Annotated in this window: 45 protein-coding genes, 1 tRNA gene, 3 rRNA genes and 1 riboswitch (2 of these 50 running past the window's edge); of the genes, 25 read left to right on the forward strand and 24 right to left on the reverse strand. The window is 55.3% G+C overall.

The genetic code is table 11. From position 1 onward, the window contains the following. Nucleotides 1-689 carry the 3' portion of a ketopantoate/pantoate/pantothenate transporter PanS gene (gene panS / locus ACMYSN_RS13425; RefSeq protein ID WP_123757724.1) on the forward strand. Its footprint begins 241 nt before the window's first position, so the window shows 689 of its 930 coding nt (coding positions 242-930); its start codon lies beyond the left edge, outside the window; the stop codon is at nt 687-689. Nucleotides 690-778: 89 nt separating this feature from the next. After that, a complete protein-coding gene (locus tag ACMYSN_RS13430; RefSeq protein ID WP_123757723.1) occupies nt 779-1,051 on the forward strand; it encodes a YjbD family protein in 273 nt (90 codons plus the stop codon). On the opposite strand, the gene rluF is transcribed toward ACMYSN_RS13430, so the two are convergent. Beyond that, on the reverse strand, nt 1,048-1,923 hold the full coding sequence (gene rluF / locus ACMYSN_RS13435; protein ID WP_123757722.1) for a 23S rRNA pseudouridine(2604) synthase RluF: 876 nt from the start codon (nt 1,921-1,923) through the stop codon (nt 1,048-1,050). The two genes, ACMYSN_RS13430 and rluF, sit on opposite strands and share 4 nt — an antisense overlap. A gap of 523 nt (nt 1,924-2,446) precedes the next feature. Between rluF and ACMYSN_RS13440 the strand changes: the two genes are divergently transcribed. From ACMYSN_RS13440 to pepE, 9 genes are all read left to right on the forward strand, one after another. Further along, nucleotides 2,447-3,400 (forward strand): sugar-binding transcriptional regulator, encoded by a 954-nt coding sequence (locus ACMYSN_RS13440; protein ID WP_462495181.1) that lies wholly within the window; start codon nt 2,447-2,449, stop codon nt 3,398-3,400. Nucleotides 3,401-3,469: 69 nt separating this feature from the next. Next, nucleotides 3,470-4,273 carry an SDR family oxidoreductase gene (locus tag ACMYSN_RS13445; protein ID WP_123757967.1) on the forward strand — a complete coding sequence of 268 codons (804 nt, stop codon included), beginning with the start codon at nt 3,470-3,472 and terminating at the stop codon, nt 4,271-4,273. 9 nt (nt 4,274-4,282) lie between these two features. Then, nucleotides 4,283-4,702 carry a mannose/fructose/sorbose PTS transporter subunit IIA gene (locus ACMYSN_RS13450; RefSeq protein WP_462495182.1) on the forward strand — a complete coding sequence of 140 codons (420 nt, stop codon included), beginning with the start codon at nt 4,283-4,285 and terminating at the stop codon, nt 4,700-4,702. After that, nucleotides 4,702-5,196 (forward strand): mannose/fructose/sorbose PTS transporter subunit IIB, encoded by a 495-nt coding sequence (locus ACMYSN_RS13455; protein ID WP_462495183.1) that lies wholly within the window; start codon nt 4,702-4,704, stop codon nt 5,194-5,196. The genes ACMYSN_RS13450 and ACMYSN_RS13455 overlap by 1 nt, the downstream gene beginning before the upstream one ends. Before the next feature lie 153 nt (nt 5,197-5,349). After that, nucleotides 5,350-6,147 carry a PTS mannose/fructose/sorbose transporter subunit IIC gene (locus tag ACMYSN_RS13460; protein WP_462495184.1) on the forward strand — a complete coding sequence of 266 codons (798 nt, stop codon included), beginning with the start codon at nt 5,350-5,352 and terminating at the stop codon, nt 6,145-6,147. Between the two features lie 11 nt (nt 6,148-6,158). Then, entirely contained in the window at nt 6,159-6,983 is an 825-nt protein-coding gene (locus ACMYSN_RS13465) for a PTS system mannose/fructose/sorbose family transporter subunit IID (protein WP_123757718.1), read from the forward strand. 51 nt (nt 6,984-7,034) lie between these two features. Beyond that, the gene (gene sorE / locus ACMYSN_RS13470) at nt 7,035-8,264 is read left to right on the forward strand and encodes an L-sorbose 1-phosphate reductase (protein ID WP_123757717.1); all 1,230 of its coding nucleotides are present in this window, start codon (nt 7,035-7,037) and stop codon (nt 8,262-8,264) included. Further along, complete coding sequence (locus ACMYSN_RS13475) at nt 8,257-9,069, forward strand: shikimate 5-dehydrogenase (RefSeq protein ID WP_462495185.1); 813 nt, start codon at nt 8,257-8,259, stop codon at nt 9,067-9,069. The genes sorE and ACMYSN_RS13475 overlap by 8 nt, the downstream gene beginning before the upstream one ends. 131 nt (nt 9,070-9,200) lie before the next feature. Then, nucleotides 9,201-9,890, forward strand: a complete 690-nt coding sequence (pepE, locus tag ACMYSN_RS13480) for a peptidase E (RefSeq protein ID WP_462495186.1) — start codon at nt 9,201-9,203, stop codon at nt 9,888-9,890. A gap of 61 nt (nt 9,891-9,951) precedes the next feature. Here pepE and ACMYSN_RS13485 read toward each other — a convergent pair whose 3' ends face one another. Continuing rightward, complete coding sequence (locus ACMYSN_RS13485) at nt 9,952-11,583, reverse strand: Na/Pi cotransporter family protein (protein ID WP_462495187.1); 1,632 nt, start codon at nt 11,581-11,583, stop codon at nt 9,952-9,954. Between the two features lie 227 nt (nt 11,584-11,810). Then, nucleotides 11,811-15,494 carry a methionine synthase gene (metH, locus tag ACMYSN_RS13490; RefSeq protein ID WP_462495188.1) on the reverse strand — a complete coding sequence of 1,228 codons (3,684 nt, stop codon included), beginning with the start codon at nt 15,492-15,494 and terminating at the stop codon, nt 11,811-11,813. Nucleotides 15,495-15,688: 194 nt separating this feature from the next. Between metH and iclR the strand changes: the two genes are divergently transcribed. Continuing rightward, nucleotides 15,689-16,516, forward strand: coding sequence for a glyoxylate bypass operon transcriptional repressor IclR (gene iclR, locus ACMYSN_RS13495; protein ID WP_462495189.1), 828 nt, complete (start codon nt 15,689-15,691; stop codon nt 16,514-16,516). Then, entirely contained in the window at nt 16,500-16,946 is a 447-nt protein-coding gene (locus ACMYSN_RS13500) for an ASCH domain-containing protein (protein ID WP_462495190.1), read from the forward strand. The genes iclR and ACMYSN_RS13500 overlap by 17 nt, the downstream gene beginning before the upstream one ends. 30 nt (nt 16,947-16,976) lie before the next feature. On the opposite strand, the gene aceK is transcribed toward ACMYSN_RS13500, so the two are convergent. From aceK to ACMYSN_RS13540, 8 genes are all read right to left on the reverse strand, one after another. After that, entirely contained in the window at nt 16,977-18,719 is a 1,743-nt protein-coding gene (gene aceK, locus ACMYSN_RS13505) for a bifunctional isocitrate dehydrogenase kinase/phosphatase (RefSeq protein ID WP_462495191.1), read from the reverse strand. Nucleotides 18,720-18,771: 52 nt separating this feature from the next. Beyond that, a complete protein-coding gene (gene aceA, locus ACMYSN_RS13510; RefSeq protein WP_123757965.1) occupies nt 18,772-20,076 on the reverse strand; it encodes an isocitrate lyase in 1,305 nt (434 codons plus the stop codon). 88 nt (nt 20,077-20,164) lie between these two features. Further along, nucleotides 20,165-21,766 carry a malate synthase gene (aceB, locus tag ACMYSN_RS13515; RefSeq protein ID WP_462495192.1) on the reverse strand — a complete coding sequence of 534 codons (1,602 nt, stop codon included), beginning with the start codon at nt 21,764-21,766 and terminating at the stop codon, nt 20,165-20,167. Nucleotides 21,767-22,026: 260 nt separating this feature from the next. After that, entirely contained in the window at nt 22,027-22,956 is a 930-nt protein-coding gene (gene metA / locus ACMYSN_RS13520; protein WP_462495193.1) for a homoserine O-succinyltransferase, read from the reverse strand. A gap of 312 nt (nt 22,957-23,268) precedes the next feature. Continuing rightward, a 5S ribosomal RNA gene (gene rrf / locus ACMYSN_RS13525) occupies nt 23,269-23,384 on the reverse strand. Between the two features lie 94 nt (nt 23,385-23,478). After that, nucleotides 23,479-26,384 (reverse strand): 23S ribosomal RNA (locus ACMYSN_RS13530). A gap of 218 nt (nt 26,385-26,602) precedes the next feature. Continuing rightward, a tRNA-Glu gene (locus tag ACMYSN_RS13535) sits at nt 26,603-26,678 on the reverse strand. Between the two features lie 85 nt (nt 26,679-26,763). Then, nucleotides 26,764-28,303: ribosomal RNA gene (locus tag ACMYSN_RS13540) — 16S ribosomal RNA — on the reverse strand. The 16S, 23S and 5S rRNA genes sit together here with 1 tRNA gene alongside, the layout of an rRNA operon. A gap of 616 nt (nt 28,304-28,919) precedes the next feature. On the opposite strand from ACMYSN_RS13540, the gene purH reads away from it, so the two are divergent. Continuing rightward, entirely contained in the window at nt 28,920-30,509 is a 1,590-nt protein-coding gene (gene purH, locus ACMYSN_RS13545) for a bifunctional phosphoribosylaminoimidazolecarboxamide formyltransferase/inosine monophosphate cyclohydrolase (RefSeq protein WP_462495194.1), read from the forward strand. A gap of 15 nt (nt 30,510-30,524) precedes the next feature. Next, the gene (gene purD, locus ACMYSN_RS13550) at nt 30,525-31,814 is read left to right on the forward strand and encodes a phosphoribosylamine--glycine ligase (protein ID WP_462495195.1); all 1,290 of its coding nucleotides are present in this window, start codon (nt 30,525-30,527) and stop codon (nt 31,812-31,814) included. A 181-nt stretch (nt 31,815-31,995) separates the two neighbouring features. Here the strand turns inward: purD and ACMYSN_RS13555 are convergent, their stop codons facing one another. From ACMYSN_RS13555 to nudC, 6 genes are all read right to left on the reverse strand, one after another. Continuing rightward, the gene (locus tag ACMYSN_RS13555; RefSeq protein ID WP_462498257.1) at nt 31,996-32,688 is read right to left on the reverse strand and encodes a DUF1481 domain-containing protein; all 693 of its coding nucleotides are present in this window, start codon (nt 32,686-32,688) and stop codon (nt 31,996-31,998) included. 12 nt (nt 32,689-32,700) lie between these two features. Continuing rightward, nucleotides 32,701-32,973 carry a nucleoid-associated protein HU-alpha gene (hupA, locus tag ACMYSN_RS13560; RefSeq protein WP_004097675.1) on the reverse strand — a complete coding sequence of 91 codons (273 nt, stop codon included), beginning with the start codon at nt 32,971-32,973 and terminating at the stop codon, nt 32,701-32,703. Nucleotides 32,974-33,159: 186 nt separating this feature from the next. Further along, nucleotides 33,160-33,750 carry a YjaG family protein gene (locus ACMYSN_RS13565; protein ID WP_123758167.1) on the reverse strand — a complete coding sequence of 197 codons (591 nt, stop codon included), beginning with the start codon at nt 33,748-33,750 and terminating at the stop codon, nt 33,160-33,162. A 42-nt stretch (nt 33,751-33,792) separates the two neighbouring features. Further along, the gene (gene nfi, locus ACMYSN_RS13570) at nt 33,793-34,464 is read right to left on the reverse strand and encodes an endonuclease V (protein WP_462495196.1); all 672 of its coding nucleotides are present in this window, start codon (nt 34,462-34,464) and stop codon (nt 33,793-33,795) included. Between the two features lie 9 nt (nt 34,465-34,473). Beyond that, nucleotides 34,474-35,538: a uroporphyrinogen decarboxylase gene (hemE, locus tag ACMYSN_RS13575; protein WP_462495197.1), complete on the reverse strand. Its 1,065-nt coding sequence runs from the start codon at nt 35,536-35,538 to the stop codon at nt 34,474-34,476. A gap of 39 nt (nt 35,539-35,577) precedes the next feature. Then, nucleotides 35,578-36,351, reverse strand: a complete 774-nt coding sequence (gene nudC, locus ACMYSN_RS13580) for an NAD(+) diphosphatase (protein WP_123758164.1) — start codon at nt 36,349-36,351, stop codon at nt 35,578-35,580. A gap of 93 nt (nt 36,352-36,444) precedes the next feature. Here nudC and rsd point away from each other — a divergent pair, with 93 nt between their 5' ends. From rsd to ACMYSN_RS13630, 10 genes are all read left to right on the forward strand, one after another. Next, entirely contained in the window at nt 36,445-36,942 is a 498-nt protein-coding gene (gene rsd / locus ACMYSN_RS13585; protein ID WP_123758163.1) for a sigma D regulator, read from the forward strand. A 53-nt stretch (nt 36,943-36,995) separates the two neighbouring features. Next, nucleotides 36,996-37,148: riboswitch (TPP riboswitch) on the forward strand. An 86-nt stretch (nt 37,149-37,234) separates the two neighbouring features. Further along, a complete protein-coding gene (gene thiC / locus ACMYSN_RS13590) occupies nt 37,235-39,142 on the forward strand; it encodes a phosphomethylpyrimidine synthase ThiC (protein ID WP_462495198.1) in 1,908 nt (635 codons plus the stop codon). Continuing rightward, nucleotides 39,142-39,777, forward strand: a complete 636-nt coding sequence (gene thiE / locus ACMYSN_RS13595) for a thiamine phosphate synthase (RefSeq protein WP_462495199.1) — start codon at nt 39,142-39,144, stop codon at nt 39,775-39,777. Before thiC ends, thiE begins: the two co-directional genes overlap by 1 nt. Then, nucleotides 39,770-40,525, forward strand: a complete 756-nt coding sequence (locus ACMYSN_RS13600) for a HesA/MoeB/ThiF family protein (protein WP_462495200.1) — start codon at nt 39,770-39,772, stop codon at nt 40,523-40,525. The genes thiE and ACMYSN_RS13600 overlap by 8 nt, the downstream gene beginning before the upstream one ends. Then, nucleotides 40,509-40,709 (forward strand): sulfur carrier protein ThiS, encoded by a 201-nt coding sequence (gene thiS / locus ACMYSN_RS13605; protein ID WP_462495201.1) that lies wholly within the window; start codon nt 40,509-40,511, stop codon nt 40,707-40,709. Before ACMYSN_RS13600 ends, thiS begins: the two co-directional genes overlap by 17 nt. A 1-nt stretch (nt 40,710) precedes the next feature. Further along, a complete protein-coding gene (gene thiG / locus ACMYSN_RS13610; protein ID WP_462495202.1) occupies nt 40,711-41,481 on the forward strand; it encodes a thiazole synthase in 771 nt (256 codons plus the stop codon). Then, a complete protein-coding gene (gene thiH / locus ACMYSN_RS13615) occupies nt 41,478-42,608 on the forward strand; it encodes a 2-iminoacetate synthase ThiH (RefSeq protein ID WP_462495203.1) in 1,131 nt (376 codons plus the stop codon). The genes thiG and thiH overlap by 4 nt, the downstream gene beginning before the upstream one ends. Before the next feature lie 324 nt (nt 42,609-42,932). Then, nucleotides 42,933-44,465, forward strand: coding sequence for a sensor domain-containing diguanylate cyclase (locus tag ACMYSN_RS13620; protein WP_462495204.1), 1,533 nt, complete (start codon nt 42,933-42,935; stop codon nt 44,463-44,465). A 218-nt stretch (nt 44,466-44,683) separates the two neighbouring features. Next, nucleotides 44,684-44,944, forward strand: a complete 261-nt coding sequence (locus tag ACMYSN_RS13625; protein ID WP_254444147.1) for a PTS sugar transporter subunit IIB — start codon at nt 44,684-44,686, stop codon at nt 44,942-44,944. A gap of 3 nt (nt 44,945-44,947) precedes the next feature. Then, complete coding sequence (locus tag ACMYSN_RS13630) at nt 44,948-45,259, forward strand: PTS lactose/cellobiose transporter subunit IIA (RefSeq protein ID WP_123758153.1); 312 nt, start codon at nt 44,948-44,950, stop codon at nt 45,257-45,259. A gap of 51 nt (nt 45,260-45,310) precedes the next feature. On the opposite strand, the gene dcuB is transcribed toward ACMYSN_RS13630, so the two are convergent. From dcuB to rplK, 7 genes are all read right to left on the reverse strand, one after another. Next, entirely contained in the window at nt 45,311-46,651 is a 1,341-nt protein-coding gene (gene dcuB / locus ACMYSN_RS13635; protein WP_123758152.1) for an anaerobic C4-dicarboxylate transporter DcuB, read from the reverse strand. Between the two features lie 414 nt (nt 46,652-47,065). Then, on the reverse strand, nt 47,066-51,289 hold the full coding sequence (gene rpoC, locus ACMYSN_RS13640) for a DNA-directed RNA polymerase subunit beta' (RefSeq protein ID WP_462495205.1): 4,224 nt from the start codon (nt 51,287-51,289) through the stop codon (nt 47,066-47,068). Nucleotides 51,290-51,365: 76 nt separating this feature from the next. Further along, a complete protein-coding gene (rpoB, locus tag ACMYSN_RS13645; RefSeq protein ID WP_462495206.1) occupies nt 51,366-55,394 on the reverse strand; it encodes a DNA-directed RNA polymerase subunit beta in 4,029 nt (1,342 codons plus the stop codon). A 320-nt stretch (nt 55,395-55,714) separates the two neighbouring features. Next, nucleotides 55,715-56,080, reverse strand: a complete 366-nt coding sequence (gene rplL, locus ACMYSN_RS13650) for a 50S ribosomal protein L7/L12 (protein WP_004118416.1) — start codon at nt 56,078-56,080, stop codon at nt 55,715-55,717. A gap of 66 nt (nt 56,081-56,146) precedes the next feature. Further along, on the reverse strand, nt 56,147-56,644 hold the full coding sequence (rplJ, locus tag ACMYSN_RS13655) for a 50S ribosomal protein L10 (protein WP_004097644.1): 498 nt from the start codon (nt 56,642-56,644) through the stop codon (nt 56,147-56,149). 299 nt (nt 56,645-56,943) lie between these two features. Further along, nucleotides 56,944-57,648: a 50S ribosomal protein L1 gene (gene rplA / locus ACMYSN_RS13660; protein WP_123758149.1), complete on the reverse strand. Its 705-nt coding sequence runs from the start codon at nt 57,646-57,648 to the stop codon at nt 56,944-56,946. Nucleotides 57,649-57,651: 3 nt separating this feature from the next. Then, nucleotides 57,652-57,671, reverse strand: the 3' end of a protein-coding gene (gene rplK, locus ACMYSN_RS13665; RefSeq protein WP_004097640.1) for a 50S ribosomal protein L11. Its footprint extends 409 nt past the window's final position; only the last 20 of its 429 coding nucleotides appear in the window; the start codon falls outside the window, past its right edge — the gene reads right to left on this strand; its stop codon occupies nt 57,652-57,654.

Consider the following 57,671-nt stretch of genomic DNA (forward strand, 5'->3'; position numbering starts at 1 on the left):
CGCTGGCGCTGCTGTTCCATATGCCGCCGGAACTCTCCGCTGGCATGGTGCTGGTCGGCAGCGTCGCCAGCGGGACGGCTTCGAACGTGATGATCTACCTGGCAAAAGGTGATGTGGCGTTGTCGGTCACCATCTCGTCCGTCTCGACGCTGGTCGGGGTGGTCGCCACTCCGCTGTTAACGCGGCTGTACGTGGATGCCCATATTCAGGTGGATGTGATGGGGATGCTGCTGAGCATTCTGCAAATCGTAGTGATCCCGATTGCGCTGGGGCTGGTCATTCACCATACGTTGCCAAAAGTGGTGCGTGCGGTTGAGCCTTTCCTGCCGGCCTTCTCGATGGTCTGCATTCTGGCGATTATCAGCGCCGTCGTTGCCGGTTCCGCTTCCCATATCGCCTCTGTCGGTCTGGTGGTGATTGTGGCGGTGATCCTGCATAACGCCATCGGCTTGCTTGGCGGCTACTGGGGTGGACGGCTGTTTGGCTTTGACGAGTCAACCTGCCGCACGCTGGCGATTGAAGTGGGGATGCAGAACTCCGGTCTGGCTGCCGCGCTGGGCAAAATCTACTTCGGCCCGCTTGCCGCACTGCCTGGGGCGCTGTTCTCGGTCTGGCACAATCTGTCCGGTTCCCTACTGGCGGGCTACTGGTCCGGAAAACCCACCGCTAAATCAGAGCGTAAACGCTAAGTCGCGGTGACGCGGGAGGCGGATCAACGCGCTGTCCGTCGGCCCGCGATTGCCGTACACTGAATTATCGGCTGACTGAGGGTTCTACTATGGCACTTCCCCGCATTACGCAACAAGATATGACCGAACGCGAGCAGCGTGAGCTAAAAACGCTGCTGGACCGGGCGAGAATTGCGCACGGTCGCCTGCTGACTAACGCGGAAACCAACGCCGTCAAAAAAGAGTACATCGATAAGCTGATGGTGCTGCGTGAAGCAGAAGCGAAAAAGGCCCGCCAGTTGAAGAAAAAGCAGGCCTACAAACCCGATAGCGATGCCTCGTTCTCGTGGTCGGCGAACACGCCGACCCGCGGCAGACGTTAACGCCCTTTCTTCTTACGCCCCGGCTGAGTAAAACGTTTACCGTTTGATGCCGGGCGCCCTTTCTCGTTGCTCTTCTCAGCCTTGACCACCGGACGTTTGATCCCTGCCGTTTTCGGTTTGGCTTTCGGCTTCGCCTTCGGTTGCGCCTCGGACGATGAGTTCTCAATCAGCTTAAACAGTGCCACCAGCTCATCATCCGTCAGGTCACGCCACTCACCCAGCGGCAGCCCCGACAGCCCGATATTCATAATGCGCGTACGCTCAAGTTTCGTGACTTCATAGCCAAAGTGTTCGCACATCCGACGAATCTGACGGTTCAGCCCCTGCACCAGGGTAATGCGGAACACGAACGGCGCTTCCTTTTTGACTTTACACTTCTTCGTCACCGTCCCGAGGATCGGCACGCCGGCCCCCATACCGCGAATAAAGTCGTCGGTCACCGGCTTATCGACCGTCACCAGATACTCTTTTTCATGATCGTTGCCGGCACGCAGGATCTTATTCACCAGATCGCCGTGGTTGGTGAGGAAGATCAGCCCCTGGGAGTCTTTGTCCAGGCGGCCGATAGGAAAGACGCGCTTGCTGTGATTAACGAAGTCAACGATGTTGTCGCGCTCGCTGTCTTCCGTCGTGCTGACAATACCGATCGGCTTATTCAAGGCGATGAACACCAGATCTTCGGCCTCGCGCGGCTCGATCAGCTGACCGTTAACCTTCACAACGTCGCCAGGATTGACCTGATCGCCGATGGTCGCTCGCTTGCCATTGATGAAAACATTGCCTTGCTCAATGTAGCGATCCGCCTCGCGGCGCGAGCAGATGCCGCTTTCACTGATGTATTTATTAAGTCGGGTTGATGAGTCGGGCAGCATAACGTCTCCTGAGACACTTTATCCTTCAAGTTGTCACTGTGTTGGCTCCGCTCACTCATTCCACATAGATTGCTATGCTGCCGGAGTGCGCTCTCTTGCCGCCTTGATAAAACTTGAATGCTTTGATGTATATACCCTAGATAATTCGAGTTGCAGGACAACACACATGCAACTTGAAGTATGACGGGTATAAAACGTGGAATATACCTCAACCTGCGGACAATCAAAAACAGTCACGTCAGCATCGGGCTCCGATAAATGTGATCTCCCACCTCTTTCTACACAAAAGTGTCCAATAACAGTCCGTGCAACTTTGCCTGATGAATATAAGCAGAATCAATCCATTAGCGCATCACGCACAAACGTGCCATCTCCTGATGGGCTGACGATCAAATGTGCAAAACAAACCACCGCCTCATCCTAATGAAATGGTGGAAAATTTCTTTGTAGTCGGCCTGTGATGGGGTTATATCAGATCAAGAGAGCAAGAATGTCGTTTGCACAAATGTGCAGGAGTCCGAAGATGGCAATCGAAAACAGCGATGATATCCGCTTAATAGTGAAAGTTGCCCAGCTCTATTACGAGCAGGACATGACCCAGGCGCAGATTGCCCGCGAGCTGGGGATTTACCGCACCACCATCAGCCGCCTGCTGAAGCGTGGGCGCGAGCAGGGTATCGTCACCATCGCCATCAACTACGACTACAACGAAAACCTGTGGTTAGAGCAGCAGCTGAAGCAGAAATTCGGTCTTAAAGAAGCCGTGGTGGCCTCATGCAGCTCGTTACAGGAAGAGGACCAGCTCAGCACCATCGGCCAGCACGGCGCACAGCTGGTGGATCGCCTGCTTGAGCCTGGCGATATCATCGGTTTTTCCTGGGGACGGGCGGTACGGGCGCTGGTGGAAACCTTGCCTCAGGCAAGCCAGTCGCGGCAGGTGATCTGCGTGCCGATCATCGGCGGCCCTTCGGGAAAACTGGAAAGCCAATACCATGTGAACACGTTGACCTATAGCGCCGCCGCCCGGCTGAAAGCCGAATCGCACCTGGCTGACTTCCCGGCGCTACTTGATAATACCTTGATCCGCAACGGCATTATGCAGTCTCAGCACTTTAAAACGATTTCATCCTACTGGGAGAACCTCGACGTAGCCCTGGTCGGGATCGGTTCCCCGGCGATCCGCGATGGCGCCAACTGGCATGCCTTTTACGGCAGCGAAGAGAGCGATGACCTTAACGCGCGCCAGGTCGCCGGCGATATTTGTTCACGCTTTTACGATATCAACGGCAACGCCGTTGAGACCACGATGAATGAAAAAACGTTATCCATCGATATTGCCCGATTAAAACAGGTACGTTATTCCGTAGGTATTGCCATCGGAGAAGAAAAATACACGGGTATTATTGGTGCATTACGCGGTGGCTATATTAACTGTCTGGTGACTAATCGAGAAACTGCAGAGCAATTACTGAAATAAAAAGCCGTTTTCTGTTAACGCAGCTGACGCTGCGTGGGTTCCCTTTACCTGAAAAATGAGATGACTATTATGCAAACCTGGCTAAATCTGAAAGATAAAATCATTATTGTGACCGGTGGCGCCTCGGGCATTGGCCTGGCGATCGTTGAAGAATTATTAAATCTCGGCGCCAATGTTCAGATGACCGATATTCACGGCGGTGATAAATATCAAAACAGCGATCGTTACACATTCTGGCCGACGGATATTTCCAGCGCCAGCGAAGTCAACCACAGCGTCGCGCAAATTATCCAGCAATACGGACGCATCGATGGCCTGGTGAATAATGCCGGGGTGAACTTCCCGCGCCTGCTGGTCGATGAAAAAGCGCCGGAAGGCCGCTATGAATTAAACGAAAGCGCCTTTGAGAAAATGGTCAACATCAACCAGAAAGGAGTCTTTCTGATGTCGCAGGCGGTGGCGCGGCAGATGGTGAAGCAGCGTGAAGGCGTAATTGTCAACGTCTCTTCGGAAAGCGGGCTGGAAGGCTCGGAGGGCCAGAGCTGCTACGCCGCGACCAAAGCGGCGCTGAATAGCTTCACCCGTTCATGGTCCAAAGAGCTGGGCAAACACGGCATCCGCGTGGTCGGCGTGGCGCCGGGGATCCTCGAAAAGACCGGGCTGCGCACGCCGGAGTATGAAGAAGCGCTGGCCTGGACGCGCAACATCACCGTCGAACAGCTGCGGGCAGGCTATAGCAAGAATGCGATTCCCATTGGCCGATCCGGTCGTCTGAGCGAGGTTGCCGACTACGTCTGCTATCTGCTGTCAGAGCGGGCAAGCTATATCACCGGAGTAACCACTAACATCGCCGGCGGAAAAACCCGCGGTTAAGGAGTCGAAATGGTGAATGTTATTTTCTGCGCACATGGCCAGCTGGCCGGCGCCATGCTCGATTCGGTCCGTATGGTCTATGGCGACGTTGAGGTCAGCGCCGTGGAATTTGTTCCGGGGGAAAACGCCGCGGATATCGCCGCGAAGCTGGAAAAGTTAGTGAGCACTCACAGCGATAGCGAGTGGCTGATTGCCGTTGATTTGCAGTGCGGCAGCCCGTGGAATGCCGCCGCCGGACTGGCGATGAGCAACCCGCGACTGCGGGTCATCAGCGGTCTCTCGTTACCACTGGCGCTGGAACTGGTGGATAACCAGCACAGCATGAGCGCAGAGACATTATGCGACCACCTGATCGCCATCGCCAGCCAGTGCTGCGTGGTCTGGCGGCAGCCGGAAACCATTCCGGAATCCATTGAGGAGGATTTTTGATGAACATTACGCTCGCCCGCATCGATGACCGCCTGATCCACGGTCAGGTGACCACCGTCTGGTCCAAAGTGGCTAACGCCCAGCGCATTATTATCTGCAACGACGAGGTGTATAACGATGAAGTGCGGCGCACTTTACTGCGCCAGGCCGCCCCGCCGGGAATGAAGGTCAACGTCGTGAACCTGGAAAAGGCGGTCGCCGTCTATCACAACCCGCAATATCAAAACGAGACCGTTTTTTATCTCTTTACCAACCCTCAGGATGCATTAACGATGGTCAGGCAAGGCGTCAATATCGCCACCCTGAATATTGGCGGAATGGCCTGGCGGCCGGGTAAAAAACAATTAACCAAAGCAGTATCATTAGACCAAAACGATATTACTGCGTTTCGTGAGCTGGATAAACTGGGAGTCAAACTGGATTTACGCGTGGTGGCATCGGATCCGTCCGTCAATATTCTCGACAAAATAACTGAGCAGTCCATTACAGAATAAAAAAAGCGCCTGTATTAATACCATCGTTCGCACGATGTCATATTAATGCCGTAACAGGCAGGGATTAATATCTACCCTAAATAATTCGAGTTGCTTGTTGACTGCACCCAAGTAACTTGAAGGGTGAAGGGTATACCCGCAAGGTGACATATAATGGAAATTAGTACCCTACAAATAATCGCCATATTTATTTTTTCCTGTATTGCCGGCATGGGCAGCGTACTGGATGAATTCCAGACTCATCGCCCGTTAATTGCCTGTACCGTTATCGGGTTAATTCTCGGTGATTTAAAAACCGGGATTATGCTCGGCGGCACGCTGGAGCTAATCGCCCTCGGCTGGATGAACGTCGGCGCCGCACAATCGCCGGACTCCGCGCTGGCCAGCATTATCTCCGCCATTCTGGTTATCGTCGGTCATCAAAGCATCGCCACCGGTATCGCCATCGCGCTGCCGGTAGCGGCGGCAGGCCAGGTATTAACCGTTTTCGCCCGCACCATCACCGTCGTCTTTCAGCATGCGGCGGACAAAGCGGCAGAAGAGGCCCGCTTTCGCACGATCGATATGTTGCACGTCTCGGCGCTGGGCGTACAGGCGCTGCGCGTCGCTATTCCGGCGCTGGTGGTCTCGATGTTTGTCAGCGCCGACATGGTCAGCAACATGCTCAATGCCATCCCGGAATTTGTCACCCGCGGTCTGCAAATCGCCGGCGGCTTTATTGTGGTAGTGGGCTACGCCATGGTCCTGCGCATGATGGGCGTGAAGTATCTGATGCCTTTCTTTTTCCTCGGTTTCCTGGCGGGAGGTTACCTCAACTTCAGCCTGCTGGCCTTTGGCGGCGTGGGGGTCATCATCGCGCTGATTTACATCCAGCTGAACCCGCAATGGCGCAAGGCCGAGCCGCAACAGGCTGTCGCCTCTTCCACCGCCCTTGACCAACTTGACGATTGATGGAGCCCACAATGGAACCGAAAAAACTGACACAAGGCGACCTGGTGAGCATATTTCTGCGATCCAACCTGCAGCAGGCCTCCTTCAACTTCGAACGTATTCATGGCCTCGGGTTTTGCTACGACATGATCCCGGCGATCAAACGCCTGTATCCGCTAAAAGAGGATCAGGTGGCGGCGCTGAAACGTCACCTGGTGTTCTTCAACACCACTCCCGCCGTCTGTGGCCCGGTGCTGGGCGTGACGGCAGCCATGGAGGAAGCACGCGCCAACGGGGCGGCCATCGATGATGGGGCCATTAACGGCATCAAAGTTGGCCTGATGGGGCCGCTGGCCGGGGTCGGCGATCCGCTGGTCTGGGGGACGCTACGCCCGATTACCGCGGCGCTCGGCGCATCGCTGGCGCTCTCCGGCAACCTGCTGGGCCCTTTGCTGTTCTTCTTTATTTTCAACGCAGTACGCCTGGCCATGAAATGGTATGGCCTGCAGCTCGGCTTCCGTAAAGGGGTCAATATCGTCAGCGATATGGGCGGTAACCTGCTGCAAAAACTGACCGAAGGGGCATCTATTCTGGGCCTGTTCGTCATGGGGGTACTGGTCACGAAATGGACCACCATCAACGTGCCGTTGGTGGTATCGAAAACGCCGGGCGCCGACGGCACCACCGTCACCATGACCGTGCAGAACATCCTCGATCAGCTCTGCCCTGGCCTGCTGGCGCTGGGTCTGACGCTGCTGATGGTGCGCCTGCTCAACAAAAAAGTGAATCCGGTATGGCTGATCTTCGCCCTGTTCGGGCTGGGGATTGTCGGCAACGCGCTGGGCTTCTTGTCCTGATTTTTCTGCCCCGGCCACGCCGGGGCCACTGTGCTCACTATGAGGTGGTTTATGCAAACAACAGCTCTTCGACTGTATGGCAAGCGCGACCTGCGCCTGGAAACCTTCGAACTCCCGGCCATGCAGGACGACGAAATCCTCGCCCGCGTGGTAACCGACAGCCTGTGCCTCTCCTCCTGGAAAGAGGCCAATCAGGGGGAAAACCATAAGAAAGTCCCGGACGATGTGGCGGTCAACCCTATCATCATCGGTCATGAGTTCTGCGGCGAAATTCTCGCGGTCGGTAAAAAATGGCAGCACAAGTTTCAGGCTGGTCAGCGCTACGTGATTCAAGCCAACCTGCAGCTGCCGGACCGCCCCGATTGCCCCGGCTACTCTTTCCCGTGGATCGGTGGCGAAGCCACGCACGTGGTGATCCCTGACGAGGTGATGACGCAAGATTGCCTGCTCACCTGGGAGGGCGATAGCTGGTTTGAAGGTTCGCTGGTCGAGCCGCTCTCCTGCGTAATCGGCGCGTTCAATGCCAACTATCATCTGCAGGAAGGCACCTATAACCACACCATGGGGATCCGGCCGCAGGGGCGCACGCTGATCCTCGGCGGTACCGGTCCAATGGGACTGCTGGCGATCGACTATGCACTACACGGGCCGGTGAACCCGTCGTTGCTGGTGGTGACCGATACCAATAAGCCGAAGCTGAGCTATGCCCGCCAGCACTATCCGTCCGAGCCGCAAACGCTGATCCACTACCTTGACGGACACGATGCCGGGCGTGAGACGCTGATGGCGCTGACCGGCGGCCACGGCTTTGACGATATTTTCGTGTTCGTTCCCAACGAGCAGCTGATTACCATGGCCTCTTCGCTGCTGGCCCCTGACGGCTGCCTGAACTTCTTTGCCGGTCCGCAGGATAAGCAGTTCAGCGCGCCAATCAACTTTTACGATGTGCACTACGCCTTCACCCATTACGTCGGCACGTCCGGCGGGAATACCGATGATATGCGGGCCGCCGTCGCCCTGATGCAGGCGAAAAAAGTCCAGGCCGCCAAAGTGGTGACCCATATTCTTGGGCTTAATGCGGCGGGTGATACGACCCTCGATTTACCCGCCGTCGGCGGCGGTAAAAAGCTGGTGTACACCGAAAAATCGCTTCCTCTGACGCCCCTGGGCCAGATTGCCGATCCGCAACTGGCGGCCATTATGGAGCGCCACCATGGGATCTGGTCTGCGGAAGCAGAACAGTACCTGTTAGCCCACGCACCGGACATTGCTCATGATTAATCGTGATACCCAACTTTGTATGTCGCTGGCCGGTCGCCCGGGTAATTTCGGCACGCGCTTTCACAACTATCTGTATCAAAAACTGGGGCTGAACTATCTCTACAAGGCCTTTACGACGCAGGATATTGCCGCCGCGGTGGCCGGCGTGCGGGCGCTGGGCATTCGCGGCTGCGCGGTATCGATGCCGTTTAAAGAGAGCTGCATGCCCTTTCTCGACGCCATCGATCCTTCCGCCGCGGTCATTGATTCGGTGAACACCATCGTCAACGACAACGGCAGGCTGACCGGCCTTAATACCGACTATATTGCGGTGAAAAGCCTGATCGACAGCCACCAGCTGGATAACGCCGCCACCGTGATGATTCAGGGCAGCGGCGGCATGGGGAAAGCGGTGATCGCCGCCTTCCGCGATGCCGGTTTTCGCAACGTGGTTATCGCCGCTCGCAACCGTGACAACGGCCTGGCGCTCGCCAGACAGTACGGTTTTCAGTGGCAGCCGCAGCCAGAAGGGATCGCCACCGATATCCTGGTCAACGTCACGCCGCTCGGCATGGCGGGCGGGGCGCACAGCGACACCCTGGCGTTCAGCCAGACGATGGTCGCCCAGGCCAGCGTGGTGTTTGATGTGGTGGCCCTGCCCGTAGAAACGCCGCTGATTCGCCTGGCGCAGCAGCTGGATAAACACATCATCAGCGGAGCGGAAGTGATCGCGCTGCAGGCGGTGGAGCAGTTTGCGCTGTATACCGGCGTGCGCCCGGATGCTGACCTCGTCAGAGAAGCCGCGGCATTCGCGCGGACGGAGTAACAACGCGACGCGCCAGGGAGGGCGCAATTCCTGTCGCGACCTTGCAACATCGTGAGCCATATCAGCGAGCGAACAGGCAAGCGGTGGTAGGATCCGCAGCCAATGCTATCACCTGGCTACATGGAGAAAAGATGGAACTACTGTTATTAAGTAACTCGACGCTACCTGGTAAAGCATGGCTGGAACACGCGCTGCCCGTGATTAGCGGCCAGCTCAACGGACGCCGTTCGGCGGTGTTTATCCCTTTCGCCGGGGTGACGCAAACCTGGGATGACTACACGGCCAAAACCGCCGCGGTACTCACCCTGCTCGGTATCAAAGTCACCGGCATTCATAGCGTCGCCGACCCGGTGGCCGCCATCAACGCTGCCGAACTGGTGATTGTCGGCGGCGGCAATACCTTTCAGCTGCTGAAGGAGTGCCGTGAACGCGGGCTTCTGGCCCCTATCGTGGATGTGGTGACGCGCGGCGCGCTGTATATCGGCTGGAGCGCCGGCGCGAATCTCGCCTGTCCGACCATCCGCACCACCAACGATATGCCGATCGTTGACCCGCAAGGTTTTGCTGCGCTGGGGCTGTTCCCGCTGCAAATTAACCCGCACTTTACCAATGCGCTGCCGGAAGGCCATAAAGGTGAAACCCGTGAACAGCGGATCCGTGAGCTACTGGTCGTGGAGCCGGAGCTGACGGTGATCGGCTTGCCGGAAGGCAACTGGATTCAGGTGACGCAGGGACACGCCACCCTCGGCGGCCCGAACCCTACGCTGGTGTTCAGGGCCGGTGAAGAGGCGGTGACGCTCGAGGCAGGTCACCACTTTTAAGACAGGTTCCCGGCTGGCGTATGCACGTCAACCGGGCTACAGGCCCGCCGCTAACCCGGGCTTAATACTCATCCCGCTCATCGTCTTCATCCGGCTGTTCCATCACGCTATACGCCACGGAACAGAACAACGAGTTCAGACGTTTCATATCGCCCAGTAAGCCCAAATGCAGCGAACTGGTCTCAATGCTCTGCACGTTCTGCTGGTGCAGACGGTCGACGTGCGCATGCGAGTAGCGGCGGTTGAGGATCCGGAAACGGTGTTTGTTGCGGCGCAGACGACGGGCGCTCGGCACGTCGCTGGAGAAAAAGACCGACATCGCCAGCTGTAAGTTGCTGAGTAGCTGCTCGTACAGGCCGTCCAGCTCTTTCAGCCCTTCGACGGAAAAGGCGCGCCGCGCCGCCAGAGATTTATCGGCGATTTCGCTGCCCATGCGTTCGACGATATCGGAGGCCTGCTCGAGGTTCAGCGCCATTTCGATGATTTCCGCCCAGCGCCGGGATTCCTCTTCCGCCAGCTCATCTTTTGGCATCCGCGCCAGATACAGCTTGATCGCGGTATAGAGCACGTTAATGTCATCAGCCAGCCGACGCAGCTCCTTCTCCTCTCGCGGTTCGCCGTGCATCACCTTGTGCAGTCCCTCCAGCATCTGCTCCATGGCGTCACCAATACGCAGGGTCTCACGCGCGGCATTGGCTAACGCCAGCGTCGGCGTATCCAGCGCCGAGGTATCCAGGTGCTTCGGTTTAAGATGCGGATCAAGCTCAGGGTCTTCGTGGATCAGGCGCTTACACAGCCGGGCCATCGGTTCAGCAAACGGCACCATCGCCACGCAGCGGATCAGGTTGTAGAAGACGTGGAAGTAGATAACCAGCTCCGCTTCCGGCAGCGGCATCCGGTGCATCACAGCGGCCAGCACATGGACAAACGGCAGGATAATCAGGCTGCCCACCAGCTTAAACAACAGGCTACCGAGCGCCACGCGCCGCGCGGAGGCATTGGCGGCGCTGTTGTTGATCATCGCCAGAATCCCCGAGCCGAGGTTGGCGCCAATCACCAGACACAGCGCCACCGGGAACGAAATCACGCCGGTTGAGGTCAGGGTAGCCGTTAACAGCACCGCCGCCAGGCTGGAGTAACTGATAATGGCAAACATCGCGCCGATCAGCGCATCCAGCATGATATCGCCGGTCAACGAGGCGAAAATCACCTGTACGCCGTTGGCCTGCGTAATGGGGTGAACCGCCTGTACGATCAGTTCCAGCGCTAATAAAATCAGCCCCAGACCGATACCCACTCGCCCGAGCTGCCCGGCGCGGGTTTGTTTGCGACCAAGAAAGAAAATCACCCCGATAAAAATCAGCAGCGGTGACAGCCAGGAGAGGTCGAAGGTCAGCACCCTCGCCATCAGCGCGGTACCGACATCAGCCCCGAGGACAATCACCAGCGCCGGCGTCAACGCCACCAGATCCTGGGCCACGAACGAGGTCACCAGCATGGTGGTGGCGTTACTGCTCTGTACCAGCGCCGTGACGCCAATACCCGCACAGAAGGCGAGCGGCTTTTTCTCGACGCTGCTACTCAGCACGGAGCGCAGGCGCGCACCAAATACGCGCATCACGCCGGTACGAACGATATGCGTCCCCCAAACCAGTAGGGCGACGGCAGACAGCAGGTGCAGCAGAGTTAACACGGATTCTTTTTCTCCTTACTTACCCGACGGATAAATACCGCTAGCCCGCCAGGAATTCCCCCGGCAGTACTCAACCGGGCTACATCGTCCAGAACACTTACCGTTGATGACGGCAGGTGCTGAACCAATACCCAGTATAAGGGTTTAGCAGCAATAAAGAGACAGGGCGCGATTGACGCGCCCTGTAAGTTGTAAGGTGAGATGACAGATTTGTGACCGACCGCGATCTAGTCCGCGTCGTACCCGAGGTTTGGCGCCAGCCAGCGCTCAACTTCGGCCGGGGTCATCCCTTTACGCCGGGCATAATCCTCCACCTGATCGCGCTGAATTTGCGCCACCGCGTAGTACTTGCTATCCGGATGACTGAAATACCAGCCGGAAACCGAGGCACCGGGCCACATGGCAAACGACTCGGTGAGCTTCATACCGGTCTGGGCTTCAACATCCAGCAGTTCCCAGATAACGGCTTTTTCGGTGTGTTCCGGGCAGGCCGGATAACCCGGTGCCGGGCGAATCCCCTGGTAGTTTTCACGGATCAGCTCTTCATTGCTGAGGTTCTCATTCGCCGCATAGCCCCAGTAGACTTTACGCACCCGCTCATGCAGATATTCTGCAAAGGCTTCCGCCAGACGGTCGGCGATGGCTTTCACCATGATCTTGTTGTAATCATCGTGCTGCGCATCAAACACTTCCGCCAGCGCGTCTTCTTCCAGCCCTCCGGTGACCGCAAAGGCGCCGATGTAGTCCGCTTTACCGCTCAGTTTCGGGGCGACAAAGTCGGCGAGGCAGTAGTTGGCAAAGCCCACTTTTTCCGTCTGCTGACGCAGATGGTGGCTGACCGTCAGGACGTGGGTGCGGGTTTCATCGCGATAGATTTCGATATCGTCGCCCACGCGGTTTGCCGGGAATAGTCCCACCACGCCACGCGGGTTGAGCTGCTTCCCGGCGCTCAGCATATCCAGCATCTCGTTGGCATCGTTGAACAGCCGCTGCGCCTCTTCGCCCACCACTTCATCTTCAAGGATGCGCGGATATTTCCCGGCCAGCGACCAGGTCATAAAGAACGGCGTCCAGTCGATGTAGTTACGCAGGGTTTCGATGCTGGCTTCTACGCTCTGCACGCCCAGACGGTGGACCTCCGGCGGCGTATAGTTTTCCCAGTCAAAGGCCAGATCGTTATCCCGGGCAACAGCCAGCGTCACCGGCGGCGTGCGCGGTTTTTTACGGGCGTGTTGAATACGCACGGTGTCGTACTCTTTACGGGTGCGCGCGACGAACTCATCATGCTGGGTCTCCGAGAGCAGCGAAGCCACCACCCCGACGGTGCGCGAGGCGTTCTGCACGTACACCGTCGGGCCACTGTAGTTCTGCTCGATTTTGACCGCCGTATGCGCTTTCGAGGTCGTGGCACCGCCAATCAGCAGTGGAATGGTAAAGCCCTGGCGTTCCATCTCTTTCGCCACGTTGACCATTTCATCCAGCGACGGGGTAATCAGCCCCGAGAGGCCAATCAGGTCGGCATTCACTTCGCGGGCGGTTTTGAGGATTTTATCCGCCGGCACCATCACGCCAAGATCGATAATTTCGTAGTTATTACACTGCAGCACCACGCCAACGATATTTTTACCGATGTCATGGACGTCGCCTTTGACGGTGGCAATCACCATCTTGCCGTTGCTGGAGCCTTTTTCCTTGCTGGCTTCGATATACGGCTCCAGATAGGCGACCGCCTGTTTCATGACGCGGGCCGATTTCACCACCTGCGGCAGGAACATTTTGCCCTCGCCGAACAGGTCGCCGACCACGTTCATGCCGTCCATCAGCGGGCCTTCAATCACCTCAATCGGGCGAGCCGACTGCTGACGCGCCTCTTCGGTGTCCAGCTCGATAAACTCGGTAATCCCTTTCACCAGCGAGTATTCAAGGCGCTTTTTCACGTCCCAGCTGCGCCATTCCGCCTGTTGGGCGTTGGCAGAGTCATCGGTTTTACTGCCGCGGTATTTTTCCGCCAGCTCCAGCAGGCGATCGGTGCCCTCGGCGTGGCGATTGAGGATCACATCTTCTACGGCGTCGCGCAGCTCGGCCGGAAGATCGTCATAAATAGCCAGCTGCCCGGCATTAACAATCCCCATATCCATGCCGTTGCGAATGGCGTAGTAGAGGAACACCGCGTGAATCGCTTCGCGCACCGGATCGTTGCCACGGAATGAGAACGAGACGTTAGAGACGCCGCCAGAAATCAGCGCGTGCGGCAGCTCGCGTTTAATGTCTTCACAGGCACCGATAAAGTCCTGGGCGTAGTTATTGTGCTCTTCAATACCGGTGGCGACAGCGAAGATATTGGGGTCAAAAATAATATCTTCCGGTGGGAAGCCCACCTCTTTGGTCAGAATGTTGTACGCCCGGCGGCAAATTTCAATTTTGCGCGCGCGGGTGTCGGCCTGGCCGACTTCGTCAAAGGCCATAACCACGACGGCTGCGCCGTAGCGGCGGACCTTTTTCGCATGCGCGACGAAGGCCTCAACCCCCTCTTTCATCGAGATAGAGTTGACGATGCCTTTCCCCTGAATGCACTTCAGGCCCTTTTCGATGACATCCCATTTCGAGGAGTCGATCATAATCGGCACCCGGGCAATATCAGGCTCGCCGGCAATCAGGTTGAGGAAACGCACCATCGCCGCTTCGGCGTCGAGCATCCCCTCATCCATGTTGATATCGATAATCTGCGCGCCGCTTTCCACCTGCTGGCGGGCAACGTCCAGCGCTTCGTTATATTTTTCTTCTTTAATCAGGCGTTTGAACTTGGCAGAACCGGTGACGTTGGTACGTTCGCCGACGTTCACAAACAGGCTGTCATCGCCGATATTCAGCGGTTCCAGGCCCGCCAGGCGACAGGCCACCGGGATCTCCGGCAGCGCGCGCGGTGCCAGGCCCGTCACGGCGCGTGACATGGCGGCGATATGTTCCGGCGTGGTGCCGCAGCAGCCGCCGACGATGTTCAGGAAGCCCGCTTCCGCCCATTCGCGGATCTGGGCCGCCATAGTGTCGGCGTCGAGATCGTATTCCCCAAAGGCGTTTGGCAGCCCGGCATTCGGGTGCGCGGTGACGTAGCATTCGGCAATGCGCGACAGTTCCTGCACATACTGGCGCAGTTCGTCCGGGCCCAGCGCGCAGTTCAGGCCGAAGGTCAGCGCGTCGGCGTGCCGCAGCGAGTTATAAAAGGCTTCGGTGGTTTGCCCGGAGAGCGTACGCCCGGAGGCATCGGTGATGGTGCCGGAGATCATAATGGGCAGATCCACCCCCAGCGCCTCGAACTCTTCTTTCACGGCAAAGATCGCCGCTTTGGCGTTCAGGGTATCGAACACCGTCTCAATCATGATCAGGTCCACGCCGCCTTCCACCAGCGCTTTGGTGGATTCACGGTATGCTTCTACCAGTCCATCAAAGGTGATATTGCGGTAGGCCGGGTCGTTAACGTCCGGGGAGATGGAGGCGGTGCGGTTAGTCGGGCCGAGGACACCAGCGACGTATCGCGGTTTTTCCGGCGTCCGGGCCGTCCACGCATCGGCGCAGGCGCGCGCCAGCTGTGCCGCGGCAAAGTTGATTTCCGCCGACAGGGATTCCATCTGGTAATCCGCCATCGCGATAGTGGTCGAGTTAAAGGTGTTGGTTTCAATGATATCCGCCCCGGCCTCAAAGTAGGCGTCGTGGATAGCGGTAATCACCTCCGGCTTGCTGAGTACCAGCAGGTCGTTATTGCCTTTCAGGTCGCAGGGCCAGTCGGCAAAGCGTGCGCCACGGAAATCTTCTTCACTCAGACGATAGCCCTGGATCATGGTGCCCATGCCGCCATCAAGAACCAAAATACGTTTTTTTAACTGCTGATGCAGTTGTTCAACTTTGCTGCTCACACTCGCTCCCGACAACGCTCACCCAGGCCAAAAGGCCAACAAACCATACTGGCATAAACCACCAATGCGGAAAAGAGAGCGACGGGCAATATGAGACATGTTCAGCTTCACTCATCCGATCAGTCTGGTTGTGATTGCAAATTGCGCAAATAAAATGAAAACTATTTCCACGATACAGAAAAAAGGATTCAGCGATGGCTACTCCCGTTCCCGCTAAGCGCGGCAGAAAACCCGCGACGCCCGCCGCCCCACAGGCTGGCGGCCAGGTTCAGTCGCTTACTCGCGGATTAAAACTCCTCGAGTGGATTGCTGAATCGCACAGCAGCGTTGCATTGACCGAACTGGCCCAACAGGCCGGTCTGCCCAACTCCACGACCCATCGCCTGTTGACGACCATGCAGCAACTGGGCTTCGTGCGCCAGGTCGGCGAACTGGGCCACTGGTCGGTGGGCGCGCATGCCTTTATCGTCGGCAGCAGCTTTCTGCAAAGCCGTAACCTGCTGGCGATCGTCCACCCGATTCTGCGCCAGCTGATGGAAGACTCCGGTGAAACGGTCAACCTGGCCGTCCTGGATCAAAGCGATCACCAGGCGATTATCATCGACCAGGTTCAGTGTACGCAGCTGATGCGAATGTCCGCGCCGATTGGCGGGAAATTGCCGATGCACGCCTCCGGGGCGGGGAAAGCGTTTTTGTCCCAGCTCAGCGAAGAACAGGTCACCGGCCTGCTACATCGCAAAGGCCTGCACGCCTATACCCACGCGACGCTGGTTTCGCCGGTCCATCTGAAAGAGGATCTGGCCCAGACGCGCAAGCGCGGCTATTCGTTTGATGATGAAGAGCATGCCCTCGGTTTACGCTGCGTCGCCTCCTGTATTTATGATGAACATCGGGAGCCGTTTGCCGCCATCTCTATCTCCGGCCCGATTTCCCGCATGACTGACGATCGGGTCACCGAACTGGGCGCGCTGGTGATTAAAGCGGCCAAAGAGGTCACGCTGGCATATGGTGGTATTCGCTAACATGAACGATCTGAAATCCCTCTGGCAACAGCGGTATCCCGGTACATTTTGCTGGTCATTCGGCGACTCCCCCGCGCTGGCCGATGAGCTGGTGGATCTGGTTATCACCGGGAAAAAACGCGGCACCTGCGGCTCTCTTGCCAGCTATCGCCAGGAGAACCCGCCCATCACCCCTGGCGCCTACCACATCGTGCTCAACGGAGCCGGCGAGCCGGCCTGCGTCATCCGCACTCTGGTCCTCCGAATCATTCGCTTTAATGAGATGACCGCGGAGCTCGCCGCGCGGGAAGGTGAAGGAGATTTGAGTCTGGCCTACTGGCAGCAGGGACATCAGGCGTTCTTCGAGCGTGAAGGGACCTGGTCACCGGAGATGGAGCTGATTTATGAAGAGTTCGCGCTGATCGAGGTTGCCGACGCTCGCTTGTCCTGAGCCGCGAACCCGCGGCTCCCGATAACGTTTTTATCCCGCCTGCTGCATCGCGCCGTAGCGTACGCAAAAGCGCTGGCGACGGCGATAGGCATAGACATCTTCCACATGGCCGTTGCGAATGCGCGTCTGCAGCGCCCGCCAGTAATCCGCCCGCAGCAGGTCGGCGTGCATTTCTTCCAGCAGCGGTCCGATACGCGGGTCCGCGCACAGCCAGTGGCGAAACTCTTCCGGAAAAACATCCCCGGCAGAAACGCTGTACCACGGTTCGCTCGCCAGCTCGTCCTCCGGGTAGCGCGGCGGTGGTATTTCGCGGAAATTCACCTCGGTCATGTAGCAAATTTCATCGTAATCATAAAACACCACCCGTCCATGGCGGGTCACACCGAAATTTTTAAACAGCATATCGCCGGGAAAAATATTCGCCGCGGCAAGCTGGCGGATCGCGTTGCCGTACTCCTCCACCGCATCGCGCAGCGCCTGGCCGCTCACCTGCTCCAGCCAGATATTCAGCGGCACCATGCGGCGTTCAATATAGAGATGGCTGATGGCGATCCGGTCGCCAAGATCGGTGATTTTAGCCCCGGCTTCGGCCTGCAATAACGCCATCAGCGCCGGAGCAATTTGCCGTTTTTCCAGCACGAAGTTTTCAAACTCCTGGGTGTCGGCCATACGTCCGACGCGGTCATGTTCTTTCACCAGCTGATAGCAGGCCCGCACGTGGGCGGCGGTCATCTCCTTTTGCGGCGCAAAGCGGTCTTTAATGACTTTAAAAACCCGATCAAAGCCCGGCAGGGTAAACACCAGCATCACCATCCCGCGGATCCCCGGCGCCTCAATAAACTGCTCATTGCTGCGGCCGATGTAGTAGAGATATTCCCGATAGCTTTCGGTCTTTGCATGCTTCTGGCAGCCAATGGCCATATACAGCTCGGCGGTGGTTTTACCGGGCAGAATATCGCGCAGCCACTCGACCAGCGCTCCGGGCAGCGGGGCGTAGACCATGAAATAGGAGCGGGCGAAGCCAAAGACAATACTGGCTTCGGCGTGGGTTGTCAGACAGGTATCAATAAACAGCTCACCTTCATCGCTGCGATGGACAGGCAACAAAAAGGGCAAGGTTGCGACCGGGGTGATCAACTTTCCAACCAGCCAGGCCGCTTTATTACGATAAAAAAGCTCGTTCGCCACTTGCAGATGGCTGCGGGAGAGCATCTCACTGCCCAGCGCCTCCTGCAAAGACGCACTAATGTAGCCGATGTCGCGCACCTTGTTTTGCCACGGTAAACGCAGAGGCAGGTCGGTGAGTACTTTGTTGAGCAACGTCTCCCAGCCGCGATCGGGGAAAAAGCTTTTTGCCAGCGGACGGGGAAGCGCCCGACCGCTGCGCGCAGGCTGCGAACTGAAAATAAACAGCCGCTCGGGAGTCAGCGAGCGGTGGTCGAACAGTCGACAATGGACAGAATTAAAAAAGCTCTCGGCAATTTCAAAACGCGGGTAGTCCGGTAGCAGACGGGTGTACTGCTCTTTCACCCGCAGCAAAAAATCCACATCGGTGCTTTTGCCTTCGGTGATACAGCGCAGCTGCTCCACCACCAGGCCAACGTGATGATCGTAAAGGTGAATACGTTGCTTCATGGCCTGCTGAACCGCATGCCAGTCAGCATCCTCAAAGCGCTGCTGCGCGCCAGAAGTGACTTCCAGGAAACGCCCGTACTGCGCGTCAAAACCTTGCAAAATAGTTTGTGCAATCAGTAATTCCAGGCCACGCGTCATAGCTTCCCCCTCACCCCAGACCCTCTCCCCCACAGGGAGAGGGGGAACACGATCAGAACTGCTCTTCTTCCGTGGAACCGGTCAGTGCCGTGACGGAGGAAGCCCCGCCCTGAATGATGGTCGTGACCTTATCGAAGTAGCCGGTCCCCACCTCCTGCTGGTGAGAAACGAAGGTGTAGCCTTGCGAAGCGGCGGCAAATTCCGGCTGCTGTACCTTCTCGACGTAGTGCTTCATCCCCTCCCCCTGCGCGTAGGCATGGGCCAGGTCGAACATGTTGAACCACATGCTGTGGATCCCCGCCAGCGTGATGAACTGGTATTTGTAGCCCATGTCGGACAGCGCCTGCTGGAAACGGGCGATGGTGCTGTCATCCAGATTTTTCTTCCAGTTAAACGACGGTGAGCAGTTATAGGCCAGCAATTTGCCAGGGAAGCGGGCGTGAATGGCCTCGGCAAAGCGACGAGCCTGCTCAAGGTCCGGTTTCGAGGTTTCACACCACACCAGATCGGCATAGGGCGCGTAGGCCAGCCCGCGGCTGATCGCCTGTTCAATGCCGGCATGTGTCCGGAAAAAACCTTCGCTGGTGCGATCGCCGGTGACAAACTCACGATCGTACGGATCGCAGTCAGAGGTGATCAAATCGGCGGCATCGGCATCCGTTCGGGCGATCACCAGCGTAGGGACGCCCATGACATCCGCCGCCAGGCGTGCCGCGACCAGCTTCTGGATCGCCTCCTGGGTCGGTACCAGCACTTTTCCGCCCATATGCCCGCACTTCTTCACCGACGCCAGCTGATCTTCGAAGTGAACGGCCGCTGCACCGGCTTCAATCATCGATTTCATCAGCTCAAAGGCGTTCAGTACGCCGCCAAACCCCGCTTCGGCATCGGCAACGATCGGCAGGAAGTAATCGGTGTAACGCGGATCCCCCGGTTCAATACCGGTCGACCACTGGATCTGATCCGCGCGACGGAAGGTATTGTTGATCCGATCGACCACCGCCGGGACAGAGTTCGCCGGGTACAGTGATTGATCCGGGTACATGCTGGAGGCAAGGTTGGCATCCGCCGCCACCTGCCAGCCGGAGAGGTAAATCGCCTCGATGCCGGCCTTCGCCTGCTGCAACGCCTGCCCGCCGGTTAACGCCCCGAGGCTGTTGATGTACCCTTTTTTCGCTTCGCCATGCAGCAGTCGCCACATTTTGGCCGCGCCCAACTGCGCCAGGGTGCATTCCGGATTGACGGAACCGCGCAATTTCACCACATCCTCAGCGCTATAGGGGCGGGTAATGCCTTCCCAACGCGGTTGTGTCCACTCTTTGTTTAATGCTTCGATTTGTTGGGTACGGGTTTTCATGTGCAGATGCTCCATTATTTTATTCCTGGCTTCCCAGGCTTTATCGGTGAAGGCTGTGTGGCCACGGACAAACACATTCAGCTGTTGCTTATGCCAGCAGGCGGTAGCCCGGCAGCGTCAGGAAGTCGATTAGCTCATCAGAGGTGGTGATCTGTTCCATCAGGCGCGCGGCATCATCGAAGCGCCCGCTGCTGTAGCGGTGTTCGCCCAGCTCCTCCTGAATTACCATCAGCTCTTCAGCCAGCCACTGGCGGAACAGGGCTTTGGTGACCGGCGTGCCGTCGCTGAGGGTTTTCTGGTGGTGGATCCATTGCCAGATGGAGGTTCGCGATATTTCGGCGGTCGCCGCATCTTCCATCAGACCGTAAATCGGTACGCAGCCATTACCGGAGATCCAGGCTTCGATGTACTGCACCGCGACACGGATATTGGCGCGCATCCCCACTTCGGTGCGCTCGCCCTCACAGGGTGCCAGCAGCTGTTCAGCGTCGATCGGCGCATCCTCTTCCCGGCCGACGGACAGCTGGTTGGGACGTTCACCCAGAACGCGATTGAAAACTGCCATCGCCGTATCCGCCAGCCCTGGGTGTGCGATCCAGGTACCGTCGTGGCCATTGTTGGCTTCCAGTTCTTTATCGGCGGTCACTTTGCCGAGCACCTGGCGGTTACGGTCGGCATCTTTGCTGGGGATGAATGCCGCCATGCCACCCATCGCAAACGCGCCACGCCGGTGGCAGGTTTTAATCAGCAAACGTGAATAAGCACTGAGGAAAGGCTTATCCATGGTGACCACCTGGCGATCCGGTAATACGCGGTCACCATGGTTTTTTAAAGTTTTGATATAGCTGAAAATGTAATCCCAACGGCCACAGTTCAGACCGACAATGTGGTCCCGCAACGCATGCAGGATTTCATCCATCTGGAATACCGCCGGCAGCGTTTCGATTAACAGCGTGGCCTTGATGGTGCCGCGCGGCAGACTGAAGCGGTCTTCAGTGAAGCTAAAGACTTCACTCCACCATGCCGCTTCCTGCCAGGCCTGGGTTTTCGGCAGATAGAAATAAGGGCCGCTCCCCTTCGCCAGTAGGTTCTGGTGGTTGTGGAAAAAATAGAGGGCGAAATCAAACAGGCTGCCGGGGATCGCCTCGCCGCGCCATGTCACATGTTTTTCTGGCAAATGCAAGCCACGTACGCGGCACACCAGCACCGCCGGATCGGGCTTGAGCTGATAAATTTTACCGGCTTCGTTGGTGTAGCTGATGGTGCCGTTCACCGCATCGCGCAGGTTAATCTGCCCATCAATCACTTTGTTCCAGTCCGGCGCCAGCGAATCTTCGAAGTCCGCCATAAAGACTTTTACGTTGGCATTGAGGGCGTTAATCACCATTTTGCGCTCAACGGGTCCGGTGATTTCCACCCGGCGATCCTGCAAATCAGCGGGAATACCGCGGATCGTCCAGTTACCATTTCTAATGGAAGCCGTTTCCGAAATAAAATCAGGCAGCGTTCCGTTATCAATCGCCTGCTGTTGCTGCAGGCGGGTCGCCAGCAGTTTATTGCGCTCAGGCGTAAAGCGGCTCACCAGTTCCGTCAGAAATTCCACCGCCTCAGGCGTTAAAATCTGCGTTTCCTGCTCGCCATATGGCCGGTTAAAGGCCAGTTCATCAGTCATTGTCGCCTGTTGCGTCATTGTGTAGCTCCTGTTGGTTGATCCCGCTGGCGCGAGTGAACGATCGTTGTCTGCTTTTCGCTCAACACAACTAAGACTACTCAATAAAATTCCAAAATCAAAAACAATTTCCATTTTTAATTTAATATCATTACAACATATTGATAACATTGATATTAAAGTTAATTGCAATCGTGAAGTGAATTTCGGAAACAAAAAAGGCACCCGAAGGTGCCAGAGGCAAAATGCTGAAACGCTTAAGGATCGCGTTGTCTGGATGATTAGTCTAAAGTCGGATTCATATTCCGCAGATCGTATGGAGTGATCTGGTAAACGTAATAGTTAAGCCAGTTCGCAAACAGCAGATTTCCATGACTGCGCCAGGTGGCGCGCGGTTTGTTTTGCGGATCGTTTTGTGGGAAATAGTTGTCGGGAATTTGCGGGCTCAGACCGGCTTCAACATCGCGGAAAAATTCGCTGGCCAGGGTATTAGCATCGTATTCAGGGTGTCCGGTCACGAAGGCAATGCGTTTGTCTTTGCTGGCAAACAGGTAGGCATCGCCCTCTTCCGTTTCGGCCAGGATCTCTAAATCGGTGTAGTCACGAATCAATGCCGCCGGGAAATCGGCGTAGCGTGAGTGCGGTGCCAGGAAAGAGTCATCAAAACCACGCGTCAGTAAGGCGTGAGGATGCAGGATATGGTGTTCGTAGACGCCGGAAATTTTTTCAGAACGGGTTTGTTTAGGAATGCCGTACAGAATATTGAGCGCGGCCTGTACCGCCCAACAGACAAAAAGCGTGGAGGTGACGTGATCTTTCCCCCACTCCAGCACCTGTTTGATCTGCGGCCAGTAGGCCACGTCATTAAATTCAACCAGCCCTAACGGGGCGCCTGTGACAATCAGTCCATCAAAGTTCTGGTCGCAGATGTCGTCGAAGTTACAGTAGAAATTATTGAGGTGCTCGCTTGGCGTATTGCGGGATTCACGCGCGTCAATACGCAGCAGCTGGATATCAAGCTGCAGCGGAGAGTTCGAGAGCAGACGCAGAAACTGGTTCTCGGTCTCGATTTTTTTCGGCATCAGGTTAAGGATTAGCACCTTCAGCGGACGAATTTCCTGAGTTGTCGCACGCGAAGCCGTCATCACAAAGACGTTCTCATCACGCAAGAAATTGACGGCTGGTAGCTCGTCCTGCACCCGAATTGGCATAACTTTATTACCTCATAGCATACGTATAAACGTTTAGACATCCAGACAGCTAACAATAACCAGGAATAAGGAGAATGTCGAGTCTGCAAGTAGAAGGTGAAAAAGTTTCAACCACGTCCGGGATAGAATACAGCGCTTAATCTCAAGGAAACATAGAGAATGTGATGATTCAGCGTTTGAGGGGCAATGCTGGCGAATAATTGATTGATAGGAGAGAGATTTTACTGTGGCAATGTATCAGTATGACAGGGAATAAAACGCAGAAAAAACAAAAGGCCCAGTCTTTCGACTGAGCCCTTTGCTTTATTTGATGCCTGGCAGTTCCCTACTCTCACATGGGGAGACCCCACACTACCATCGGCGCTACGGCGTTTCACTTCTGAGTTCGGCATGGGGTCAGGTGGGACCACCGCGCTATTGCCGCCAGGCAAATTCTGTTACCAGGATGCTAAAAAGCACCCCAGTTAATCTGTATCAGGCTGAAAATCTTCTCTCTGCTCACCAAAACAGCTTTGGCGTTGTAAGGTTAAGCCTCACGGTTCATTAGTATCGGTTAGCTCAACGTATCGCTACGCTTACACACCCGACCTATCAACGTCGTAGTCTTCAACGTTCCTTCAGGACTCTCAAGGAGTCAGGGAGAACTCATCTCGGGGCAAGTTTCGTGCTTAGATGCTTTCAGCACTTATCTTTTCCGCATTTAGCTACCGGGCAATGCCATTGGCATGACAACCCGAACACCAGTGATGCGTCCACTCCGGTCCTCTCGTACTAGGAGCAGCCCCCCTCAATTCTCCAGCGCCCACGGCAGATAGGGACCGAACTGTCTCACGACGTTCTAAACCCAGCTCGCGTACCACTTTAAACGGCGAACAGCCGTACCCTTGGGACCTACTTCAGCCCCAGGATGTGATGAGCCGACATCGAGGTGCCAAACACCGCCGTCGATATGAACTCTTGGGCGGTATCAGCCTGTTATCCCCGGAGTACCTTTTATCCGTTGAGCGATGGCCCTTCCATTCAGAACCACCGGATCACTATGACCTGCTTTCGCACCTGCTCGCGCCGTCACGCTCGCAGTCAAGCTAGCTTATGCCATTGCACTAACCTCCTGATGTCCGACCAGGATTAGCTAACCTTCGTGCTCCTCCGTTACTCTTTGGGAGGAGACCGCCCCAGTCAAACTACCCACCAGACACTGTCCGCAACCCGGATCACGGGTCTACGTTAGAACATCAAACATTAAAGGGTGGTATTTCAAGGTTGGCTCCATGCAGACTGGCGTCCACACTTCAAAGCCTCCCACCTATCCTACACATCAAGGCTCAATGTTCAGTGTCAAGCTATAGTAAAGGTTCACGGGGTCTTTCCGTCTTGCCGCGGGTACACTGCATCTTCACAGCGAGTTCAATTTCACTGAGTCTCGGGTGGAGACAGCCTGGCCATCATTACGCCATTCGTGCAGGTCGGAACTTACCCGACAAGGAATTTCGCTACCTTAGGACCGTTATAGTTACGGCCGCCGTTTACCGGGGCTTCGATCAAGAGCTTCTCCTTACGGATAACCCCATCAATTAACCTTCCGGCACCGGGCAGGCGTCACACCGTATACGTCCACTTTCGTGTTTGCACAGTGCTGTGTTTTTAATAAACAGTTGCAGCCAGCTGGTATCTTCGACTGATTTCAGCTCCACGAGCAAGTCGCTTCACTTACCATCAGCGTGCCTTCTCCCGAAGTTACGGCACCATTTTGCCTAGTTCCTTCACCCGAGTTCTCTCAAGCGCCTTGGTATTCTCTACCTGACCACCTGTGTCGGTTTGGGGTACGATTTGATGTTACCTGATGCTTAGAGGCTTTTCCTGGAAGCAGGGCATTTGTTACTTCAGCACCGTAGTGCCTCGTCATCACACCTCAGCGTTAACAAGAGTCCGGATTTACCTAAACTCTCCGCCTACATGCTTAAACCGGGACAACCGTCGCCCGGCTAACATAGCCTTCTCCGTCCCCCCTTCGCAGTAACACCGAGTACAGGAATATTAACCTGTTTCCCATCGACTACGCCTTTCGGCCTCGCCTTAGGGGTCGACTCACCCTGCCCCGATTAACGTTGGACAGGAACCCTTGGTCTTCCGGCGAGCGGGCTTTTCACCCGCTTTATCGTTACTTATGTCAGCATTCGCACTTCTGATACCTCCAGCAACCCTCACAGGCCACCTTCAACGGCTTACAGAACGCTCCCCTACCCAACAACACATAGTGTCGCTGCCGCAGCTTCGGTGCATGGTTTAGCCCCGTTACATCTTCCGCGCAGGCCGACTCGACCAGTGAGCTATTACGCTTTCTTTAAATGATGGCTGCTTCTAAGCCAACATCCTGGCTGTCTGTGCCTTCCCACATCGTTTCCCACTTAACCATGACTTTGGGACCTTAGCTGGCGGTCTGGGTTGTTTCCCTCTTCACGACGGACGTTAGCACCCGCCGTGTGTCTCCCGTGATAACATTCTTCGGTATTCGTAGTTTGCATCGGGTTGGTAAGTCGGGATGACCCCCTAGCCGAAACAGTGCTCTACCCCCGAAGATGAGTTCACGAGGCGCTACCTAAATAGCTTTCGGGGAGAACCAGCTATCTCCCGGTTTGATTGGCCTTTCACCCCCAGCCACAAGTCATCCGCTAATTTTTCAACATTAGTCGGTTCGGTCCTCCAGTTAGTGTTACCCAACCTTCAACCTGCCCATGGCTAGATCACCGGGTTTCGGGTCTATACCCTGCAACTTAACGCCCAGTTAAGACTCGGTTTCCCTGCGGCTCCCCTATACGGTTAACCTTGCTACAGAATATAAGTCGCTGACCCATTATACAAAAGGTACGCAGTCACCTGACAAATCAGGCTCCCACTGCTTGTACGTACACGGTTTCAGGTTCTTTTTCACTCCCCTCGCCGGGGTTCTTTTCGCCTTTCCCTCACGGTACTGGTTCACTATCGGTCAGTCAGGAGTATTTAGCCTTGGAGGATGGTCCCCCATATTCAGACAGGATACCACGTGTCCCGCCCTACTCTTCGAGTTCACAACGTGTGCATTTTAGTGTACGGGGCTATCACCCTGTACCGCCGGACTTTCCAGACCGTTCCACTAACACACGCGCTGATTCAGACTCTGGGCTCCTCCCCGTTCGCTCGCCGCTACTGGGGGAATCTCGGTTGATTTCTTTTCCTCGGGGTACTTAGATGTTTCAGTTCCCCCGGTTCGCTTCGTTAAGCTATGTATTCACTTAACGATAGTGTGACGGATCACACTGGGTTTCCCCATTCGGAAATCGCCGGTTATAACGGTTCATATCACCTTACCGACGCTTATCGCAGATTAGCACGTCCTTCATCGCCTCTGACTGCCAGGGCATCCACCGTGTACGCTTAGTCGCTTAACCTCACAACCCGAAGCTGTTTCGTAAAACAGTCCGTATTGCGAAAATTTGAGAGACTCGAACACACCGCTTTTCCTTTCTTATTACGGAGAAAGGAAACAGTGTGTCGTTTCAATTTTCAGCTTGATCCAGATTTTTAAAGAGCAAATATCTCAAACGTGATTCCGGAGAACCAGTTTTGAGATATTGAGGTCGGCGACTTTCACTCACAAACCAGCAAGTGGCGTCCCCTAGGGGATTCGAACCCCTGTTACCGCCGTGAAAGGGCGGTGTCCTGGGCCTCTAGACGAAGGGGACACTGAAGTCTCAATCGCAAGACGCCTTGCTATTTACTTTTCATCAGACAATCTGTGTGGACACTACAAAGGCAGGTTCTTTCAGGTAAGGAGGTGATCCAACCGCAGGTTCCCCTACGGTTACCTTGTTACGACTTCACCCCAGTCATGAATCACAAAGTGGTAAGCGCCCTCCCGAAGGTTAAGCTACCTACTTCTTTTGCAACCCACTCCCATGGTGTGACGGGCGGTGTGTACAAGGCCCGGGAACGTATTCACCGTAGCATTCTGATCTACGATTACTAGCGATTCCGACTTCATGGAGTCGAGTTGCAGACTCCAATCCGGACTACGACATACTTTATGAGGTCCGCTTGCTCTCGCGAGGTCGCTTCTCTTTGTATATGCCATTGTAGCACGTGTGTAGCCCTACTCGTAAGGGCCATGATGACTTGACGTCATCCCCACCTTCCTCCAGTTTATCACTGGCAGTCTCCTTTGAGTTCCCGACCGAATCGCTGGCAACAAAGGATAAGGGTTGCGCTCGTTGCGGGACTTAACCCAACATTTCACAACACGAGCTGACGACAGCCATGCAGCACCTGTCTCACGGTTCCCGAAGGCACTAAAGCATCTCTGCTAAATTCCGTGGATGTCAAGAGTAGGTAAGGTTCTTCGCGTTGCATCGAATTAAACCACATGCTCCACCGCTTGTGCGGGCCCCCGTCAATTCATTTGAGTTTTAACCTTGCGGCCGTACTCCCCAGGCGGTCGACTTAACGCGTTAGCTCCGGAAGCCACTCCTCAAGGGAACAACCTCCAAGTCGACATCGTTTACAGCGTGGACTACCAGGGTATCTAATCCTGTTTGCTCCCCACGCTTTCGCACCTGAGCGTCAGTCTTTGTCCAGGGGGCCGCCTTCGCCACCGGTATTCCTCCAGATCTCTACGCATTTCACCGCTACACCTGGAATTCTACCCCCCTCTACAAGACTCAAGCCTGCCAGTTTCAAATGCAGTTCCCAGGTTGAGCCCGGGGATTTCACATCTGACTTAACAGACCGCCTGCGTGCGCTTTACGCCCAGTAATTCCGATTAACGCTTGCACCCTCCGTATTACCGCGGCTGCTGGCACGGAGTTAGCCGGTGCTTCTTCTGCGAGTAACGTCAATCACCAAGGTTATTAACCTTAATGCCTTCCTCCTCGCTGAAAGTACTTTACAACCCGAAGGCCTTCTTCATACACGCGGCATGGCTGCATCAGGCTTGCGCCCATTGTGCAATATTCCCCACTGCTGCCTCCCGTAGGAGTCTGGACCGTGTCTCAGTTCCAGTGTGGCTGGTCATCCTCTCAGACCAGCTAGGGATCGTCGCCTAGGTGAGCCATTACCCCACCTACTAGCTAATCCCATCTGGGCACATCTGATGGCATGAGGCCCGAAGGTCCCCCACTTTGGTCTTGCGACGTTATGCGGTATTAGCTACCGTTTCCAGTAGTTATCCCCCTCCATCAGGCAGTTTCCCAGACATTACTCACCCGTCCGCCGCTCGTCACCCGAGAGCAAGCTCTCTGTGCTACCGCTCGACTTGCATGTGTTAGGCCTGCCGCCAGCGTTCAATCTGAGCCATGATCAAACTCTTCAATTTAAGTTTGATGCTCGTGAATTAAACTTCGTAATGAATTACGTATGTTCACTCAGAGACTTGGTATTCATTTTTCGTCCGAGGACGTTAAGAATCCATGTCACTTTGAGTGCCCACACAGATTGTCTGATAAATTGTTAAAGAGCAGTGCGACGGCGCTTAGCGCTCTGTCGCGAGGTGGCGTATATTACGCTTTCCTCTTTCAGAGTCAACCTCATTTTTCAGAAGTTTTCTCTTTCAACCCGGCGGCTTGTTTGCCGTTGTTCCGTGTCGATGGAGGCGCATTATAGGGAGTTCTCGAGCGCCCGCAATAGAAAAATTGCAGAAAAATGACTGACTGCTGCATTCCCCAGCAAAACCCCGCTTTATACCCTGTTACACACAGAATTATCCACAGACACAGGCCATCTCGCCCTGACAAAGGTCGGCAAAATGCCCTTCTATATAGAAGAGATCGCTGTGTAAAAGAGAAAGATCAAAATTCGCGAGCGTTGCGCAAACGTTTTCGTTACAATGCCGCGCAATAACACGGATGCCCGGTTGGGTGCGTTAGGTGAGTTTTTAGACAAAAACTCACCTAACGCTCTCTGTAATGTTCAAATCCTGGGGATTTAATACCATGCAACAACGTCGTCCAGTCCGCCGCGCCCTGCTCAGTGTTTCTGACAAGGCCGGTATCGTCGAATTCGCGCAGGCGCTTTCCGCTCGTGGTGTTGAGCTACTGTCTACGGGTGGTACCGCACGCCTGCTGGCTGATAAAGGTCTGCCGGTAACCGAAGTCTCTGACTACACCGGTTTCCCGGAAATGATGGATGGACGTGTTAAGACTCTGCATCCAAAAGTGCATGGCGGCATCCTCGGCCGTCGCGGCCAGGATGATGAGATCATGGCGCAGCACGCCATCTCTCCTATTGATATGGTGGTTGTTAACCTTTACCCGTTTGCGGAAACCGTCGCACGTGAAGGTTGCTCGCTGGAAGATGCGGTCGAAAATATCGATATCGGCGGCCCTACCATGGTGCGCTCCGCGGCCAAGAACCATAAAGACGTCGCTATCGTGGTAAAGAGCAGTGACTACGACGCCATTATTAAAGAGATGGACGCCAACGACAGCTCCCTGACCCTGGCTACCCGCTTCGACCTCGCGATTAAAGCTTTCGAACACACCGCCGCCTATGACAGCATGATCGCCAACTACTTTGGCAGCATGGTTCCGGCCTATCATGGTGAGACGCAGGAAGCATCCGGCCGTTTCCCACGCACGCTGAATCTGAACTTCATTAAGAAGCAGGATATGCGTTACGGTGAGAACAGCCACCAGCAGGCAGCCTTCTATATAGAAGAAAGCATTAAAGAAGCCTCCGTCGCCACCGCGCAGCAGGTGCAGGGCAAGGCCCTCTCTTATAACAACATTGCCGATACCGATGCGGCACTGGAGTGCGTGAAAGAGTTCAGCGAACCGGCCTGCGTCATTGTTAAGCACGCCAACCCGTGCGGCGTCGCGGTTAGCGACACTATTCTGGATGCTTACGATCGCGCTTACAAAACTGACCCAACCTCAGCCTTCGGTGGCATTATCGCCTTCAACCGCGAGCTGGATGCCGAAACCGCACAGACCATCATCTCTCGCCAGTTCGTCGAAGTGATCATCGCCCCATCTGCCAGCGAAGCTGCGCTGAAAATTACGGCAGCGAAGCAGAACGTCCGCGTTCTGATCTGCGGCGAATGGGCAGCACGCGTGCCGGGCCTCGATTTCAAACGTGTCAACGGTGGACTGCTGGTACAGGATCGCGATCTGGGCATGGTCATCGCCGATGATCTGCGCGTGGTCACCAAACGTCAGCCAGACGCACAAGAGCTGCGTGATGCGCTGTTCTGCTGGAAAGTGGCAAAGTTCGTGAAATCCAACGCCATTGTGTATGCCAAAGAGAACATGACCATCGGCATTGGCGCGGGCCAGATGAGCCGCGTCTACTCCGCTAAAATTGCTGGCATTAAAGCCGGTGACGAAGGTCTGGAAGTCAAAGGCTCAGCGATGGCCTCCGATGCCTTCTTCCCGTTCCGTGATGGTATCGATGCGGCTGCCGCGGTGGGCGTCACCTGCGTGATTCAACCAGGCGGCTCCATTCGCGACGAAGAAGTCATTGCCGCTGCCGACGAACACGGCATCGCGATGATCTTCACCGACATGCGCCACTTCCGCCATTAATTCACGGAGCAGAACATGAAAGTATTAGTGATTGGTAACGGCGGGCGCGAGCACGCGCTGGGATGGAAAGCCGCACAGTCTCCTTTGGTGGACACCGTGTACGTCGCGCCGGGTAACGCCGGTACCGCGCTGGAACCTGCGCTGCAGAACGTGAATATCGGCGTGACCGATATTCCGGCATTGCTGAGCTTTGCCCAGCGCGAAAAGATCGACCTGACCATCGTCGGCCCGGAAGCGCCGCTGGTGATTGGCGTGGTCGATGCCTTCCGTGCGGCTGGCCTGAAAATCTTCGGACCGACCGAAGGCGCCGCCCAGTTGGAAGGCTCTAAAGCGTTCACCAAAGATTTCCTCGCACGGCATAACATCCCGACCGCGGAATATCAGAATTTCACCGACGTCGAGCCTGCGCTGGCCTACCTGCGCGAGAAAGGCGCACCGATCGTCATCAAAGCGGACGGTCTGGCTGCCGGTAAAGGCGTTATCGTCGCGATGACGCTCAAAGAAGCGGAAGACGCAGTTCAGGATATGCTGGCCGGTAACGCCTTCGGCGACGCGGGCCACCGTATCGTGATCGAAGAGTTTCTTGATGGTGAAGAAGCCAGCTTTATCGTCATGGTCGACGGCGAGCACGTCCTGCCGATGGCCACCAGCCAGGACCACAAGCGCGTAGGCAACGGCGATACCGGCCCGAACACCGGCGGTATGGGCGCCTACTCACCGGCCCCGGTCGTGACGGATGACGTTCATCAGCGCACGATGGATCGTATTATCTGGCCAACGGTCAAAGGTATGGCGGCGGAAGGCAATACCTATACCGGTTTCCTCTACGCCGGTCTGATGATCGACAAGCAGGGTAATCCTAAGGTTATCGAGTTCAACTGCCGCTTCGGCGATCCGGAAACGCAGCCGATCATGCTGCGCATGAAATCCGATCTGGTGGATCTGTGTCTTGCTGCCTGCGATGGCAAACTGGACGAGAAAACCTCCGAATGGGATGAGCGTGCCTCACTGGGCGTGGTGGTTGCTGCCGGCGGTTACCCGGGTAACTACGGCACCGGCGACGAGATCTTTGGCCTGCCGCAGAGCGATGCGGCAGACGGCAAAGTGTTCCATGCCGGTACCAGGCTGACCGACGACCAGCGTGTTGTCACCCAGGGTGGTCGCGTCCTGTGCGTAACGGCGCTGGGTGATACCGTTGCCCAGGCACAAAAGCGTGCTTATGAGCTCCTCACCGGCATTCATTGGGACGGCAGCTTCAGCCGCGACGATATCGGCTGGCGCGCAATCGCCCGCGAGCAGCACTAACGCCTGAGCGGCACCTCAATATCGCCTTATCGACGGGCGGCTTCAGTATTGAAGTCGCCCGTTTTTTTATCATCAACGGACGCGGAAGCCCGGCATCGTGCCGTGGGTTAGGCATAAGGTGCGTCGGGAAAGACAGAGAGAGGAACTGAGAAGGTAAAACTGGCATGCGTTCTGACGGGCGTCAGAAGGTTTTTTCCTGCGGTTGCCAGGTACAGAAGTCTTCGTTGGCCACCAGCAGCAGCTGAGCACCATCCGAGGCTTCGAGCCACGCTACGCTCACGTCGACAGAAGAATGGCTCTGGCGACGTTCAATAAAGGCCAGTGCCCGCGCGTCCAGCTCCGGCTTCACGGTTTGCCCTTCGCAGGTCGTTACCGTCCGGTTGGCATGCCAACGCCCCTGACGCAGGACAACACGCCCCTGGCGTAGTGCATCGCTGGTCTGGCGAATCTGTGTCGCCCGATAGCGGTAAAGCGCAACCTGATCGCTGGAGAGCTGCTGTTTTTGCCCATCCACTTCACGCTGCATAAAGCTCAGCTCGCCCTGGTCATCAAAGCGGGCGCGGATATGTTCCGAGGGTTTGCCGTAAACGTTGAGTTCGATCAGCCTGAGTTTGTCACCCTGCCAGCGGTATTCGCTGGTTGAGGTATTGCCGTGACGCCACGGACTGAAGGCGGCAAGAAGATGCACTTCGCCGTTGGAATCCAGACGCCAGATACGCATCGCGCCCTGGTTGTCCGCATAGCCACTGGCGGTAAAAGGCGGCAAAGAAGAATGACTACTACAGGCAGTGAGCAGCAGTGTACCCACCAGCACCGCGACACGGCGCCAGATAGACAAAAGGGGCGGTAAGGCCCCTTCGTTAAAACTGTACACTGCCACGCGGTCTTACTTGACTGCGTCTTTCAGAGCTTTACCAGAAACAAACGCCGGCACGTTAGCAGCGGCAATTTTGATTTCGTTACCGGTCTGCGGGTTGCGGCCAGTACGCTCAGCGCGGTGGTTCACTTTGAAGGTACCGAAACCAACCAGTTGGACAGCATCACCTTCTTTCAGAGACTCAGTAATTGCAGCCAGGGTAGATTCCAGGGCAGCTTTTGCCTGTGCTTTGGACAGGTCAGCTTTGTCCGCAATTACATCAATCAGTTGAGTCTTGTTCATAAGTTATCCTTACAATGTGTTTATCGCTTGCTAAGCACCGAGTGCGACGGAAATGCCTGAAAAGCACTCTCCTGCATACACGCACCGATAGCCACTTTTTTTCGCCCTCCAAATGTAGACCAGACGGGGGGCGGAATGGAAGCCTTCAGACGCGACAATTCAGGCGGTAAATCACGTTTTCTGGTCTCACTGCTTAAAATTTATACCAATATTGCTCTCACCGGCCTCGCGGAGGTCTGCGCGCAGTCCTTTGATCAGTTCAATGTCGCGCTCTTCGCACTCGGCCAGCAGACGGAAAATCTCCCACTGAATATCCCATTCCTGCTCTACCGCTGGGTTTTCTTTGAGCTCTTCATCGGTCATTTCGCGACCAGCCTGGGTCATTTCCAGCATTGCCACTGTCGTGATGGAACTCTTACTGACCTCAATCGCGTGCTCAAGCGTTTCTCCGCTCAGGCGCGAGTGAATCAGTTCGCTTAATGCGACACAGGCATCGATGGCAGGATAAACACCATACAGATCGTAATCGTCGGCTGCCGGAATGGCTTCCTCCAGCTTTTCGAGCTGGCTGTCAAAATTCACCTTCGCATCTTTGACCGTCAGGGTTTCCCAAATCAGATCGAGAATACGGCGATACAGCTGACCATCGGCAAACTCAGTTTGCTGGCAGAACATGGCGTAATTAGGGTACATGCGCTCGCACAGACAAGCCATAAAGGTGACGTGCTGCCAGCTTTCAAGCTTCTCCAGACGCAGATGAATCGGGTTTTGTAACATGATGAATTCTCGAAGTCAGAAATTAGCCGCAGTGTACCTGAATCAGCCGTGATTTGCTTGCCAACGCACAAACGCCGGACGCCGTGAAGCAACCGCATCCGCCCAGCGCGTTGGCTCTGGCAGACGGTAGCCCTGCATACAACGCTGAACCCATGTCAACGCGCTATCGAGGGAGACGCGATGGCCGGTGCTGATAAAGAGTGGATTACAGCGCACTTTACTGCGCCAGACCCACGCCAGTTGTTCACTTTTGTCCATCAACGGCGCCAGCGCCCCCACCTCGTCGTCGGGCAACGTAAACTGCCCACACAAACGCTTTTTCGCCACGCCAATGGTCGGCACATCCACCAGCAGGCCAAAATGACTGGCGACGCCCAGCCGCCGTGGATGGGAAATGCCGTGACCGTCGACAAATAACAGACCCGGCTTTTGTGACAACTGTTGCCACGCCGCCAGCAGCGCGGGGGTTTCACGAAAGGAGAGAAAACCGGGGATGTACGGCATGGTGGTCGCCACCCGCGCCACCTGATATTCCACCAGTTCCAGCGATGGGTAGGCGAGCAGCACCATGGCCGCCCGCGTCACTGCGCCGTCTTGCTCAAAACCGACGTCCGCGCCACCGATCAGCCCGCAAGCATCCGGATCCCAGCGATCCTCACGGATAACCGAGCCGGCCAGCGTCTGCTGGCTGGCACGAAGAGACGTCAGATCCATCGCCATACCTTAGCGGTGATATTGCGCCGAGAGTCGGTGCACTGCCTCGACAAACACGCCGGCATGCTCAGGATCCACATCCTGATGAATACCGTGCCCAAGGTTGAAGACGTGACCTTCGCCCTGACCAAAGCCAGCAAGAATCGACCCGACTTCTTCTTCAATACGGCCCGCAGGCGCGTAGAGCATAGAAGGGTCCATATTGCCCTGCAGAGCCACTTTATGGCCGACCCGACGCCGGGCATCGGCAATATCGGTCGTCCAGTCGAGGCCCAGCGCATCGCAGCCGGTCTCCGCCATCGCTTCCAGCCACTGCCCGCCACCTTTAGTGAACAGCGTGACCGGTACGCGGCGGCCTTCATGTTCACGCAGCAGACCATCCACGATTTTGTGCATGTAGTAGAGCGAGAACTGCTGATAATCACGACCGGTCAGCACCCCGCCCCAGGTATCGAAAATCATCACCGACTGCGCGCCGGCTTTAATCTGGGCATTCAGATACAGCGTGACGCTTTTTGCCAGCTTATCGAGCAAGGCATGCAGCGCCTGCGGATCGGCATACATCATTTTTTTGATCACGGTGAAGGCTTTGCTGCTTCCGCCTTCCACCATATAGGTCGCCAGCGTCCACGGGCTACCGGAGAAGCCAATCAGCGGAACATCGCCGTTGAGCGCGCGACGAATGGTACGCACGGCATTCATCACGTAGCCGAGTTCATCTTCCGGATCGGGTACCGGCAGTTTATCGACATCGGCTTTGCAGGTGATGGTCGAGGTGAAACGTGGACCTTCGCCGGTTTCGAAGTACAGCCCAAGCCCCATCGCATCCGGGATGGTCAGGATGTCCGAGAAGAGGATCGCCGCATCCAGCGCGTAGCGACGCAGTGGCTGCAGCGTGACTTCACAGGCAAGTTCGGCGTTTTTACATAGCGACATAAAGTCGCCCGCTTGCGTGCGAGTGGCCTTGTACTCCGGCAAATAGCGGCCAGCCTGGCGCATCATCCACACAGGGGTCACGTCCACAGGCTGGCGTAGCAGCGCTCGCAGGTAACGATCGTTTTTTAGTTCGGTCATGTTATTCATCCTGATCCCATTTTACGCCAGTGTAACACGTCACTCCGCCTCTGCCCGACACAGTGCCACGGTATCTTCTATCAGCCGGCGCGCCACGGTACCCGGCGGCGGCAACAGCGGTAAATCGTCGTAACGATACCAGCCTGCCTGCAGCAGCTCTTTTTTATCGATCACAATGTCGCCGCTATCATACTCCGCCATAAACGCGGTCATCAGCGACTGGGGGAACGGCCACGGCTGGGAGGTCACATAGCGCAGGTTTTTCACCTTCAGGCCGCACTCTTCCATCACTTCGCGGGCCACTGCCTGTTCCAGGGTCTCCCCCACTTCGACAAACCCGGCCAGCACCGTGTGTACGCCGTTACGATGGCGGGTATGCTGCGCCAGCAGGATCGTATCGTCCCGACGGATCGCCACGATCATGCACGGGGCAATTTGCGGGTAGTAGCGCTCGCGGCAGTGGCCGCACAGCATCGCCCACTCGGTTTTGCTCGGGTGCATCGGGTGGCCGCAGTAGCCGCAGAATTTATGCGAGCGATAAAACTCGCTTAGCTGGATGCCGCGCCCCGCCAGCTGAAACAGCCCCGGGTCGCTATCCAGCACCTGGCGTAACGATCCCATATCCTGCCGACGATCCTGGCGCACCATCCACACCGCATCACCTTGCCATTCTCCGATATGCAGCGCGTGCTGACCGACAAGATTGAAATTTACCGCTTCGCCATGTGGTAATTCCCCGCCGGGTAACCATAATTTTTGTTCGTGACTGACGATCCACCAGCCGCGATCTAATTTTTCAATAATACGATCCATATCTATTGCACTACCTTCGTTTTACTGGCACTTTTAACATTATATTTACATTTTGGTGAGCAACGTTATTTTCTTAAACTTGCGGAGTCAACCATGTTAAACCAGCTGGAAAACCTAACGGAACGTGTTGGAGGCAGTAATAAACTGGTCGATCGCTGGCTACATGTACGTAAGCATTTGCTCGTGGCTTACTACAAGCTGGTTGGCCTGAAGCCCGGCAAAGAATCCTTTATGCGACTGAACGAAAAGGCGCTGGATAATTTTTGCCAAAGCCTGGTGGATTATCTCTCCTCCGGCCATTTTAATATTTATGAACGTATTCTTGGCGAAATGGAAGGCAATACGCCACTTTTGGCTGCCACCAAACTCTATCCGCAGCTGGAAGCCAACACTCAGCTGATTATGGATTGCTACGACTCCTGCCTCGAAAACGCCATCGACCACGATAACTATCTCGAATTTCAGCAGGCGCTGTCCGATATCGGCGAAGCGCTGGAAGCGCGATTCGCGCTGGAAGACAAGCTGATCGTACTGGCGATATCGCATAACCTGAAAGACAACATCAGCGACAATATCGCGCCGACGGCTTGAGTTGTGCGCTGTTAACGAGTAGTTTACATACGTTCCCCCTCGCTGGAGGGGGATGTATCTTGTCGGAGTGCCCATTTTCCACAACAGCATTCGTGATGCCTCAAGGCAGCACGAAGGATGAAGCGGAAAAGGCTGAGACCGTTAATTCGGGATCCGCGGAACCTGATCAGGCTAATACCTGCGAAGGGAACAAGAGTAAACTGTCCTATGCGACCGTCCCTCCAGGACCGATCGCCTCTGTTACTCCATCCGTCGTCTGACAAGCCATGTCCTTTTTCATCTGGAATGCGCTATGTCTGCAACAAAGTCTGAACCAAAACTCACCCGTCGGGAACAGCGCGAACGCGCCCAGCATTTTATCCATACCCTGGAAGGGACCGCCTTTCCCCGCTCCCAACGCATCTACATTCAGGGCCAGCAGGCGGAGATCCGCGTGCCGATGCGGGAAATCCAGCTCAGTCCCACCTTGATTGGCGGTGATAAAGCCCAGCCGCAGTACGAACAAAACGAAGCGATCCCGGTGTACGACACCTCCGGCCCTTATGGCGACCCCGACGTGGCGATCGATGTGCGCCAGGGACTGTCAACGCTGCGCCAGCCATGGATTGATGCACGCGATGACAGCGAACCGCTGCAGGAACGCAGCTCGCAGTATACCAAAGCGCGCCTCGCCGATGACGATCTTGATACGCTGCGCTTTCGTGGCCAGCTGACGCCACGGCGCGCGAAGCCTGGCAAATGCGTCACCCAGCTCCACTATGCCCGTCAGGGGATCGTGACGCCTGAAATGGCGTTCATCGCCATCCGCGAAAACATGGGCCGGGAGCGTATTCGCGGGGAGGTATTGCGCCACCAGCATCCGGGGGAAAGTTTCGGCGCCCGGCTACCGGACAATATCACCGCAGAATTCGTCCGCGATGAGGTCGCTGCCGGGCGGGCCATCATTCCTGCCAACATCAACCACCCGGAATCTGAGCCGATGATTATCGGCCGCAACTTTCTGGTGAAGGTCAACGCCAACATCGGCAACTCGGCGGTCACCTCCTCCATCGAAGAAGAGGTAGAAAAGCTGGTATGGTCGACGCGCTGGGGCGCCGATACGGTGATGGATTTGTCCACCGGACGGTATATCCACGAAACCCGCGAATGGATCCTGCGTAACAGCCCGGTCCCCATCGGCACCGTGCCGATTTACCAGGCGCTGGAGAAGGTTAACGGGATCGCCGAGAACCTCACCTGGGAAGCTTTTCGCGACACCTTGCTGGAGCAGGCAGAACAGGGCGTCGACTATTTCACCATCCATGCCGGCGTCCTGCTGCGCTACGTGCCGATGACAGCCAGACGCCTGACCGGTATTGTCTCCCGTGGCGGCTCTATCATGGCCAAGTGGTGCCTCTCGCATCATCAGGAAAACTTCCTCTACGAGCGTTTCCGCGAAATCTGTGAGATTTGCGCCGCCTATGATGTCTCCCTCTCCCTCGGCGACGGCCTGCGCCCCGGCTCGATTCAGGACGCCAACGATGAAGCGCAGTTTGCCGAGCTGCACACACTGGGCGAGCTGACCAAAATCGCCTGGGAGTACGATGTGCAGGTGATGATTGAAGGCCCGGGCCATGTGCCGATGCAGATGATCCGCCGCAATATGGCCGAGGAACTCGAGCACTGCCACGAAGCGCCGTTCTACACGTTGGGGCCGCTGACCACCGATATCGCCCCGGGCTATGACCATTTCACCTCCGGCATCGGCGCGGCAATGATCGGCTGGTTTGGCTGCGCGATGCTCTGCTACGTCACGCCGAAAGAACACCTCGGCCTGCCGAATAAAGAAGATGTGAAACAGGGGCTGATCACCTACAAAATTGCGGCCCATGCGGCGGATCTGGCGAAAGGCCATCCCGGCGCACAGATCCGTGATAACGCCATGTCCAAAGCCCGTTTTGAATTCCGCTGGGAAGACCAGTTCAACCTCGCCCTCGATCCATTCACCGCCCGTGCTTATCACGACGAAACGCTACCGCAGGAATCCGGCAAAGTCGCCCATTTCTGCTCCATGTGCGGGCCCAAATTCTGTTCAATGAAAATCACCCAGGAAGTACGGGACTATGCCGCCCGCCAGAATATCGAAAGCGGAATGGCTGATAAGTCGCAGGACTTCCGCGCTCGCGGCGGTGAGATCTATTTACGTAAGGAGCAAGCCTGATGTATCAACCCGATTTTCCGTCCGTCCCGTTCCGTTTAGGCCTCTACCCGGTCGTCGATAGCGTGGTCTGGATCGAACGCCTGCTGCACGCAGGTGTACGTACCATTCAGCTGCGCATCAAAGATAAGCGCGATAGCGAGGTAGAAGCCGATGTCATCGCCGCGATCGCGCTCGGGCGTCAATACCACGCCCGGCTGTTTATCAACGACTACTGGCAGTTGGCGGTTAAACATCAGGCCTATGGCGTGCATTTAGGGCAGGAGGACCTGGAGACGACTGACCTGAACGCCATTCGTCATGCCGGCCTGCGCCTCGGCGTGTCGACCCATGACGATATGGAAATCGACGTTGCGCTGGCGGCACGTCCTTCCTATATCGCCCTGGGTCACGTCTTCCCCACGCAAACCAAGCAGATGCCTTCCGCTCCGCAGGGTCTGGAACAGCTCGCCCGCCATATCCAGCGGCTGGCCGATTACCCGACGGTCGCGATCGGCGGTATTAGCCTGGCGCGCGCGCCACAGGTACTGGAAACCGGCGTCGGCAGCATCGCGGTGGTCAGCGCCATTACCCAGGCGGCGGACTGGCAACAGGCCACCGCGCAGCTGCTGGACATGGCGGGAGCAGGCGATGAATGACAGCGATTTTATGCGCTACAGCCGCCAGCTGATGCTGGAAGATATCGCCATCGAAGGTCAACAGAAGCTGCTGGCCAGCCGGGTGCTGATTGTGGGACTCGGTGGGCTGGGTTCGCCTGCTGCCCTGTATCTGGCCGGAGCGGGCATTGGTACGTTGGTTATCGCCGACGATGATGAGGTGCACGTCAGCAATCTGCAGCGGCAAATTCTGTTCACCAGCGATGACATTGCCCAACCGAAAACCACCGCCGCCCGGCAGCGCCTGGCCCGGCTCAATCCACAGGTTGAGATCGTCACGTTACAGCAACACCTGGCCGGCGAAGCTTTGCGCCAGGAGGTCGCCAAAGCGGATGTGGTACTGGACTGCACCGATAACATGGCGACCCGCCAGGCCATCAATGCCGCCTGTGTCGCACAGGCGACTCCGCTGATCACTGCCAGCGCCGTTGGCCTGGGCGGCCAGTTGATGGTACTGACGCCGCCGTGGGATCAGGGCTGCTACCGCTGCCTGTGGCCGGACAGCACCGAACCCGAACGTAACTGCCGTACGGCGGGGATTATCGGGCCGGTAGTCGGCATGATGGGCACCCTTCAGGCGCTGGAGGCCATCACCTTGCTTTCCGGTATGGCAACGCCGCGCAACACCCTGCGCTTATTCGATGCCCGCACCAGCCACTGGCGCAATCTGACGCTCCAGCGCGCGCAGAGTTGCCCGGTCTGTGGAGGGCAGCATGCAGATCTGGTTTAACGATCGGCCGGTGCAGTGCATCGAAGCCACCACCGTCGCCGCCCTGCTCATTCAGTTAGAACAGCTGCAGGCGGGTATCGCGCTGGCGCTCAATCAACAGGTCCTACCGCGCGAGCGGTGGGAACATCATCTTCTGCAGGAAGGCGATCGGGTCCTGCTTTTTCAGGTCATCGCCGGAGGCTGACATGTTACGTATCGCGGACAAAACGTTTGAATCTCATCTTTTTACCGGTACCGGGAAATTCTCTGCGCCGGAAGTCATGGTCGAAGCGATTCGCACCTCGGGCAGCCAGCTGGTCACGCTGGCGCTAAAGCGCGTCGATCTGCGCCAGCATAATGACGCTATTCTCGCCCCATTACTGGCCTCCGGCGTCAGCCTGTTGCCGAATACCTCCGGGGCAAAAACGGCGGAGGAAGCCATCTTCGCGGCCCGACTGGCGCGGGAAGCGCTGGGCACTCACTGGCTGAAGCTCGAAATCCATCCGGATGCACGCTGGCTGTTGCCGGACCCGATTGAAACCCTGAAGGCGGCAGAAGTGCTGGTACGGGAAGGTTTCGTGGTGCTGCCTTATTGCGGCGCCGACCCGGTCCTGTGTAAACGGCTGGAGGAGGCCGGCTGTGCTGCGGTAATGCCGCTGGGTGCGCCGATTGGCTCGAATCAGGGGCTGGAGACCAAGGCGATGCTGGAAATCATTATCGAGCAGGCCACGGTACCGGTGGTGGTGGATGCCGGGATTGGCGTTCCCAGCCATGCCGCGCAGGCCCTGGAAATGGGCGCGGACGCGGTGCTGGTCAATACCGCTATTGCCGTGGCCGACGACCCGGTGACCATGGCGCGGGCTTTCCGCCTGGCGGTCGAAGCTGGCGTGCTGGCTCGACAGGCGGGTCCAGGTTCGCGTAGCGCCCAGGCGCAGGCCACCAGCCCGTTAACAGGTTTTCTGGAGACGCTGGTATGAGCACCTTTACCGAACGCTGGAAACAGTTGGAGTGGGATGACATCCGCCTGCGTATCAACAGTAAAACACCGGCCGATGTCGAACGTGCGATGGCAGCGAAACAGCTCAGCCGTGACGATATGATGGCGCTGCTCTCCCCTGCCGCCGCGGGCTATCTGGAGCCGCTGGCGCAGAAGGCGCAGCGGCTGACCCGCCAGCGTTTTGGCAATACTGTCAGCTTTTACGTGCCGCTGTATCTCTCTAACCTGTGTGCCAATGACTGTACCTATTGCGGTTTTTCAATGAGCAACCGCATTAAACGTAAAACATTAGATGAGGCCGAGATCGCCCGTGAATGCACGGCCATTCGCGCAATGGGCTTTGAGCATCTGCTGTTGGTGACCGGCGAGCACCAGAGCAAAGTCGGTATGGACTATTTTCGTCGCCACCTGCCGGCGATCCGCAGCCAGTTCGCCTCCCTGCAGATGGAAGTGCAGCCGCTGGCCATGGAAGAGTACGCGGAGCTAAAAACGCTCGGGCTGGACGGCGTGATGGTCTATCAGGAGACCTACCACGAAAGCATGTACGCGCAGCACCATCTGAAAGGCAACAAGCAGGACTTTTTCTGGCGTCTGGAAACACCGGATCGGCTCGGCCAGGCCGGGATCGATAAGATCGGCCTCGGGGCATTAATTGGCCTTTCAGACAGCTGGCGTGTGGATTGTTATATGGTGGCGGAGCATTTGCTGTGGCTGCAGCAGCACTACTGGCGCAGCCGCTATTCGATTTCATTCCCCCGGCTACGCCCTTGTGCCGGCGGCGTTGAGCCCGCATCGCTGATGGACGAGCGTCAGCTGGTGCAGACCATCTGCGCCTTCCGCCTGCTGGCACCGGAGATCGAACTGTCGCTCTCGACGCGCGAATCCCCGGCATTCCGTGACCAGGTGATCCCGCTGGCGATTAACAACGTCAGCGCGTTTTCCAAAACCCAGCCCGGCGGGTATGCCGACAATCATCCGGAGCTGGAACAATTTGCGCCTCACGACGGCCGCCGTCCTGAAGAGGTTGCCGACGCACTGATGTCGCGCGGATTGCAGCCGGTGTGGAAAGACTGGGATAGCTGGCTGGGACGCACTTCACAGCCGTAATGAAAAGCAAAGAAAGCGACGAGATATTTTACGTCGCTTTATCCAATGCGAAAAATGGATGATGGTCACCACGCGGCTGTTTTCCTATTCTTGTCTGGTCAGCAACGGACGCTGACCAGGGCGAACCTCTTCTCTTCCTCATTTTCGCCCTGCCTCATCGCCGCGCTGGCCGTCATTGCACGGGAATTGTGGACGAAGATAAATCACATCATCCCCGACGCCAGGGTTATAATTGACCTGGAGTTATCTGATTCGCTCGCCAGGCATTACGGCTAAACCTGTGCTTTAACCCACGGTTATACCTTCAGGAACGATTTACAACACATGGCACGTCACAACAGAAAACTGTCTTTCACTATGCCAATCCTGCTTGGATTCGCGGGTATTCTCCTCAGTTTTTTGCTAATCGCGGTGTTTGTCACCCTGGCGCAAAAAAAGAATTTGATTGAGGAGTATCACTCCGTTAATCGTAATTTCACCTACAACCTGGCGGTGAATTACACGGAATCGCTGCTGCGTGGAAATGATTATATTCTTGGGCGCGCCACGAAATTCTTTGCTAACTATGACCAGCTGAATCAGTCCGTTAATGTAGATCCGCAAAGAGGATTACGGGACTTAATGCAGCTTCAGGAACTGATGCCCAGCGTCTCTTCTATTTCGCTGGCAGATACCCAGGGTCATTACCTGCGGGCGCCGGAGGTGCTACCGAGTGAAGAGAGCCGGACCTTTACGCCCAAGTCCAGGCCGTGGTTTATTAAGCAGGCCGAAGCCAGTACGTTCAGTCTTTATACCTCAACATACCTTGATTATTTTACCCATCACCCGACCATCACGCTTTACAGACCCGTTATCTCACCAGAAGGCCGACTCAAAGGCTCGCTCGCTTTTCACCTGGATCTGACCTCAATGGGCTACGCCCTGCGCCAGATGGCCGCCCCGATGCAGGGGGAGTTTTTTGTGGTGCAGCGTGATGGGAAAGTCGTTATCCATCCCGATCCTGGCGTGCTTTTTAAACCCTACACCAGCGAAGCCTTGATGGACAAAATGACCAGCGCCGAAGGCCAGCTCTATGACGAAGCCTCGGACACCTGGTATTACTATTACTCTTTCACGAATCCCGACTGGTTCGTCATTTACCGCGTCACCAACGCCACGCTGGTCGATCTGTCGCGCCACGAAACCACGATTGTTCTCTGGGGCTTTGCGCTCTCCGCCATTGTGATCGTTCTGTTCGGTCTCTATCTGCGGCACGCTTCGCGCACGGTGCTGATGAACATCATCAACGCGATTAAAACCGGGGATGTTAACCGCGCACCACAGCTCGAAGCCATGTTGAGTAAAGCTATCGAAAGTAATAAGCAGCGCGAGCTTACCTATGTGCGTCAGGCAACGATTGACGCACTGACCGGCTGTAAAAACCGCCGCGCCTTCGACAGCGATGTCGCCGCGCTGATGAACGATCATCACCCCTTCGCGCTGGCTCTGGTGGATATCGATAACTTTAAATCCATTAATGACACCTGGGGCCACCTCAACGGCGACATTGTTTTGCGTAACGTTGCGCGCGAAGGGCTACAGCTCCTGCAACCCGAACAGATTTCGCTCTACCGCTATGGCGGAGAAGAGTTTGCCGTGATTTTCACGCAGGAACATCTCGCCAATGCCCATGCCCTTCTCGACAGCTGGCGCCTGAAGATTGCCCAGCGGACCTGGCGTGAAGATGGGTTGACGGTGACCTTTAGCGCCGGGCTGGGAGAATGGAACATGGAACCGCTGGATAAACTGGTCGTGGCCGTGGACGAGGCGCTGTATAAAGCGAAACAGCAGGGCAAAAACTGCATCGTACGGGTTTAACGCTGATGACCCCAGAAAGCCCGCTTCGGTGGGTTTTTTATTAATTCACGGGCAGAATTGAAACCGGTTTCATTATTTTGTGATGCCTTACACACAATCGCGGTAAAGCGGTTGTCGTGCCCCTCTCCCCGCGATAAAGATGATGCATCAAGGGAACATAAGGGCCATCCATTATGAAGAATATCGTGTTATGTTGCGCCGCCGGTATGTCCACCAGCATGCTGGTTCAACGCATGCAAGACGCTGCGAAGAAGAAAGGTATTGAAGTCTCGATTAAAGCCGTACCAGTCGCCGAGTTTAAAGATAACCTCGCCGCAGCGGACATCATTCTGCTGGGTCCGCAGGTGAAGTATGAGCAGGCGAAACTGCAGGCGATGGCCGACCCGCTAGGTAAGAAAGTCGCGGTTATCGATATGATGGATTACGGCATGATGAAAGGTGATGCCGTTCTTGATAAAGCCCTGAAGTTGATGGAGTAAACCATGGAAGATTTAGAAACAACGATCATGGAGCTGTTGGTCAACGCCGGTTCTGCACGTAGCTGCGCATTAACCGCCCTGCAGCTGGCACGCAAAGGTGATTTTGCCGCCTCCGAGCAGGCGATGGCCGAATCACATGAGTTTGTGAAGCACGCACATAAAATCCAGACTCAGCTCATCGGCCTCGATGAAGGCACCGGCAAACTCCCGGTCAACCTGATTACGGTTCACTCCCAGGATCATCTGATGAATGCGATGGTCATTCAGGATCTGGCCACCGATATGATTGAACTGTATCGCCGTACGGCACAGTAAATAAACCGCGTCTGTTAAAAGCAGGTGCCTGAAAAGGCACCTGCTTTTTTATTACAGAAAACCGTACAGCGCAGCAAATATCCAGCCAAACACACAGGACACGCTGACGCCGATTAACCCCGGCAGAATAAAGCTATGGTTAATCACGAAACGGCCAATATGGGTGGTGCCCGAACGGTCGAACTGAATCGCCGCCAGGTCGCTTGGGTAGGTTGGCAGAATGTAATAGCCATAGCAGGCGGGCGCGGAGGCCACGATATAGGCCGGGTCGACGCCAATCGCCAGCGCCACGGGCACAATCGCCGCCAATGCAGCGGCCTGGGAATTCACAAATTTGGACACCAGCAGCAGGACGATGGCGTAAGCCCAGGGATATTCCTGCACCATTTCGCCCAGCACGCCTTTAATCTCGCTCATGTGTGCGCCGAACATGGTTTCCGCCATCCAGGCAATGCCGTACACCGCCACAATCGCGATCATCCCCGAACGGAAAACCTCATTCTTAGAAATCGCAGCCGGATTGGTTTTGGTGATAATGATGATCAGCGCGCCTGAGAGCAGCATGAACATCTGGATCACCAGCACCATCGAGAGCGGCTTACCGTTGAATGCCGGGCGCAGTTCAGAGAAGGCTCCCAGTACCGCCACCACGGCAATGGATGCCAGGAAGATCCACATGGCAACCCAGTTGCTGGCAGGCAGTTTCCGGTCGAGCAGCGTGGCCGTGTCACCGTATACATAGTGGCGGTTTTCTGGCGTCGAGATAAAGGCCTGAAACTCTTCGTCCTTGTCCAAATCCTTACCACGAAACCAGCTAAAAATACCGATCGCCAGAATACCCAACAGCGTCGACGGAATAGTAATCGCTAACAGGTCGAGGAATTCGAGATGTTTACCGTTAAAGGTGAAATTTCCCAGCATCGCCACCAGCGACACCACCGCAACCGACACCGGGCTGGCGATAATCCCCATCTGTGCGCCAATCGAACTTGCCGCCATCGGCCGTTCGGGACGTATGTTGTTCTTGATCGCGACGTCGTAAATAATCGGCAGGATCGTATAGACCACGTGTCCGGTGCCGCAAAGAATAGTCAGGGTACAGGTGACGAAGGGTGCCACAATCGAAACATATTTGGGGTTACGGCGCAGAAGTTTTTCCGCAATCTGCAGCATCACATCTAACCCACCGGATGCCTGCAGCGTTGCCGAGGCGGCCACCACCGCAATAATCACCAGCATCACATCAACCGGCGGCTTACCCGGCTGAAGATGAAAGACAAAGACTAAAATCACCAGCCCGATACCGCCCAGCAAACCAAGTGCGATACCGCCTTTTCTGGCACCATAAAACAGGCATATTAAAATAATGACGAGTTGTATTGCGAATTCCATGCATCCCCCAGACTCAGTCTATTAAACTCAAAAATGTCGCGACCACTGCCGTTCTATTAACCCATTCTCCTGTCACAGGTCTGTTTTGCAGATATAAGACACCCTCTCCGGTTTCAAGAAACTGAAGAATCAAAAAAGTAATCACATGATTAATTGGACTTTTTGACTATATCGCCTTTGATTTGACGATTTTTTGATACGGGTAGAATTTTTACCCATCAATTTGTATGGGTATTAAGAAAAAGAGAAGGCCCGTAGTTTATATGGCTTGCTTGCTGCTTAATTGAGGGAAAAACATTAATGGAATGTAATTTATTATGGGGGAAATAAGATAACGATTAGCCGACGCCAACCGGAGATAATAAAAAAGCCAGTCAGGAGACCTGACTGGCTTTTTACGCGAAGCGTCAACGATTAATCGTTGTCTGAACCGCCCAGACCTGCGTTCAGCAGCTCTGCCAGGTTCGCAGAAGCTTCTTCCACGCTCACCTGAGGTGCAGCTGGCTGTTCACCAGCAGCTTTGCGGCGCATACGATCCTGATGGTACGCATAACCGGTACCAGCCGGGATCAGACGACCCACGATGACGTTCTCTTTCAGGCCACGCAGTTCGTCGCGTTTACCCGCAACGGCTGCTTCGGTCAGGACACGCGTGGTCTCCTGGAACGATGCGGCAGAGATGAACGACTCGGTTGCCAGAGACGCTTTGGTGATACCCAGCAGGTCGCGGGAGAAGGTCGCCGCCACTTTGCCGTTCGCTTCCAGATCGCGGTTCGCAATCTTGACGCGGGAGTATTCAACCTGCTCGCCTTCCAGGAAGTCGGAGCTACCAGCACTTTCGATGGTCGCTTTACGCAGCATCTGACGAACGATAACTTCGATGTGCTTATCGTTAATCTTAACGCCTTGCAGACGGTAAACGTCCTGTACTTCGTTGGTGATATAACGCGTTACCGCGTGTACACCACGAAGACGCAGAATGTCGTGCGGTGCTTCCGGACCGTCGGAAACCACATCACCACGTTCTACACGTTCACCTTCGAACACGTTCAGCTGACGCCACTTCGGAATCATCTCTTCGTACGGATCGCTACCGTCTAACGGTGTGATAACCAGACGACGTTTACCTTTGGTCTCTTTACCGAAGGAGATGATACCGCTGATTTCAGCAAGGATCGCAGGCTCTTTCGGACGACGCGCTTCGAACAGGTCAGCAACGCGTGGCAGACCACCGGTGATATCTTTGGTACCACTGGATTCCTGAGGAATACGCGCCAGAGCGTCACCTGAGTGAATCTGAGTGCCGTCTTCCAGCTGCACAATCGCTTTACCCGGCAGGAAGTACTGAGCAGACATATCGGTGCCAGGGATCAGAACGTCGTTACCGTTAGCATCAACGATTTTCAGCGCCGGACGCAGATCTTTACCACCCGCGGTACGTTCTGCAGAATCCAGAACCACCAGGGATGACAGACCGGTTAATTCGTCGGTCTGACGGGTAATGGTCTGGCCGTCGATCATGTCGGTGAAGCGAATGAAACCACTGACTTCAGAGATAACCGGCATGGTGTGTGGATCCCAGTTTGCAACGGTTTCCCCGCCAGCAACCTGCTCACCATCACCTTTACCCATCACAGCACCGTAAGGTACTTTATAGCTCTCTTTGGTACGGCCGAATTCGTCGATCAGTTTCAGTTCGGTGTTACGCGAGGTCACTACCAGCTTGCCGGCAGAGTTCACAACCGATTTAGCATTGCTAAGACGGATGCTACCTTTGTTTTTCACCTGGATGCTGGATTCAGCAGCCGCACGAGATGCCGCACCACCGATGTGGAACGTACGCATCGTCAGCTGGGTACCCGGCTCACCGATGGACTGTGCCGCGATAACGCCGATAGCCTCACCTTTGTTGATGATGTGGCCACGCGCCAGGTCACGACCGTAGCAGTGCGCACATACACCAAAGTCGGTGTCACAGGATACGACAGAACGTACTTTGACGGAGTCAACGGAGTTCTCTTCCAGCAGGTCACACCAGTGCTCGTGCAGCAGCGTGTTGCGTGGAACCAGAATATCCGCAGTACCCGGCTTCAGAACGTCTTCAGCGGTTACACGACCCAGTACGCGATCGCGCAACGGCTCTTTAACATCACCACCCTCGATAACCGGGGTCATGGTGATGCCTTCCAGAGTGCCACAGTCGTCTTCAGTAACGACCAGGTCCTGTGCAACGTCAACCAGACGACGAGTCAGGTAACCGGAGTTCGCTGTTTTCAGTGCGGTATCCGCCAGACCTTTACGAGCACCGTGGGTGGAGATGAAGTACTGGAGTACGTTCAGACCTTCACGGAAGTTCGCGGTGATCGGCGTTTCGATGATGGAGCCATCCGGCTTCGCCATCAGACCACGCATACCAGCCAGCTGACGAATCTGTGCCGCAGAACCACGCGCACCGGAGTCGGCCATCATGTAGATGCTGTTGAAGGAAACCTGCTGCTCTTCGACGCCGTCACGGTTAATAACGGTTTCAGTTTGCAGGTTATCCATCATCGCTTTGGATACACGATCGTTCGCCGCAGCCCAGATATCGATAACTTTGTTGTAGCGTTCGCCAGCGGTAACCAGACCGGACTGGAACTGTTCCTGGATCTCAGCAACTTCGGCTTCCGCCTCAGAGATGATCTCGTGTTTTTTCTCCGGGATGACCATGTCATCGATACCAACGGATGCACCTGAACGCGCTGCATAAGCAAAGCCGGTGTACATCGTCTGGTCCGCAAAAATAACGGTCGGTTTCAGGCCCAGAATACGGTAGCAGGTATTCAGCATCTTAGAGATGGCTTTCTTACCCAGCGCCTGGTTCACGATAGTGAACGGCAGACCTTTTGGTACGATCATCCACAGAATGGCACGGCCAACGGTCGTGTCTTTCAGGCTGGTTTTCGCAACAAACTGGCCATTTTCGTCTTTTTCGTATTCGGTGATACGCACTTTAACGCGCGCATGCAGAGAGGCCAGGCCAGCGCGGTAAATACGCTCAGCTTCTTTCGGGCCAGTCAGCACCATGCCTTCGCCTTTGGCGTTAACACAGTCACGGGTCATGTAGTACAGACCCAATACAACGTCCTGAGACGGAACGATGATAGGTTCGCCGTTCGCCGGGGACAGGATGTTGTTGGTAGACATCATCAGCGCACGCGCTTCCAGCTGGGCTTCCAGCGTCAGCGGTACGTGAACAGCCATCTGGTCACCATCGAAGTCGGCGTTGTATGCCGCACAAACCAGCGGGTGCAGCTGGATAGCTTTACCTTCGATCAGTACCGGCTCAAATGCCTGGATACCCAAACGGTGCAGAGTTGGTGCACGGTTCAGCAGTACCGGGTGTTCGCGGATAACTTCATCCAGGATATCCCAGACGACAGCTTCTTCACGCTCAACCATTTTCTTCGCGGCTTTGATGGTGGTGGCGAGGCCACGCAGTTCCAGCTTGCCGTAAATGAACGGTTTGAACAGCTCCAGTGCCATTTTCTTCGGCAGACCGCACTGATGCAGACGCAGGTATGGACCTACGGTGATAACAGAACGACCGGAGTAGTCAACACGCTTACCGAGCAGGTTCTGACGGAAACGACCCTGCTTACCTTTGATCATATCGGCCAAAGATTTCAGAGGACGTTTGTTAGAACCGGTGATCGCACGACCGCGACGACCGTTATCCAGCAGGGCATCAACCGCTTCCTGCAGCATACGTTTTTCGTTGCGTACGATGATATCCGGCGCAGCCAGATCCAGCAGACGTTTCAGACGGTTGTTACGGTTAATGACGCGACGATACAGATCGTTCAGGTCAGAAGTCGCGAAACGACCACCATCCAGCGGAACCAGCGGACGCAGATCTGGCGGCAGAACCGGCAGAACGGTCAGGATCATCCACTCCGGCTTGTTGCCAGACTGAACGAATGCTTCCAGCAGCTTGATGCGCTTGGTCAGCTTTTTACGCTTGGTTTCTGAGTTGGTTTCATTCAGCTCTTCGCGCAGAGTTTCACACTCTTGCTCCAGATCCATGCTCTTCAGCAGGGCCTGGATAGCTTCCGCACCCATCTTGGCGTCGAATTCGTCACCAAACTCTTCCAGCGCATCCAGATACTGCTCTTCAGTCAGGATCTGGTTACGTTCCAGGTTAGTCATGCCGCCTTCGATAACCACATAAGATTCGAAGTACAGAACACGTTCGATATCACGCAGCGGCATATCCAGCAGCAGGCCGATACGGGACGGCAGCGACTTCAGGAACCAGATGTGGGCAGTCGGAGATGCCAGTTCGATGTGGCCCATGCGCTCACGACGCACTTTAGTCTGGGTCACTTCAACGCCGCACTTCTCGCAAATCACACCACGGTGTTTCAGGCGCTTGTACTTACCGCACAGGCACTCGTAGTCTTTTACTGGCCCGAAAATACGCGCACAGAAAAGGCCGTCACGTTCTGGTTTGAACGTACGGTAGTTAATGGTTTCCGGCTTTTTAACTTCACCAAAAGACCATGAACGGATCATGTCTGGCGATGCCAGAGCAATTTTGATCGCATCAAACTCTTCGGTTTTAGTTTGCGCTTTCAGAAACTTTAATAAGTCTTTCACGGATTTGCTCCCGTCGGAGTTAGCACAATCTGGCGCCGGGTATTACCCCGGCACCAGTGACCTGTTTGAGCGAGAGTTACTCGTCTTCCAGTTCGATGTTGATACCCAGCGAACGAATCTCTTTCAACAGTACGTTGAAGGACTCTGGCATGCCTGGTTCCATCTGATGGTTGCCGTCCACGATGTTTTTATACATCTTGGTACGACCGTTCACGTCATCAGACTTAACGGTGAGCATTTCCTGCAGGGTGTAAGCTGCGCCGTAAGCTTCCAGCGCCCATACTTCCATCTCACCGAAGCGCTGACCACCGAACTGTGCCTTACCACCCAGCGGCTGCTGAGTAACCAGGCTGTAAGAACCGGTGGAACGAGCGTGCATCTTATCGTCGACCAGGTGGTTCAGTTTCAGCATGTACATGTAACCTACGGTTACCTGACGCTCAAACTGCTCACCGGTACGGCCGTCGAACAGGGTGATCTGGCCAGAAGATGGCAGACCACCGAGTTGCAGCAGCTCTTTAATTTCAGCTTCTTTCGCACCGTCGAAGACCGGCGTTGCGATCGGCATACCTTTTTTCAGGTTCTCAGCCAGACGCAGTACTTCATCATCAGTGAAGGTATTCAGGTCGACTTTCTGACGAACGTCGGTACCCAGGTCATACGCTTTCTGGATGAATTCGCGCAGCTTGGCAACTTCCTGCTGCTGCTTGAGCATGGCGTTGATTTTCTCGCCGATACCTTTCGCAGCCATACCCAGGTGAGTTTCCAGGATCTGACCGATGTTCATACGAGACGGTACGCCCAGCGGGTTCAGTACGATATCGACCGGCGTACCGTTCGCATCGTGCGGCATATCTTCGATCGGGTTGATCTTAGAGATAACACCCTTGTTACCGTGACGACCTGCCATTTTATCACCAGGCTGAATCTGACGTTTAACGGCCAGATACACTTTAACAATCTTCAGCACGCCCGGTGCCAGATCGTCGCCCTGAGTGATTTTGCGGCGTTTCGCTTCGAGTTTTTTCTCGAACTCGTGTTTCAGTTCGTCGTACTGCTCAGCCAGTTGTTCCAGCTGATTTTGCTTCTCTTCGTCGGTCAGGCCCAGTTCCAGCCAGCGATCACGCGGCAGCTTGTCGAGCTTCTCAGCTTCAACACCACCGGCAACCAGCACCGCGTAGATACGACCAAACAGGCCAGCTTCGAAGATCTGCAGTTCTTCAGACAGGTCTTTCTTCGCCTGCTTCAGTTGCATCTCTTCGATTTCCAGCGCACGTTTGTCTTTTTCCACGCCATCGCGGGTGAAGACCTGAACGTCGATAACCGTACCGGAAACACCGTTTGGTACGCGCAGAGAAGAGTCTTTAACGTCAGACGCTTTCTCGCCGAAGATCGCACGCAGCAGTTTCTCTTCTGGCGTCAGCTGGGTTTCACCTTTCGGGGTCACCTTACCAACCAGAATGTCGCCGCCGGTGACTTCTGCACCGATGTAAACGATACCGGACTCATCCAGTTTAGAGAGTGCAGCTTCACCCACGTTCGGGATATCAGCGGTGATCTCTTCCGGCCCCAGCTTGGTGTCACGGGACACACATGCCAGTTCCTGGATATGGATAGTCGTAAAGCGATCTTCCTGAACCACACGCTCGGAGACGAGGATGGAGTCTTCGAAGTTGTAACCGTTCCACGGCATGAACGCTACACGCATGTTCTGACCGAGAGCCAGTTCACCGAGGTCGGTGGACGGACCATCTGCCAGCACGTCGCCGCGCTCAATTGGCTCACCCAGGGACACACAAGGCATCTGGTTGATGCAGGTGTTCTGGTTAGAACGGGTATATTTGGTCAGGTTATAGATGTCGATACCTGCTTCGCCCGGGAACATCTCGTCATCATTAACTTTGATAACGATACGGGATGCATCCACGTACTGAACGGTACCGCCACGTTTGGCCACCGCAGTAACACCGGAGTCAACGGCAACAGCACGTTCCATACCGGTACCAACCAGCGGCTTATCAGCACGCAGAGTCGGAACCGCCTGACGTTGCATGTTTGCACCCATCAATGCGCGGTTGGCGTCATCGTGTTCCAGGAACGGGATCAGGGACGCACCGACGGAAACCACCTGCTGGGTGGATACGTCCATGTAGTCAACCTGGTCACGGCTGAACAAGCTGGATTCGCCTTTACTACGGCAGGTTACCAGGTCTTCTTCAAAGTGGCCTTCGTCATCCAGGTTGGAGTTCGCCTGAGCGATGACGTAGTTACCTTCTTCGATTGCAGACAGGTAATGAATTTCGTCGGTAACAACACCGTCGGTGACTTTACGGTACGGCGTCTCGAGGAAGCCATATTCGTTCGTCTGTGCATAGACCGACAGGGAGTTGATCAGACCGATGTTCGGACCTTCAGGCGTTTCGATTGGACATACGCGACCATAGTGAGTCGGGTGTACGTCTCGAACTTCAAAGCCTGCACGTTCACGGGTCAGACCGCCTGGGCCCAGTGCGGAGATACGACGTTTGTGCGTAATCTCAGACAGCGGGTTGTTCTGGTCCATAAACTGAGACAGCTGGCTGGAACCAAAGAACTCTTTCACTGCTGCAGAAATCGGCTTGGCGTTGATCATATCCTGAGGCATCAGGGTATCCAGATCGCCCAGAGACAGACGTTCTTTCACCGCACGCTCTACACGAACCAGGCCAACGCGGAACTGGTTTTCCGCCATTTCGCCAACGGAACGGATACGACGGTTGCCGAGGTGGTCGATATCATCGACTTCGCCTTTACCGTTACGGATATCGATGAGCTTCTTCATCACTTCGATGATGTCGTCTTTGCTCAGGATACCGGAACCTTCGATTTCGTCGCGCAGCAGAGAACGGTTGAACTTCATACGACCAACCGCGGACAGATCGTAGCGGTCTTCGGAGAAGAACAGGTTCTCAAACAGGCTTTCAGCTGCTTCACGAGTCGGCGGCTCACCCGGGCGCATCATACGGTAGATTTCTACCAGTGCGCTCAGACGATCGTTGGTCGGGTCGACACGTACAGTCTCAGACATGTACGCACCGTGATCGAGATCGTTGGTGAACAGAGTTTCAATGCGCTTATGACCGGACTGGCTCAGTTTGGCCAGCAGGTCCAGACTCAGCTCCATGTTCGCCGGGCAGATCAGTTCGCCAGTCGCTGTATCGACATAATCTTTAGCAGCAACTTTACCCGCGATATATTCAACCGGAACTTCGATATGCTTGATATCGTCTTTTTCCAGCTGACGGATATGGCGAGCGGTAATACGACGGGCTTTCTCAACGTAGACTTTACCGTTGGCTTCGATGTCGAAGGACGCCGTTTCACCACGCAGACGCTCCGGAATCAGCTCCATCTGCAGCTTGTTGTCGCGAATTTCAAAGACCACTTTTTCGAAGAACAGGTCAAGGATCTGCTCAGTGGTGTAATTCAGCGCGCGCAGGATGATGGTAGCCGGCAGCTTACGACGACGGTCGATACGGACAAACAGGTTGTCTTTCGGATCGAATTCGAAGTCCAGCCAGGAACCGCGGTAAGGGATGATACGTGCGTTATACAGGACCTTACCGGAAGAGTGGGTCTTACCTTTGTCACTGTCAAAGAAGACGCCCGGGCTACGGTGCAGCTGAGAAACGATAACACGCTCAGTACCGTTGATAACAAAGGTACCGTTGTCGGTCATGAGCGGAATTTCGCCCATGTAGACTTCTTGTTCTTTAATGTCTTTAACGGTGCCTTCCGGCGCTTCACGCTCGTAGATCACCAGACGCAGTTTTACGCGCAGCGGTGCCGAATAGGTCACGCCACGGATCTGACATTCTTTAACATCAAAAACAGGTTCGCCCAGACGGTAGCTGACGTATTGCAGCTCGGAATTACCGCTGTAGCTTTTAATCGGGAATACGGAACGGAAGGCTGCTTCCAGACCATATTGCCCTTCAGGATCTTGCTCGATAAACTTCTGGAACGAATCAAGCTGGATAGAAAGGAGATAAGGTATGTCCAGAACTTGTGGACGTTTACCAAAATCCTTACGAATACGTTTTTTCTCGGTATAGGAGTAAACCATAGGGTTCCTCAGCTCGCTGACAAGTCGACCCGTCTGCCTCAAAAAGGCAGTTTTTTATGCAACACTATTTTGTGGACCGGAAAATGGAACACTTTCCGCAATACCTGTTGCTATCACGCTTAAACCATTTCGTCGCGATTTACACAGAGCGAGCACCCTGTCGCAGTATATTAAGTCGTCGATAGAAACATGCATTGTCAGGACAACCAGCAGTCAAACAGTGTGAAATGCTACTGGCGCCTTACAGCGCAAAAAGGCTGGTGACTAAATAGTCACCAGCCATCAGCTTGATTACTCAAGCTGCAACCGGAAAGGTTGGCTTATTTAACTTCAACTTCAGCGCCAGCTTCTTCCAGAGATTTTTTCAGTGCTTCTGCGTCATCTTTACTGATGCCTTCTTTCAGGGCAGCAGGTGCAGATTCTACCAGGTCTTTAGCTTCTTTCAGACCCAGGCCAGTTGCGCTACGTACTGCTTTGATTACAGCAACTTTGTTAGCGCCAGCAGCTTTCAGAATTACGTCGAATTCAGTTTTTTCTTCAGCAGCTTCAGCCGGGCCAGCAGCTACAGCTACAGCAGCAGCAGCGGAAACACCGAATTTTTCTTCCATTGCAGAGATCAGCTCAACAACGTCCATTACGGACATAGCGGATACTGCTTCAATGATTTGATCTTTAGTGATAGACATTTAAATTGTTCCTGAATATCAGAATAAGTTTATACGTAAGCGAGCGTTTTATAAAGATAACTGCAATTAAGCAGCTTCTTTCGCATCGCGTACAGCAGCCAGAGTGCGAACCAGTTTGCCAGCCGAAGCTTCTTTCATGGTTGCCATCAGGCGTGCAATTGCTTCTTCGTAGGTCGGCAGAGTTGCCAGGCGGTCGATTTGCGACGCCGGGATCAGCTCACCTTCAAAGGCTGCAGCTTTGACCTCAAATTTTGCATTCGCTTTCGCGAACTCTTTGAACAGACGAGCAGCAGCGCCCGGGTGTTCCATAGAGTATGCAATCAGGGTCGGACCAACAAACGTGTCTTTCAGGCACTCGAAAGGAGTACCTTCAACGACGCGGCGCAGCAGGGTGTTACGAACAACACGCATGTAAACGCCAGCTTCACGACCTGCTTTACGCAGTTCAGTCATTTTATCTACAGTTACGCCGCGGGAATCCGCAACTACTGCAGACAGCGCACCTTTGGCTACTTCGCTGACTTCAGCAACAATCGCTTGTTTGTCTTGAAGATTTAAAGCCATTAGCTTTGCTCCTGGATGTTTGCCAGAGCTCATGCTCTGGAACTCACTTCACCCTACTCAACGAGTAGAGCGTCTTAATACGGTGAGCAGAAACAAGCCAGAGTATCCAAAAATAATCTTAGCGTTCTGTCACCGTCTACGCAGGGGATTAAGTTTCTGACGAAACACCTGCGGTCTTCGACGGAGGCCTGGATAGGCCAGGCTCCAACGAACAAATCTGTTTTTCTCTGTCTAACCGAAGTTAGCAGAAACATGGGGGTAGTATTGTAGACAAAACCACCACCCACGTAAAGCTAATCTTAGTTCGCAGACGCGCTCAGACCAGCCTGATCAACGGCAACACCAGCACCCATGGTGGTGGAGAGGCTGACTTTCTTGATGTACACGCCTTTCGCCTGAGTCGGTTTTGCTTTTTTCAGCGCAACCAGCAGAGATTCCAGGTTTTCTTTCAGTTTGTCAGCGTCAAAATCCACTTTACCGATGGTAGTGTGGATGATGCCGTTTTTGTCGTTACGATAACGAACCTGACCTGCTTTAGCATTCTTAACTGCTTCAGCAACGTTCGGAGTTACAGTACCAACTTTCGGGTTTGGCATCAGGCCACGCGGACCCAGAACCTGGCCCAGCTGGCCAACAACGCGCATTGCATCCGGGGAAGCAATAACAACGTCAAAGTTCATTTCGCCTTTTTTGATCTGGTCAGCCAGATCTTCCATACCTACCAGCTCGGCGCCTGCAGCTTTAGCAGCTTCAGCGTTCGGGCCCTGGGCAAATACGGCTACGCGAACGGAACGGCCAGTACCGTGCGGCAGTACAGTCGCGCCACGGACGTTCTGGTCAGATTTACGAGCGTCGATGCCGAGGTTAACGGCAACGTCTACGCTTTCAGTAAATTTAGCAGTGGCCAGCTCTTTCAGCAGAGCAATAGCTTCGTTGATGTCGTACTGTTTAGTTGCATCAACTTTGTCACGGATCACGCGCATACGCTTGGTCAGTTTAGCCATTTCTTAGTCCTCCACTACCAGGC

It is taken from the genome of Klebsiella sp. R445, assembly GCF_051131755.1.
Lineage (GTDB): Bacteria > Pseudomonadota > Gammaproteobacteria > Enterobacterales > Enterobacteriaceae > Klebsiella > Klebsiella lignicola.

Coding starts and splice junctions, on each gene's coding strand:
- thiS (WP_462495201.1), top strand. CDS start 40,509: ATGCAGATCTGGTTTAACGATCGGCCGGTGCAGTGCATCGAAGCCACC.
- ACMYSN_RS13450 (WP_462495182.1), top strand. CDS start 4,283: ATGGTGAATGTTATTTTCTGCGCACATGGCCAGCTGGCCGGCGCCATG.
- hemE (WP_462495197.1), bottom strand. CDS start 35,538: ATGACCGAACTAAAAAACGATCGTTACCTGCGAGCGCTGCTACGCCAG.
- ACMYSN_RS13465 (WP_123757718.1), top strand. CDS start 6,159: ATGGAACCGAAAAAACTGACACAAGGCGACCTGGTGAGCATATTTCTG.
- purH (WP_462495194.1), top strand. CDS start 28,920: ATGCAACAACGTCGTCCAGTCCGCCGCGCCCTGCTCAGTGTTTCTGAC.
- ACMYSN_RS13625 (WP_254444147.1), top strand. CDS start 44,684: ATGCTGGTTCAACGCATGCAAGACGCTGCGAAGAAGAAAGGTATTGAA.
- aceK (WP_462495191.1), bottom strand. CDS start 18,719: ATGACGCGTGGCCTGGAATTACTGATTGCACAAACTATTTTGCAAGGT.
- thiE (WP_462495199.1), top strand. CDS start 39,142: ATGTATCAACCCGATTTTCCGTCCGTCCCGTTCCGTTTAGGCCTCTAC.
- ACMYSN_RS13500 (WP_462495190.1), top strand. CDS start 16,500: ATGGTGGTATTCGCTAACATGAACGATCTGAAATCCCTCTGGCAACAG.
- iclR (WP_462495189.1), top strand. CDS start 15,689: ATGGCTACTCCCGTTCCCGCTAAGCGCGGCAGAAAACCCGCGACGCCC.
- hupA (WP_004097675.1), bottom strand. CDS start 32,973: ATGAACAAGACTCAACTGATTGATGTAATTGCGGACAAAGCTGACCTG.
- rsd (WP_123758163.1), top strand. CDS start 36,445: ATGTTAAACCAGCTGGAAAACCTAACGGAACGTGTTGGAGGCAGTAAT.
- nudC (WP_123758164.1), bottom strand. CDS start 36,351: ATGGATCGTATTATTGAAAAATTAGATCGCGGCTGGTGGATCGTCAGT.
- ACMYSN_RS13460 (WP_462495184.1), top strand. CDS start 5,350: ATGGAAATTAGTACCCTACAAATAATCGCCATATTTATTTTTTCCTGT.
- thiH (WP_462495203.1), top strand. CDS start 41,478: ATGAGCACCTTTACCGAACGCTGGAAACAGTTGGAGTGGGATGACATC.
- thiG (WP_462495202.1), top strand. CDS start 40,711: ATGTTACGTATCGCGGACAAAACGTTTGAATCTCATCTTTTTACCGGT.
- ACMYSN_RS13475 (WP_462495185.1), top strand. CDS start 8,257: ATGATTAATCGTGATACCCAACTTTGTATGTCGCTGGCCGGTCGCCCG.
- rplL (WP_004118416.1), bottom strand. CDS start 56,080: ATGTCTATCACTAAAGATCAAATCATTGAAGCAGTATCCGCTATGTCC.
- aceB (WP_462495192.1), bottom strand. CDS start 21,766: ATGACGCAACAGGCGACAATGACTGATGAACTGGCCTTTAACCGGCCA.
- rplA (WP_123758149.1), bottom strand. CDS start 57,648: ATGGCTAAACTGACCAAGCGTATGCGCGTGATCCGTGACAAAGTTGAT.
- aceA (WP_123757965.1), bottom strand. CDS start 20,076: ATGAAAACCCGTACCCAACAAATCGAAGCATTAAACAAAGAGTGGACA.
- metA (WP_462495193.1), bottom strand. CDS start 22,956: ATGCCAATTCGGGTGCAGGACGAGCTACCAGCCGTCAATTTCTTGCGT.
- ACMYSN_RS13630 (WP_123758153.1), top strand. CDS start 44,948: ATGGAAGATTTAGAAACAACGATCATGGAGCTGTTGGTCAACGCCGGT.
- thiC (WP_462495198.1), top strand. CDS start 37,235: ATGTCTGCAACAAAGTCTGAACCAAAACTCACCCGTCGGGAACAGCGC.
- rplJ (WP_004097644.1), bottom strand. CDS start 56,644: ATGGCTTTAAATCTTCAAGACAAACAAGCGATTGTTGCTGAAGTCAGC.
- ACMYSN_RS13620 (WP_462495204.1), top strand. CDS start 42,933: ATGGCACGTCACAACAGAAAACTGTCTTTCACTATGCCAATCCTGCTT.
- pepE (WP_462495186.1), top strand. CDS start 9,201: ATGGAACTACTGTTATTAAGTAACTCGACGCTACCTGGTAAAGCATGG.
- ACMYSN_RS13445 (WP_123757967.1), top strand. CDS start 3,470: ATGCAAACCTGGCTAAATCTGAAAGATAAAATCATTATTGTGACCGGT.
- rpoB (WP_462495206.1), bottom strand. CDS start 55,394: ATGGTTTACTCCTATACCGAGAAAAAACGTATTCGTAAGGATTTTGGT.
- sorE (WP_123757717.1), top strand. CDS start 7,035: ATGCAAACAACAGCTCTTCGACTGTATGGCAAGCGCGACCTGCGCCTG.
- ACMYSN_RS13455 (WP_462495183.1), top strand. CDS start 4,702: ATGAACATTACGCTCGCCCGCATCGATGACCGCCTGATCCACGGTCAG.
- purD (WP_462495195.1), top strand. CDS start 30,525: ATGAAAGTATTAGTGATTGGTAACGGCGGGCGCGAGCACGCGCTGGGA.
- ACMYSN_RS13600 (WP_462495200.1), top strand. CDS start 39,770: ATGAATGACAGCGATTTTATGCGCTACAGCCGCCAGCTGATGCTGGAA.
- ACMYSN_RS13565 (WP_123758167.1), bottom strand. CDS start 33,750: ATGTTACAAAACCCGATTCATCTGCGTCTGGAGAAGCTTGAAAGCTGG.
- ACMYSN_RS13430 (WP_123757723.1), top strand. CDS start 779: ATGGCACTTCCCCGCATTACGCAACAAGATATGACCGAACGCGAGCAG.
- dcuB (WP_123758152.1), bottom strand. CDS start 46,651: ATGGAATTCGCAATACAACTCGTCATTATTTTAATATGCCTGTTTTAT.
- ACMYSN_RS13440 (WP_462495181.1), top strand. CDS start 2,447: ATGGCAATCGAAAACAGCGATGATATCCGCTTAATAGTGAAAGTTGCC.
- nfi (WP_462495196.1), bottom strand. CDS start 34,464: ATGGATCTGACGTCTCTTCGTGCCAGCCAGCAGACGCTGGCCGGCTCG.
- rluF (WP_123757722.1), bottom strand. CDS start 1,923: ATGCTGCCCGACTCATCAACCCGACTTAATAAATACATCAGTGAAAGC.